This is a genomic window from Dysgonomonas sp. Marseille-P4677 (assembly GCF_016652235.1).
Classification (GTDB): Bacteria; Bacteroidota; Bacteroidia; order Bacteroidales; family Dysgonomonadaceae; genus Dysgonomonas.
This window is the reverse complement of sequence record NZ_JAEPKU010000001.1, coordinates 1-57,414: the sequence shown is the minus strand read 5'-3', so window position 1 is coordinate 57,414 and position 57,414 is coordinate 1. Positions and strand designations below refer to the sequence as shown.

Genomic DNA, 57,414 nt, shown 5'->3' with positions numbered 1-57,414 from the left:
TGAACACAGAGCCTTCTTTAGCAAACACTCCAGAATCACTAAAAAAGAGCTTAAAGATAAATAAAGGGGCAGTCACTTTCCACAACGTATACTTTCGCTATAGTGGAGGAGAAAATGATGTATTGAAAGATATAAATTTCCATATTCACCAAGGGGAAACGATTGCTGTAGTGGGAGCTACCGGTGCTGCAAAAAGCTCTATGCTGCAACTAATCCCCAGATTATATGATACAACAAAAGGCGAAGTTCTTATTGATGGAGTAAATGTAAAAGACTATAACTTGGACGAACTCCATAGTGAAATAGGAATGGTATTACAGAAAAACGAATTATTTACAGGGACTATAATAGATAATCTTCGATGGGGCAAGTCGGATGCAACAATAGAAGAGATAGAAGAAGCGGCGAAGGCAGCTCAAGCTCATGAATTCATCATGTCTTTCAGCGATGGTTACAATACATTACTTGGCCGAGGAGGTGTTAATCTGTCCGGCGGGCAGAAACAACGTATTTGTATAGCTCGCGCTTTACTAAGAAAGCCCAAAATACTTATACTTGATGATAGTACAAGTGCAGTTGATTCAGATACTGAACAAAAGATTCGACAGAACTTAAATAAATTACTTCACGATACTACCGTTTTCATAATAACTCAGCGAATCAATACAATGCAATCGGCAGACAGGGTTATCGTACTCGAAGATGGGGAAATTGATGCTATAGGTAGGCCACTAGAGTTGATTGAACAATCAAAAGTGTATCAGGAAATTTACAATTCACAACAAATCGCATTCTAAGATATGGCGCATGGAGATCATTACAAGCATAGCGGTAAACCGCAGCAAGGAAAGAAAACTTTCCTTCGCCTAATGTCATATCTGGCCTGCGATAAGAAGCTGCTGAGTATAATCGGAATACTAATTATCATCAGCATAATATCCAGCCTTATAGGCTCGTACATGCTACGACCGATAATCAATGATTATATCTTACCAGGGGATTATGAGGGATTAATGAAAATACTTGTCATATTGGCTGGTATCTATATTGCAGGAGTAATTGCTACATATATACAATATCGTTTACTAAATAGGATTGGGCAAAACACCGTAACACGAATGCGAACTGACTTATTTGAGAAGATGGAGAAGCTTCCTATCAAGCATTTCGACACACATCAGCATGGTGATCTGATGAGCCGATACACAAATGATATCGACCAGATAAGTAATGCCTTAACTGACAGTCTTTCCGATATGCTGTCCAGTGCATTGATGCTTATCGGAATCTTCACATTGATGATATATATTAGTCCTATACTGACTTTAGTTACTTTGATAACTGTACCGATTATGTTCTTAAGTGCTAAAGGAATCGTAAAGCGTAGCCGGAAGTATTTCAAAGCACAACAAGAAACACTTGGTGAAGTAAATGGATATATAGAAGAGATGATCAGTGGTCAGAAAGTGATCAAAGTTTTTGGACATGAGAAAAAAGTTGTCGCCGAATTTGAGGTTTTTAACCAGAATCTAAAAAGTAAATCGGAGAAAGCTCAGTTCTATTCGGGTATGATGATGCCAGTAATGCAAAACCTGAATACTTTGAACTATGTTATCATAACCATTGTGGGTGCTTTGCTTGCCATATTCAGAGGCTTCGACGTAGGAGGCCTCGCAGCCTTCCTTCAATATTCACGACAATTTGGTCGTCCGATCAATGAACTAGCCAGCCTTTACAATAGTATACAAGCGGCGATTGCAGGAGCAGAACGCATATTTCAGGTAATAGATGAAAAACCTGAACAGGAGGATGATAACAATGCGGTTGCTCTCAACGATATTAAAGGAGACCTCGTAATGGATAATGTTTATTTTGGTTATAAACCTGAAAAACTTATTCTGAAGGGAATATCCCTTCATGCCACACCTGGTACAAAAATCGCATTAGTAGGTGAAACCGGGGCGGGTAAGACTACTATTTTAAATATGCTCCCCCGATTCTTTGATATACAATCAGGAGAAATTACAATAGACGGCACTTCTATACAGCAAATTAGAAGGAAGGATTTACGTAAGTCAATGGCTATCGTATTACAAGACACCCATCTATTTACGGGCACTGTACGTGAAAACATCAGATTTGGACGATTGGAAGCAACGGATGAAGAAGTAGTACAGGCCGCGAAACTTACTGCCGCTCATTCATTCATAAAACGTCTACCTCATGGATATGACACCCTATTGGAGAATGATGGGGCAAACCTAAGTCAAGGACAGCGTCAGCTTCTCAACATAGCACGAGCCGCCATTGCTGACCCTCCGATTCTACTCTTGGACGAAGCTACAAGTAATATAGACACCAGAAGTGAGCTACTTATACAAAAGGGATTGGATCAGCTTATGCAAGGACGTACAAGCCTTATTATAGCACACAGATTATCTACAGTACGCAATGCAGATAAAATACTGGTACTAGATCATGGACAGATTATAGAACAAGGAAGCCACAGAGAATTATTAATGTTGAAAGGCAAATACTATTCATTATATCAAGAACAATTTGAGGAGTTTTAAATAAAAATATAAACTTTGCTCTATAGATAATTGTAATTATAGAAAATAACGATTTGTGATTTTAATAGTCAAATCATTTATTAAAGATGAAATACCGGCTTATTGTCAATTATGTGTTCCCTCAATATGAACATCTGATTTGATAATAGTAGCTAATAGCCTCGCTCAAAACATTTAACAGGATAATAAATATCCATATCAAATAATCTTGTACTTTTGATGCAATTTTTCAAGATATAAAAACATGAAGGAAAATAAGAAAGTTCCGTTTAGTACATTAGGTGTTGTTCTAGCCATTGGAATCGTATTTGGAGATATTGGAACATCGCCTTTATATGTAATGAGAGCAATACTAAACTCGCTCCCGGACGGACAACTTTCACGCCCCGACTATATACTAGGAGCCGTATCCTGTGTGATATGGACCTTGACAATACAAACCACATTGAAATATGTCATCATTACCTTACGTGCTGATAATAAGGGAGAGGGTGGAATTCTTTCTTTATACGCCCTTATCCGTCAAAAATACCGTTGGGCATACATCCTGGCCGGGCTTGGAGCCGCGACATTACTTGCCGACGGAATAATTACTCCTGCGATGACCGTCATGTCGGCTGTGGAAGGATTGAATGTTATTGCCCCCCATATACCTGTAATTCCGGTTACCATAGCCATCGTATTAATATTATTCCTCGTTCAGCCTCTTGGCACAGGTTCTCTCGGAAAATATTTTGGACCATTAATGATAACATGGTTTACTATGATGGCAATTGTAGGGATCAATCAGATAATTACCGATGTCAGTGTATTCAAGGCATTCAACCCACTATATGCAATCAACTTTCTTATAAAGGTTCCACAAACAATGGTAATACTCGGTGCTATCTTCCTTTGTACAACAGGAGCCGAAGCCCTTTATTCCGACTTAGGGCACTGTGGGCTAAAGAATATTCGTACATCATGGATATATGTAAAACTAGCATTGATACTAAATTATCTGGGACAAGCAGCATGGATTATAAACAGCCCTTACATAACTCATGACGTAAATCCTTTCTTTGCCATGATGCCCGAATGGTTTGGGCTAATTGGAGTGATAATGGCTACAATAGCCGCTATTATTGCCAGTCAGGCGTTGATTAGCGGATCATTTACGGTTATCAGCGAAGCTATTTCTCTAAATATATGGCCAAACGTAAAAATACAATATCCATCTAATATCAAAGGGCAGCTATATATACCCTCAATAAACCATATGATGATGGTCTTATGTATTATCATCATCCTTTTTATGCAATCCTCGATGAAGTTGGAAGCCGCTTATGGACTTGCCATTACATTGAGTATGTTGATGACCAGTATCTTGTTATTCCTTTACTTTATGAAGAATAACAAACCATTGTGGTTCAGTATTCCGTTAACCCTATTCTTTGTGGTCATAGAGTTTAGTTTCTTCCTTGCCAATATGCAAAAATTCGCACATGGAGGTTTTGTGCCTATTATTATTGCCGGTATATTATTACTTCTAATGTATTCTTGGTATAATGGACGCCGCATCAAACGTCATTATACTGTTTACGATCAGGTAGATGAAAAATATATTAATCAGATCATCAGAATCAGCCAGGATGAATCAATACCTAAAGCGGCCACACATCTTGTTTACATCGTAAAGGCCAATAATAAGAATTTCCTGGAAAGTAAGATTGCTTATTCTCTATTTAGAAGAACTCCAAAACGTGCTGACACCTATTGGTTTGTACGTATAAAAAGAACAGACGAACCTTATGAGTTCAGCTATGAGACCACCGTATATGCTCCCAGAAAGATATTTAGAATCAATATTAGAGCCGGATTTAAACTCGGCATCCATACGGATAAATACGTAACCCTTATAGCCAACGAATTGGAACGTCATGGACTTGTCGATCTTAAATCACGTTATCCATCAATGAAAGATGCTATTGATAAACGTGGCGACTTTACCTATATGGTAGTAGACCGTATCTTCCGTAACGTACATATGAATCCATCACGTCAAATCATATTCGGCTGTTATAATATTATTAAGAAGCTAACAACATCCGACACTCAGATGTATGATATAGATCCATCTCTGGCAGTAGTAGAAACAATCCCTTTAAGGCAACTGGATCACACAGAAGAACAATTAAAGGAATTACTTAAGCAATCGGGTGGAGAATCAGAGGCGTAATCCGTCCAAAAGTTTTACATATAGCTCTATTGCTTCCCGTATCTCGCTGAGCAAAATATATTCATCGGCAGTATGCGAACGGGCTGAATCGCCCGGGCCCATCTTTAATGTGGGAAAAGGCATAAATGTTTGATCGGAGAGCGTAGGAGAGCCATAGGTTTCTTTTCCTATCATAATGGCCCGTTGCACAAAAGGGTTCTCGATAGCTATACGAGAAGAATTAAGTCGAAAAGAACGAGGTCTAACTTCGCAAGAAGTGTGTTTATCTATTATCTCGAAAAGTTCCTCATTACTGTATAGTTCATTGCTACGCACATCAACTACAAAATCACATTTATCAGGTACTACATTGTGTTGTGTACCTGCATTTATCATACTCACCGTCATTTTTACAGGACCGAGCAAATCGCTCACTTTCGGAAATTGATAAGTTCTGAACCAATCTATATCCTGCATTGCTTTATATATCGCATTCTCACCTTCATTGCGAGCTGCATGTCCAGCTTTGCCATAGGAAGTGCAATCGAGTACAAGTAAACCTTTTTCTGCAATAGCAGGGTTCATTTGTGTGGGCTCGCCAACAATACCAAATTCAATTTTAGGAAGAAGAGGTACAATCGCCTCTGCCCCATCTTTCCCTGAAACTTCCTCTTCACACGAAGCCAAAAATATCAGATTATAATCCTGTTTTTTACTTGTAAGTATAAAGAATGTATGCAACAGACAGACAAAACTTGCACCGGCATCATTACTTCCTAGTCCGTACAATACCTCACCTTCTATTTCAGGCATAAAGGGATCTTTTGTCCAACCTGAAACAGGGCGTACGGTATCCATATGCGAATTTAGTAGTATAGTCGGTTTGGATTCCTCAAAGTCTTTGTTTCGAACCCATAGGTTATTTCCTTTTCGTTCGGGCTCAAAACCCATTTTTCGCATACAAGCCGCCACAACTTCTACAACATTGTGTTCCTCCCTGCTAAAAGAGGGAGTTTTGATCATTTCTTTCAGTAGATCTACAGCGTTGTAATACAAGGCATCTATATCTAGTTCCATAATTCTTTATTTCATTTTTAACTAAAAGGTGACAAAGGTTACACTTTTCAAATCTTTTCATCTATTTTCTAAAACTATATTTAGCTATAATCCATTCTCTATTTATAGATAAACTTCTATCAAATAGATGAATCAGCAATCAACTCCCCAATCTTCAAATCTAAAGGCGTAGTTATCTTTATATTCGTCACCTCCCCTTTTACCAGATGGATATTTATACCCATTGCCTCAACAACAGAAGCATCGTCGGTAAAAGTTTCTTTAAATTCTGTTTCATACGCCTTTTTTAACAGAGATACATCGAACACTTGCGGTGTTTGTACTAAACGAATTTTCGAACGATCTACAATACGGCTGTGCTTACCGTCTAATATCTCACGAAGGCTATCGGTAGAATCAACGACAGGAATAACCGCTTGGTATTTTTCTACTGCATCGAAGCATCTTCCAATCATTTCCATCGAACCAAAAGGCCTTACACCATCCTGTACCCCAACAATGCCTTCATTAACCATGGCTAAACCATTCTTTACCGAGTGAAAACGAGTATCGCCTCCCATGGCAATAGTATGCACGATTTCGAAATGATAATTGGCACAAAGCTCTTTCCAATATACTTGATGAGAAAGAGGTAATACCAGAATAATATTTATATCATTATCGAAATGGTAAAAATTCTCGATAGTACGCATCAATACAGGTTTACCGCCAACAGGTATAAATTGTTTCGGCAAATCGCTACCCATACGTAATCCTTTGCCGCCAGCGACTATAATGACATTTCTTCGGCTCATTCTATTTTATCAAGTATCTTTTGTATTTCTACATTTGTTTTCTGCAACTTATCTTTGCAAAACTTAATGAGAGTTGCTGCTTTCTTCACTTCTTCGAGAAGTATATCCACGTCAAGATCGTCATTCTCGATGCGATACATAATATCCTGTAATTCCTGCATCGCATCGCCATATGTTTGTTCCTTTTTTGCCATAAATCAAAATAGTTTACTAATTAACAATACTATAATTCCTAAAAAGGCAGCGATAAAAAAGCCAATCTTTACTTTTTCTACAATTGTATATTCTTTGGTCAAAACGACATTTACCTCATTATTATGATCGATATAATAACCTTTACGTCCCCCTCTGCGGACAAATGCCAGGCCATCAGAAAATGAATTAGCAATATTATATTGGAAAGGAATAGCCAAATTGTTATTCCTATCTATAAATCCCCATTTACCGGCTTTTTTAACAGCTGCAAGACCTTCACTAAAATCTTCGATGGCATCATATTCGAATGGAATAACTACCTCTCCTCCTTTATTAATACATCCGTATTTTCCATTCAGCAAAACCGTAACCAATCCTTCGGAGAAATCAGAGATATCTTCATAAATAAAAGGAATAACTTCATTCCCATTTTTATCTATTGCTCCGTACTTATCTCCTTTACCCAGTGTAATCCTACCATCTACACATCTACTTAAATCTAGTTTTCCATATATTAAGGGTACGACAATATTGCCTTTCATATCAATACATCCACTATACCCATCTTTACAAACAATTGCAACCCCGTCATTAAACTCCAGTATGCTATCGTATATACAAGGGATCACTTTATTGCCTGATTTATCTATAAATCCACCTCCTTCTTTTGTATAAACGCCACAGAGTCCTTCCGTAAACCAGTTTACTTCGTCGTATTCACATGGTATTACTTCATTGCCCATTTGATCAATGAATCCCCATTTGCCTTCAACATCCATCACAGCTGCAAGACCTTCGCAAAACATATCAACTTCTTCGTACTTCAGAGAAATAACTTCTTGACCCAATTTATTGATAAATGCTTTTTTATCTCCTTTAATTACATAAGCCAAGCCTTCACTGAAAGAATATCCGGTAGTATAAGAACACGGAATAATAAGCTCTCCACTTTTATTGGCGTAACCCATACCCGATTGTCGCGCTATTTGAACCATTCCGTCATTAAAATTAAACGGAAATAAAAATGGTAATGGTTTTTTATTTGTTATGCTCATCTTATTTTACTATCGAATCTATTTGACCATCTGAAAAGCAAGTAGTTATCTCATCTCCGCTTTTCAATACTTCACTTTGCTTTATTACCTTGCCTGCTTTCATAGTCAAGGTATATCCTTTCTTTAAAATATTCTCGGGAGAAGATAATTGTATATGTTTTTCCAATATTTGCAACTTGTTTGATTCATCTTTAAGTAATCTTTGTGTATTACGATTCAGAGACTCTTCTATTTGGAGGAAACGCTCTTCGTTCATTTTCAGCATTTGTTGCGATTTCTTACTAAGAACCTCTTCCAATAAATCAAATTTATTCATATTCTCGCGTTGTATACGCTGCATTCCTCTTATCAAAACAACTTTGGATGAAGATAGTATTGTTTGCTGTTCTCTATACCAACCTTTCAACACAAAAGAATTTTTAGTCTCAAAAACATTTAACTTTACATTTTCTTCCTGCAAACGTTGTACAACAGAAGAAACTATATCTTGTGATATTTCTGCTAATTCCAATGCGGTTTCGGCCAGATTATTAATTAAAAATTCGGCAACTGCCGTTGGAGTTTTAGCTCTAGTGTGCGCCACAATATCCAGAACCGTTTCGTCCCGTTCATGCCCTATTCCTGTAATAATAGGCAAGGAAAACTGCGCACAACTGGCTGCAAGCAAATAGGAATCGAAACAACTCAAATCGGAGGTTGCTCCACCACCCCGTATAATAACTACCACATCGAAACAATCCTGATATTCATATATACGCTCCAATGCTGAAATTACAGAATCTTCGGCTCTGTCGCCCTGCATAATAGCAGGAAATAATTTGGTATAGAATACAAACCCAAAGGCGTTTTTATGCAGTTGATCTAAAAAGTCTTCATATCCTGCTGCTGTTGGAGAAGAAATAATAGCAATTCTATTAGTAGGCAAAGGCAATTCCAATTCTTTATTCAGATAAAGGACTCCATCTTCTTCCAATTGTTTCAATATAGCGGCTCTGTTTAATGCCTGATCGCCGAGTGTATAGCTCGGATCTATATCGTAGACTGTCAGACTCAGACCATAAAGCTCATGAAAATCGACGCTCACTTGCACTAAGACTTTAAGTCCTGAAGAAAAACTCTGTTTTGTAGCGTTTTCAAAATAAGACCTAAGTAAATAGAAAGTATTTGCCCATATCATTCCTCTAACTTTTGCAACCAATGTTCTTCCGGATTGGTCTTTTTCGATAAATTCAAGATAGCAATGGCCGTTCTGATTAACACGCACATCGCTCATCTCTGCTCTTATCCAAAGCCGTTCGGGAATACTATCGCTTAGAACACCTTTTATAAGGCTATTCAGTTCATAGAGGGATATGGCTGAATTGTTCATTTTTTTCTTTTAGAGTCTTTGCTTTGTTGTATATTCTTCAATTCTTCTTTCTTAGCTACAAGAGCCTGTCCTAACTCCAAGGCTATTTTCATATCAGGAATACCATAGCCATAGTCGCGGTCAGGGGTTTCATAATTATCTGAAGCTTGTTTTATAATAGTAAGAATCTCAATATTGGTTAGACTCGGCAACGCCTGCCAAAGACAGGCAGCCATTCCACTCATGATTGGAGAGGAGAATGAAGTACCCGATTTACGAGTAACCAATCCTTTATCATCAACTACTATCGATCCTGCTCCTAAAGCCATAACATCCGGTTTAATACGAAGGTCCGCCGTTAAGCCTCTCGAACTGAATGGAGCGATGGTGGAATCTCTTTTTATGGCACCGACAGTCAGCACATTAAAAGCATCGGATGGCGGAGTTATCTTTTCCCATTCCGAATCACCTGAATTTCCCCCACTGACAATGATGAGCATCCCTTTTTGAGTAGCTCTCTCTGCCGCACGAGTTATATATGATGTTTTCCCATCAATGTCCTTATGCGTATAACTTTTAGCGGGGCTATCGAAATTATTATATCCCAAAGACGTATTTACAACTGCAACTCCTACACTATCCGCATATTCAACAGCAGTTGCCCAATAGTCTTCTTCTATAGGAAATTCACTGCGAGCGTCTTCAGAACCCAATAACCAAAATGCTGCTTGAGGTGCTGTACCTACAAACTGCATTGGTTTGTTAGTACCTATGCAAGACAATACATTCAATCCATGCTGGTTTGCGTTATTAAACAAATCTTCATTTTCATATACAAACCCTTTAGAACCAAGTATCGTCAAATTATCGAGCATCTCTATTTGAGGCAAATGGTTAAATCCGGCATCTATAACAGCAATATCTATTCCTTTACCCTTGAATCCTGCGTCATGTAAATATTGTCCGTTATTGATTTTTATATTATCCACAGACTTGGAATAATAGTTTCCGAAAGAAATGGTCTCCAATGCAGGATATCTAATTATACTATCGTTTATCAACTCTCCTTTTGGCTTTCCTTTCCACACAAATAATGCATCAGATACAAATGGCAGTTCTTTTAGTTTTTCGATCATCATGCTATCGGTACAATGGACAGCAACTGTACCCAACCATTTACTCTTTGCAACAACGACTCCTCCCAAATCTTCTATGGCTTTCAAATAGTCGTCCGAAATAGGCAGATCTGTTTTATCTATTGGCAGATTTTGTTTCTGGCGGCGTTCTATGGCCTTAGAAGACAGAAATTCTGATGGCTTATCTATCGTATAGGCAGTTTGCCCTTTGTCTTTTAGTGTTAAGCGAAATTTGTAATTATAGCTCTGCGCAAATAAAGCAGAAACTATAAAAAGCAGAATGCATAGCAAAGGAATCTTCTTCATGTTTATTATATGTTTTATGCAAAAATAAAGATAATAGTTCTTAGTTGTTCGTTTTGTAATAATATAATTAGACCTGAACTCACTACCTGAATCAGGATTTTTAGATAAAGAGGAAAGATATAATTTAAATCTTCTGTATCAAAAATAAACATCAATTGTAAAAATAATTTACATAATAAAAAATGACAAAAACACATAGAACACTATGTATAAGCACCTTATAATTTATGGCATAGATTTGACATAATATATTCTATATGAATAATTACAAATTAAAAACATACAATTATGAAAACAACTATTTTAACTTCAGTATTCGCCGTATTAGTATCAATAATGAATCTTAATGCTAAAGAGACAAAAACTTATAGCAATGTTGGAAGTAATGAATCAGGTATAACAAAAGAATATATTACACTAGAGGGAAAGACCTTAGTTCCTCAAGAGAAAGTTTGCTACTTCTATGATAAAAAAGGAAAAATCCTTACGAGAACATTGAGTATATGGGACAAGGAAAAAGGTTGGATCAATTGTGGTATACATAAATACCAATATAATGAAGTAAATAAGTTAGCGAGTATGACTTATACAAAATGGAATAATAATAAAGAAAAGTGGTCTGAAAAGATGGACATGATTATCTATTTATATGGTGATAATAATGAGCTGCTATCTGTTAAGCAAATAAAGGAAGTAAATAATACTGATAACATAAACGATCTCATTACTCTAAAATAATCCGTCGTTAAAGTTTTAAAATAAATGGGGATGGCATGACTGCCATCCCCATTTATTTTATAAAAGTATATATTAATTTAATTGCTAAAACATTGGGCCACCACCTCTGCCGCCTCTTCCACCTCCAGGAGGACCATATCTGCGACCACCGTCATACTCCATATCACTACTCTTCGCTCCTCCTTTGAAAGATTGGAAGCGAATAGTAAGGCCTACTATAAAATAACTGCTGATCGTATTATAGGTGCTATAAGTTATATTGTTTGCGTTTGAGCTACGGGATATATTACTTTGATCCTGTAGTATATCGTATATCTTAAAGCGTAAAGTGGCAGGAAGATTAGTCGTACCCGCATCTTTTTTTATTTTTATGTTAAATTCTTTTGCTAGCGAAGCATTCCATATCCATGAGTTTTCCTGATAACCTCCTGAATAACCTGAATTAGATGAATAATTCAAGTCACTTTCAAGCACAAAATTATATGGTAAATACCATGAGAAATCACCGCCACCTCCATAATTATAAATTTCCTGATTTTTAAGTGATTCATTTAGATTTGAGGACAAAGAGTTTCTTGTATTTTCATAAGATATACTTCCTCTAATATTAAACTGAAATTTATCTGAATTGAATTTCAGACCTAACCCCTCATTTATGCCATAGGTATTAGCTGTGTTCTTTTGAGGATCACCGCCATTACGATCTGTAATAAAAGTATTATCCCTGCTATAATTAGCAAATGTACGAGTATTGATAGAAAAGCGTTTGTTCCTCAATGGAGTATTATACATAAACATTAGTCGACCTGTCATATTTCCATCAATGTTCTCATAAGTTGTATTTCGGCTATTGCCTTCTCCAATACGGGTAATAGAAGCAATCGCATTTGTGGTATATCTGATATCGGCAAAACTCATAATAGATGACGCTTTCTCTGCCATATATTTTTGATAACGGATATTCAACCTATGTTCAAAACTAGGTTTCAAATTCGGATTACCTCGTGTAGTATCTGTAGCACTCTGGGTAATAATACCATCATATAACTGATCCGTAGATGCCTGATCTGTTTGCCCGTTATACCTTATCCGAAGATTATGCCGCTTATCCCACAAATAATTCAATTCCACCCTTGGAGCAAAATTGATAAAATTTCGTGCTCTATCTTTATTTTCTTTCATATTAGGCTGTACAACGGATGTTTGCGAACGCGAAGGTTCTAATCCCACCCCTACTGTATAATTATATTTTTGGCGACGAGCCTGAAAGTTTAATGATATATTCTGATTTAAAAAGTCGTTCTTTGTAATACGAGTATAATCTTCTGCGATGACTGTATAGTCTTTAGAAGCATCTTGTTCATATGTTTTCTTATCTGTTTCAGAATGGGTGTTTCTTATATTATAAGCTAGTTCAAGAAAATTATTCCTCCCTATAGGCTCTAGATATGACAAACGTGTTCGCCAATTATAACTGTTGTTTTTCTGATTATAAATCTGATCCTGAATTTTTGGTTCTTCTGCCTTATTGTAATAATCAATTTCTGAGTAAGTTATACCGTCAGTGTCTCCATCAGATAATCCACCAGACAGTTCTACTGAAATAGATCTCCCCTTGCTATTTAGTTTCCTATTTATTAATAGATTTCCATCCAAGCCAAGAGTATTTCCTGCTGACGTTGATTTGGAATCAGATAAAAAATTATCACTTTCGTTCGACACACTTGTTCGCTCCGATTTTCCAAAAGAAAACTGATTATTCTTCGAATATGAGACATTTGGCCTAAATATGATATTAGTCAGGCTATCCGGTTGCCATTCGAATTTAAACCTTCCGTTCATATTTTTATTATTATTGTTTTGGAAGGAAGTTTTATTCTCAACCATATCACTACTTGTATATGTTATGTTGCTCATTGTTTCCACATCGTTATCAGTTCCTCTATACTGAACATCACCATCGTATTTAAATTTCTCTGAAGGTTCCATTGCAATATTCACGCCTCCCATTGCTGTTTCGGTAAGGCCTCGGTTTCTGCCCCAACCACGTCCTCCTCCGCCACCTCCGGCGTTGTTATTATTATTAAAATTTCCTAAAGCAGAAAGTCTGTTGTCATTTCTGGCAATATTTACGAAACCATTTCCTTCATAACGGTCTTTATTTCCATATCCTCCCGATACGGAGCCCATAACTCCTTCTTTCATCCCGGGCTTTACTACGAGGTTTATTACAGTTTGCTCTTCTCCGTCATCAAAGCCTGTAAGAAGAGCCATATCTGACTTTTGATCCAATACTTGTAACTTTTCAACCATTCTAGCAGGCAGGTTCTCCGATGCAGTTTTAGGATCTTTACTAAAAAAATCCTTGCCATCAACTAATATTTTAGAAATATCCTTTCCATTTACAGTTATTTTTCCTTCCGAATCTATCTCCGCTCCCGGCAGTCTCTTTATCAGATCTCCTAAAACTGCGCTTTCCTGCACTTTGTAAGCAGATGCATTATATTCAGCGGTATCTCCTTTTATTATTATTTCGGGAGCTTTAGCTTCTACTGTCGCCTCTGCTAACATGATTCCGTCTTCTTTTAAATATATATTCCCTATAGAAGTTTTATCATGGGTATTCACATTTACAAATTGTTCCAGATAGCCTAGAAAAGAAATATGTAAAATGTATTTTCCGGGCTTTACTCCAACACTAAACTTCCCCGATTCATTCGTCACTGCACCTGTAATATAAGTGCTGTCTGTTTCGTTCAATATGCGAATACTTGCTAATTCGATGCCATCTTTTGTCGCATCATCAAATATTGCGCCTTTTATATTTACAGTCTGAGCTTGTGCACTTAATTGAAAGAAGATACACAAAAATAAAAGTAGGGGAATATACCTTTTCATTATTTCCTTATTAAAAACAGTTTTATTTACTTGATGAGATATGACTAAATATTTTACAAAAGGTTTAAACCCATTCGTCTTTTTTAATAAAAAAGAAATATTTATCGTTTTATTTATTCATAAAAGATAAAAAGCCCAAAGAGATACCTTTACAAAAAAGCGTTATCTTTGTACTTAATATTTTACTAAAAACAAATACGATAAGGGTACTCTACTCTCTTTACATATGGCAAAAAAAACAGTTCAGAAAAAGAAGGCGCAAAGCAAAGGCGCCCAATTCTTAGAATTTATAAAAAAAGAGCGCACTAAATTCCTACTAGGAGTTTGTCTGGCTTTTTTAGGAGCATATATACTCTTGGGGCAGATATCTTTTTTTGCAACGGGAGCAGCTGACCAAAGTAAGGTAGTAAACAGATTCTTTCTGGATCTGATAACACATAAACAGCAAATAAATAACTGGACCGGTGTAGCGGGGGCATTTATCGCAGAAAAGTTTATAAATCAATGGTTCGGCATCTTCTCAATGCTCATTCCTGTATATCTGATATTGATGGGCCTTAAGCTAATGCGAGTAATTCAAATATCAGCAATCCGGTCTTTTTTACTCATCGCTTTTGCTATGATATGGGGTTCCATAACATGCGCTTTTGCACTTTCACCTCTTTTTGGAGACAGTCATATTATATGGGGTGGCGCTCATGGGCAATATATAGAAAATACACTTGAGGCCGCTCTGGGCATACCGGGAGTAATCATGGTTATATTATTATTGTTAATCATATTCCTGATTATAACAAAGAAAGCCTCGATGGAATTTTTCCGAGGATTATTTAAAAACCCATTAAAAAGTAATCAGACTAATGATGTAGATTCCGAACTTGAAAACTTCTACGAAGAAGAAATTGAAGATGAGGAACCCATCAAAGAGAAGAAGAGCTGGTTTAGTTTCTTGAAAAAGAAGAAAGAAGAAGGTGCGGAAATAGAAGACCCTCTTTACGACTCAGACACCCTTCCGATAGAAAAAACAAATGAAACGAAACCGAAGAAGGCTCCTATAAGTGTAAAAATAGATCAGGACTTCGAAATTATCGTTCCTAAAGATGAAGAGTCTATTCAACCTATAAATAATACTCAGCCGCCTGTTAGTCCAAATAAGAATACATCAGTAGAAACAGTAGACGACCTATTGCCCGAAGGGCTGGAAGGGGAAGAATTGGAAGAATACGACCCTACAAAGGACCTCTCAAATTTTAGTTTTCCATCTACAGATTTATTGAAAATATATGACACTACAGGCAAAGGGGTGGACATGGAAGAACAAAATGCCAACAAGAGTAAGATTATTACAACTCTACAAAATTATGGCATTGAGATAACTTCTATAAAAGCAACAGTAGGACCTACAATCACCCTCTATGAAATAGTACCAAAAGCCGGAGTACGTATATCAAAAATTAGAAATCTGGAGGATGATATAGCTCTAAGTCTATCTGCTTTAGGAATTCGGATTATAGCGCCTATGCCGGGTAAAGGAACTATCGGGATAGAAGTACCAAACAAAGATCCGCAAATAGTATCTATGCAATCGGTTATCGCATCCCGTAAATTTCAAGAGTCTCATTACGATTTACCTGTAGCTCTTGGAAAAACGATTACGAATGAGATTTTCATGTTCGATCTTTGCAAGATGCCTCACTTACTTGTAGCAGGAGCTACAGGTCAAGGTAAATCGGTCGGACTCAACGCGATTATAACATCTCTACTCTACAAAAAGCATCCTGCAGAAATGAAAATGGTGCTTGTAGACCCTAAGATGGTTGAGTTTAACATCTATTCGAGAATAGAGAATCACTATTTGGCTAAATTACCTGATGCTGAAAAAGCAATTATAACTGATGTATCGAAGGTAACTCAAACACTCAACTCTCTTACCAAAGAGATGGACGACCGTTACGAACTATTAATGAATGCCGGAGTACGTAATATTAAAGAGTACAATGAGAAATTTAAGAAACGGAGATTAAACCCTCTGAAAGGGCATAAATTCCTGCCTTATATTGTCGTTGTCATCGACGAGTTTGGTGACCTGATCATGACAGCAGGAAAAGAGATAGAAATGCCTATTGCACGTATCGCTCAAAAAGCACGTGCTGTCGGTATGCATATGATTATTGCAACGCAACGTCCTACTACAAATATTATTACAGGTACTATTAAAGCTAACTTCCCTGCACGTATGGCGTTCCGTGTAACATCACAGATAGATTCACGCACAATACTCGATATGTCGGGTGCAAACCAATTGATTGGACGAGGGGATATGCTGTTCTCGCAAGGAAATGATCTGGTGCGTATACAATGTGCATTCGTCGATACACCGGAAGTGGAAGGAATAGCCCAATACATCGAGAAACAACAAAGCTACGGACATGCGTTCGATCTGCCTGAATTTGTTGGAGAAGGTAGTGACGATAAGATCGGAAATATTGACATGAACGATAGAGATCCTCTGTTTGATGAAGCTGCTCGTCTGATTGTAGTACATCAGCAAGGTTCAACATCGCTCATTCAGCGAAAATTCTCGATAGGGTATAATCGCGCAGGGCGTCTTATGGATCAACTTGAAGCTGCCGGTATTGTAGGACCTACACAAGGAAGCAAAGCCCGTGAAGTCCTGATCGCTGACGAATATAGTTTAGAACAAAGATTAAACTCGTTTCAATAAATGATTTCGTCAAATTTAAACCTTTAGATACTAGATACAGTCAAATAATAATTGAATACTGAATTAAGATTTATAATAACATATGAGAACTAAACTATTTACATTATTTATACTATTTGCATTTAATATAAATATATCGGCCCAAAATGCTCGAAATATATTAGATAGAGCTTCCGAAACCTACAATAACGCGGGTGCTGTTACAGCGAGTTTTACTCTCGATACGAAAGATCTGAAAGCAAAGGAAAAATACAGCTATGATGGCAAGGTGAGTATGAAGGGAAACAAGTTTAAAATTGAAATACCTGATGCTATAACATGGTTTGACGGAACCACTCAATGGGTTTACGTAAAAGATACAGAAGAAGTCAATATAAGTAACCCGACAGGTGAAGAGCTACAAGCTATAAGCCCATCCGTACTTTTCAGTATATACAAAAAAGGGTTTAACCTCTCTTACAAAGGAGTGAAAAGAATAAATGGCAAAACAGTTGATGAAATCGAACTAACCCCTCAAAAAAAAGGAGGCGACTTTAGCAAAATAGTAGTTGAGATAGATCAGTCTAATAATTTATTCTCAAAGATATCAGTTACTGATAAATCAGGGCTTCTCAATGTACTGACAATAAGAAATTATCAGAAAGGGGTGGGAATTGCCGATAGTGTATTCCAGTTTAACAAAAACGAATATCCAAGAGCTGAAATAGTAGATCTTCGATAGACAATATGATAGATAGATTCTGTTTATCATTCTATAAAAATTAAGGAATAAATAAACTTTGAATCAATAAGTATTTTCGATATCTTTGCATTCAATATAAACAAAACATATAAACATAAAAACATGAACGAAAAAGTACGCTGCCTGATAATCGGTTCAGGTCCTGCAGGATATACTGCTGCTATTTACGCATCGCGAGCAAATCTATCACCTGTTTTGTATGAAGGAATACAACCGGGAGGTCAGCTAACAACGACTACAGAAGTCGAAAACTTCCCAGGTTATCCTGAAGGTGTTACCGGCCCTGAGTTAATGGAAGACTTAAAGAAACAAGCTACTCGTTTTGGCGCGGATATACGCAATGGAATCGCTACATCTGTAGATTTTAATTGTTATCCTAAGAAAGTAGTTATCGACGGAGAAAAAACAATAGAAGCCGATACCGTAATTATATCGACAGGAGCAAGTGCAAAATATCTGGGATTAGCAGATGAAGCAAAATATGCAGGAATGGGTGTGTCAGCATGTGCTACTTGCGACGGATTCTTCTATCGCAAAAAAACCGTTGCCGTAGTTGGTGGTGGAGACACAGCATGTGAGGAAGCAATATACCTATCCGGACTGGCAGAGAAAGTTTACCTTATTGTTCGTAAGCCTTACTTGAGAGCTTCTAAGGTTATGCAGGATAGAGCAATGCAAAACCCCAAAATAGAAGTATTGTTTGAATGTAATGCTGTGGGGCTCTTTGGCGAAAATGGTGTAGAAGGTGCACATATCGTAAAACATATGGGTGAAGCGAATGAAGAAAAGTTCGATATTAAGATAGACGGATTCTTCCTAGCAATCGGCCATAAACCAAACACAGACATATTTAAAGGGCAAATCAATCTTGACTCTGTTGGATACATAATCACAGAACCGGGAACGCCGAAAACCTGTGTAGAAGGTGTATTCGCAGCAGGCGATGTTGCCGATCCTCATTATCGCCAAGCTATTACGGCAGCTGGAACCGGTTGTCAGGCTGCTATAGAAGCTGAAAGATATCTGAGCGAAAAAGGACTATAAAAACTCCTATTAAAATAAAAATCAAAGCCTATAGACTTTTCTGTAGGCTTTTTTTATACTTTTGAGAATTATTATCTTCTATTAAAATGGGTTGGAAAGATTATTTCTATTTTCAAAAGCGAGACAAGACTGCAATTATACTCTTACTTATCCTCATTGTTTTAAGTTGCGGGATATATATTGTAACAAAACCAGATAATAAAGAGAAAGTAAAACTAAATACAGAAAGTAAACATAACTCCGATGTACAACCGGATGTACAAACCCAGAAGGATGAAATCAAAAATATCAAAGAACGAATTGAGCCAAAGCAATCCAGGTATCCTTATCAGGAAAAACTTAAGCCCGGAGAAACAATTGAACTAAATAGTGCGGATACTTCTAATCTGAAGAAAGTACCCGGAATAGGCATCGGTTTTGCTAATAAAATTGTAAAGTACCGAAGTTCTCTCGGAGGATATGTAGACATCGCCCAACTGAAAGAAGTCTGGGGCATGGATGATGATTTATACAACAAGATCACACCATATATCACTATCATTCCCAAAGCTAAAATGATAAAGATAAATTCCGCAGATTTTCAGGAATTAAATAAACATCCGTATATCAATTATAAACAAGCTCAGATAATAACAGATATACGCGAAAGAAAAGGCAAAATAGAATCCATTCAGCGACTCACACTTTTAGAGGAGTTTACAGAAAAAGACATAACTCAGCTTAAACCTTATCTCACCTTCGATTAGATATAATACTCGGCTAAGTCCACTAAGCCGGCTCGCATAGCGTACTTTATAGCCTCATGGACATTGTTTACCTCAAGCTTTCGAAATATATTCTTACGATGAGTAATTATAGTATGGAAACTAAGATTTCTCTTAGCTGCAATCTCCTTAGTTGTTCTTCCTAATGCCATTTCCTTGAGAATCTCTTTCTCAGTAGCAGTCAGTATATGATCTAAAGAATCTGTTACAGGCTTTTGTACTTGCAAAAGCTGATTTGTAACCCGCGCACAAATAAAACGCTCTCCACGAAATACATGAACCAATCCCATATTGATTTCGTCCAGCTCACAAGATTTCAGGACGACACTATAGGCTTCGCTACTAATAATCAACCGTCGCAGAAAGTCATAACTCAACTCGTCTGAAAACAGCATCCACCGTGATTCGGGAAAACGATAACCAATATTCAATAGTTCATCTACACTTCCAAAATCGGAAAGAGTATAATCGAGTATTACTACTGCGTTGGGACATGATGTTAAAGATTTGATCAGATCTATTTTTGTATCGGAAAAGATCAGAGAAGATGCTTTTTCGATTCCTTCTACAAGCGTTTGTATACCTACACGTGTAATATCTTGTTTATCTGCTATAATTACATCTTTCATCACAACTAACTAAATGATACATATAAACTCAAAGATAGTTATTTCTGATCGAAAAACTTCGAAAAGAATAGCATTTGATAATCGAGCGCATTATTCCAATATGTATGGGTATGAGCTCCCGGACGAATTATATAGTCATGAGGAATATTACGATACAGCATTTCCTTATGTAATTCTTCATTTACCTGATAAAAGAAATCATCTTTGCCACAATCGATAATTATCGATAATGTATTAGGTTCGATTTTATCCAATTGAGTAATCACAGTATATCGGTCCCATATCTCAGTATTTTCTTTATATCTTCCTAATCGCTTCTTCATGTCCCAATTGTTGGGAAACGGACGAATATCAACTCCCCCACTCATAGCCCCACAGGCTCCGAACACATCAGGATGGTTAATTCCAAGCCATAAGCCACCATGGCCACCCATACTAAAACCGGTTATCGCTCTGCCTCTCGGGGTAGCAACCGTATGATAATTCGTATCAATATACTTCACCAATTCGCTGCTAATATAAGTATCAAACTGAAATTTAGGATCGATAGGACTATCCCAATACCAACTATCTTGTCCATCAGGGCAGACTACAATCATCTGCCATTTCGAGGCATCCTGAGGTAACGCCTTTTTTGTAAATGTTGCCCATGTATCATACTTTCCACTATATCCATGTAATAAATAAAGTACAGGATATTGTTTGTCATTATTTGCTTTATCGTATCCGGAAGGCAAGATTATAACATTCTTGATATTCCGTCCCATTTTAGGACTGAATACTTCAATTGTATCTACTGTTTGAGCATTTATTGAACTCAAAAGAAACGCAAAACAGAGAAATAGGGCACTTAATTTTTTCATTGTTTTTCTAATGTTTTTAACTAAAAGGTGACAAAGGTTACACTTTTTATAGTAATAATTTAAAATAATCTCTAACCCGAAATAATTAAAGGTCAATATCATTATATATAGATAAAGATATTGTTATCAGTTTATTCATCTTTTTTTCCAAAAGATTTCTTTATCCACCCGGGAACAATTAAAGCACCAACGAGTAAATAATTATAATATGTAAGCAATCGCCAGAGCAAAATTACAACAGGCACAATTCCGGCCAAAGGAATAAACTCACTTAAATATTGCTTAAAAATAAACTCCGTAAATCCACTGCCTCCCGGTGTAGGGCTTACAACCATCACGACCCACATCACAAACTGACGGGCAAAAATCAAAAGATTATCGTGTACTTCAAAGAATGCCATGAATATAGCATTAACAACCAGATATCGAGAGCACCACGACAGTATGGTCGCTGTAATAAGAGGTATCCAATACGACTTTCTCTTACCGCGTATTTCACGCGAACTCACTATAATATCATCGCCTACTTTGACAGCGCTTTTATGCCAACGCCTAAGAAATGGCAAACGAAATATCTTTATAATCAACCAACGTATAGTTTGCGGTTTGAAGAATAAACCTATTATCAATAATGTACATAAAGCCATTTTAATAATGTAGGCTACGATAAAAAGGATGAGCACACCCGATCCCAAAGCGGTATCATTGGCAAATAATGTATGAAAAGGTAAACAAAAAAGCAGTATCGGAAATGTAACAATAAAAAACATTTCGTCTAAGAGTAAAGTAACAAACACCATCATTGTACTTCGCCCCACAGGAATACTTTCTTTAGCCAAGAATACTACAGCCATACTTGACCCTCCTACTACCGAAGGAGTTATAGCAGTACCAAATTCTGCCAGTAATGTGACTTTTATACATTGCTTCCACGACAATTGTTTTTCAGTAAGGTATCGGTAACGAATCGTAAAACCGGCATCTCGCCCCAACATAAAGCAAAAGGCAATAATGATCCAAAAAACAGTATGTCCTGTAATAGATATTTGCTTCAGATCGGATAAATTGAACTCCCGGCTAAACATATAAGCAATAACCCCTAACCCAATAAAAGTGGGTAGGAGAACTTTCCATATACTAAATCCTTGTATTTCTTTCCCCATCACTAAATCGCTGCAAACGTACAAAAATAAGAAAACATTTCGTCTTTTTCTTTTCTTTTGTACATTTACATAAAAGAATAAAACACATGATAGAGTTACCTATATATTCCGAAAGAATTACACTAAGGGCGATACAAGAAACTGATGCGCACGACATTTTTTCATATCGTTCTCTTCAGGAAGTCGCCAGATTTCAATATTGGGAACCTTTTAATATAGAAAAAGCAAAATCTTTTGCCATATCATGCAGTAGTCCTCAAACAAATAAATATGGAGAGTGGATTGGACTGGCAATAATCACCGAAGGCCAATTCATTGGAGATTGTTCTTTGAAGTTTGAAAAGCATTTTGCCGAAGTAGGATGCAATATTTCACCCAAATTTCAAGGTTTCGGATATGCAAAAGATACGCTAAATATTTTATTATCAATAGCTTTTGAAGATTCTTCTATTGATGAAGTGATAGCTATAACCGATTCTGAAAATCTAGCATCTATAAAGCTTTTAGAATCGTTGGGTATGACGAAAGTTTTAGATTTCAAGAATCAGATTATTTGCAAAGGGAGTAAATGCATCGAATATAAATATTCAATTGAAAGAACAGTGTGGAATAATACAAAAAATGGCTAAGAACTATTTTCAAATAGTAAAAGCTTTTGTATTTAAACTTATAGATAGATACAAAAAGAGCAAACTTAAATATCGAATAGGCATACCTATCTGTTTGGTGCTGCTTATATGGTATATATTATGCCTGCCATCCCCTCTGTTCCACGTACCTTATAGCACGGTTGTATCCGACAGGCATGAAGAGCTACTCGGAGCGCGCATAGCCGATGATCAGCAATGGCGCTTTCCCACATCCGATTCTATTCCTGAGAAATATAAAGTCTGCCTGATAGAATTTGAAGATCAATATTTTTATTATCATTGGGGTGTAAATCCTTTAGCAATAGTCCGCGCCATAAAACAAAATATAGCCGGAGGAAGAATTGTTAGTGGGGCCAGTACTATAACTATGCAAACAATTCGCCTGTCACGTAAAGAGAGCCGCACTTTTGGCGAAAAGTTTATAGAAATGATCCTTGCTACCCGTTTAGAATTTTCATACTCCAAAGATGAAATACTGAATCTTTATGCCTCGCATGCTCCTATGGGTGGAAATGTAGTTGGAATAGACGCAGCATCCTGGAGATACTTTGGGCATCAGGCTACAACATTATCATGGGCTGAAGCTGCAACACTGGCAGTATTGCCGAACTCTCCGAGTCTAATGCATTTTGGACGAAATAGAGACAAGTTGCTGAATAAAAGGAATAAGTTATTAGAACAATTGTATAACCGAGGGATATTAGATAAAATAGATTATGAACTGGCAATTGCCGAACCATTACCATATCAGCCACATACTCTTCCACAGATAGCCCCGCACCTTGTAACAAAGATCTATAAAGAAGAAGGCGGAAAACACATTACATCCACTATCGACCTGTCTCAACAGGGACGCATAGAAGCTATACTGGAACGATGGAATGCCGAATTTGCTCAAAATGGCATTAAGAATATAGCAGCAATAGTATTCGATGTACAAAGAAACGAGGTTGTCGCTTATTGTGGTAATGTAAACTTTGAGGATAAGTCTTCCGGTAATCAGGTGGATATCATTCAAGCTCCACGCAGCACAGGAAGTATTTTAAAGCCTTTTCTTTATTGTGCAATGATACAAGAAGGGCAACTCCTCCCCGACCAATTATTACCTGATGTACCCATTAATCTGAATGGATTTGCACCTAAAAACTTTAGCCTAAAATACGACGGTGCTGTACATGCCTCTGAGGCTTTGGCTCGCTCCTTAAACGTACCATATGTTGTTTCTCTTCGCAAATACAATGTGCCTAAATTTTACAACCTATTGAAAGGGGCCGGTATGACCACCTTAAACCGTTCTGCCTCTAATTATGGACTCTCACTTATTTTAGGAGGCGCTGAAGGCAAGTTATGGGATATCAGCTATATGTATTTACAAATGGCTCAACAATTGAACCTATACAACGATAAAGACAAATACGATGCGCTAGCACAGCCATCATATGTTCTAAATAAGGATAATAATAAACAAAGCAGTAAAAATCGCACCTCTTTATTCTCACCTGGAGCTATTTGGCTAACATTCGAGGCTCTGACAAATGTAAATCGACCTGAAGAAATAGACTGGCAATCAATACCATCTATGCAAAAAATAGCATGGAAAACAGGAACTAGCTTTGGCTTTCGAGACGGATGGGCGGTAGGTATTAATCCCAAATATGTAGTCGGAGTATGGGTTGGCAACTCTGACGGGGAAGGCCGTCCAGGCCTTACTGGCGCACGTACTGCAGGCATGGTTATGTTTGATGTATTCAATGCATTACCTCAAAGCCGTTGGTTTACTAAACCCGATGATGATCTAATAAAAACAGAGATATGTAACGAAAGCGGCTGTTTAAAAAGTATGAACTGCCCTGACTCTAGTATTGATACAGTATGGGTTAGTAAGAAAGGTATAAATGGAGCTGTATGCCCTTACCATAAGCTTGTACATCTTTCTGAGGATATGAAATATCAGGTATATGAAGATTGTGCCGGTAACAGAGGGATTATGCACACTTCATGGTTCATACTGCCTCCTTCTTGGGAATGGTACTATAAAGAACAACACCCAGAATATAAATCTTTGCCTCCTTATTCTCCCGAATGCAGCGAAGATTCTGAGATTAAGCTAATGGACTTCATCTATCCTTTTCCAAATGCTATCATCAGCCTTCCTAAACAATTGGATGGCAGTGCTGGGCAATTAATTTTTGAATTGGCTCATCGTTCTCCTAATAATCGTGTATTTTGGCATCTTGATGGGAAATATATTGGTGAAACGAAAGATTTTCATAAAAAAGAGTACAGACCGGAAAAAGGACAACACATTTTGACTGTTGTTGATCAAACAGGAATCAGCCTAACTACAAAATTTTCTATTAAGTAAAAAAAATATCATCTTAACACAATATTATTTTCAACTCATACACAACAACTTAATCCCTAAAATGTTTTTTTATTGTATTTATTTATCTTTTTTTAATTTAACGATGCAACGTTTTTCATTCTTTAGCATCTTATAAATAGAAAGTAAATAAATATAACATTTACTTACGAAATCAAGACTTCCCAACCTTTCACATTTTTTATAAAACTACCAAAGAATTGTTTTTGCATATCTTATGCAACAATTTAGAGTTCTTTAGAAGAACTAGCCCAAATAAAAAAAGTATCCTGATCAGGATACTTTTTTTATTTATACAGATTAGGATATTAATCCTTATTCTTCTGTCTTAGGTTTTTCCTCTGTAGCTGGAACTTCTGGAGTCACTTCATCTACTATCGGTGCAACTTCAACCTCTTCAGCTTTAGCTTTTTTAGCAGATTCTTTAACTGCTACAGGTTGATCAGCATTTTTCTTAGCTGCAGATGATCTACGAGTTCTACCTTTTGATGCTGCTGCTTTTTTCTCTTTCAGCATGTTCTCATTATAATCAACCAATTCTATGAAGCACATTGCTGCATTATCACCTAAACGGTTACCTGTTTTGATGATACGAGTATATCCTCCCGGGCGATCAGCTACCTTCTGCGAAATATTTTGGAATAATTCTGTCACAGCAGCTTTACTCTTATCGCTATTAATTTGAAGGTCTTGAAAAACCAAACGTCTTGAATGAGTAGTATCTTCTTTCGATTTGTTGATCATTGGCTCTACAACCTTACGCAAAGCCTTAGCCTTTGCTACAGTTGTAAAGATACGTTTATTAGGACTCATGAACAAAGAGATACACATATTAGCCAACATAGCATTTCTATGCGAACTCTTACGCCCTAAATGGTTAATTTTTTTATTATGTCTCATGTCGCTTATTAATCTTTATCTAATTTATATTTAGAAATGTCCAAACCGAAGGATAAGCTCAAGCTATCCAATAATTCATCAAGCTCAGTAAGAGATTTCTTTCCGAAGTTTCTGAATTTAAGAAGATCATTCTTATTGAATTGCACTAACTCACCTAATGTTTCTACTTCTGCCGACTTCAAACAGTTGAGAGCACGAACCGAAAGGTTCATATCAGCCAACTTAGTTTTCAGTAACTGACGCATATGTAGAATCTCTTCATCAAATTCTTCGTTACCATCTACTTCACTTTGTTCTAGAAGGATTTTCTCATCAGAGAACAACATGAAATGGTGTATAAGAATCTTAGCTGCTTCTTTCAAAGCATCTTTTGGGTGAATAGATCCATCGGTTGCTATTTCTATCACAAGTTTCTCATAGTCCGTTTTTTGTTCTACACGATAGTTTTCGATCGCATATTTTACATTACGGATTGGAGTATAAATAGAATCAATAGCTATAACATTAACATCGTCGGACAGATTGCGATTTTCATCAGCAGGCACATACCCACGGCCTTTGTTAATATTCAATTCGATTTGGAAGCTCGCGCTCTTGTCAAGGTGACAGATTTCCAGATCAGGGTTTAAAACTTCAAATCCTGACAGATGCTTGCCAATATCTCCAGCTTTGAATACATCGGCCCCTGAGACAGTAATACTTACTTTCTCATTTTCGATCTCTTCTACGATCTGCTTGAATCGAACTTGTTTTAAGTTCAGAATGATATTTGTAACATCTTCTATAACTCCCGGTACTGTGGCAAATTCATGCTCGACACCGTCGATTTTTATAGAAGTGATAGCAAAACCTTCAAGAGACGAAAGCAGAATACGGCGCAAAGCATTACCAACGGTAATACCATAGCCAGGTTCTAACGGACGAAATTCGAATTTACCGAAAAAATCATCCGCTTCTAACATCAATACTTTATCCGGTTTTTGAAATGCTAGTATAGCCATGAATTTAATTAATTTTTAGAATACAACTCTACGATCAACTGTTCTTTAATGTTCTCAGGAATATCTGCTCTTTCAGGAATATGTAAGTATTTTCCTGTCATAGTAGCCTGATCCCACTCGATCCAAGGGTATTTGCTATGATTAAATCCTGATAACGCTTCGCTAACAACTTCCAGAGATTTCGATTTTTCACGAACACCTACAAGCTGTCCTGGTTTCAGGGTATAAGATGGAATATTTACAACAGATCCATCTACTACAATATGACGGTGTGAAACTAACTGACGTGCAGCTGCTCTTGTAGGAGCTATTCCTAGACGGAAAACTACATTATCCAGTCTCGATTCCAACATTTGAAGCAACACCTCCCCTGTGATTCCACGAGAAGCAAGTGCTTTATCAAACATATTACGGAATTGTTTTTCTAAAACACCGTATGTGTATTTAGCTTTTTGTTTTTCACGTAATTGAATACCGTACTCCGACGATTTTTTCTTTCTTCCATTTCCGTGTTGTCCGGGAGGATAATTCTTTTTAGAAAGAACTTTGTCAGGTCCGAATATTGGCTCTCCGAATTTACGGGCGATTCTTGATTTTGGTCCAGTATATCTTGCCATTTTCTTTACTAATTAATAATTAATGAAAGCTGAAATTGTGCAGCCGCGATTACAGAGAGGGTCTACTTGCAATCAAAATCACAATTTAAGTTCCAAATTTAAAATTTTGATTAAACTCTTCTGTGTTTTGGAGGACGACATCCGTTGTGAGGAAGTGGAGTAACGTCAACAATTTCAGTCACTTCAATACCTGCTGCATGGATAGTACGGATTGCAGACTCACGTCCATTACCCGGTCCTTTTACAAAAACTTTTACTTTTCTCAATCCTAAGTCAAATGCAACTTTGGCGCAATCTGATGCTGCCATTTGAGCTGCATATGGGGTGTTCTTCTTTGAACTTCTAAAACCCATTTTCCCTGCTGAAGACCAACTGATAACTTGGCCGTCATTGTTTGTAAGCGAAATAATGATATTATTGAAAGAAGAATGTACATGAGCTTCTCCAATAGCATCAACTTTAACGTTTCTCTTTTTCGCTGCGACTGTTTTTTTTGCCATATCAAATTAATTATTTTGTAGCTTTTTTCTTGTTAGCAACAGTTTTCTTTCTACCCTTACGAGTACGAGCATTATTTTTAGTACCTTGACCTCTCAACGGTAATCCGATACGGTGACGGATACCTCTGTAGCAACCTATATCCATCAATCGCTTGATATTAAGTTGTACTTCAGAACGCAAGTCTCCTTCCACTTTAAACTGGGCAGCGATGATTTCACGCACTTTACCTGCCTGATCATCATTCCAGTCCTTTACCTTGATATCTTTATCTATTCCTGCTTCAGCAAGAATCTTATTAGCAGAACTACGTCCGATACCATAAATGTATGTCAAGGCAATCTCGCCTCTCTTATTTTGTGGTAAATCGACCCCAACTATTCTTATTGCCATATATTTTTTAGATTAATTTGCAAAATTAATAAATTATCCTTGACGTTGCTTGAACTTAGGATTTTTTTTGTTAATAACGTATAAGCGACCTTTTCTTCTGACAATTTTGCAATCAGCTGTACGCTTCTTTAATGATGCTCTAACTTTCATATGTTTGTTTTTTATTTGTATCTGAATGAAATCCGTCCTTTTGACAAATCATAAGGAGACATTTCCACACGTACCCTATCTCCGGGAAGAATTTTAATATAATGCATACGCATCTTACCTGAGATATGCGCAGTAATCTCGTGTCCATTCTCAAGTTCGACACGAAACATAGCATTTGATAGTGCTTCTACAATCACTCCGTCTTGTTCTATTGCTGCTTGTTTAGCCATATTATTTTTTAAAAGATTTAAATTGCGTTATTTCCTAAAACAGCTTCTATAAATTCAAATGTAGATAGAATATCTGCTTTACCCTGGCGAATAGCTACTGTGTGCTCAAAATGAGCTGAAGGTTTGCGGTCGCGGGTTCTAACTGTCCAGCCATCACTTTCGAAAACAACATTCTTGCTTCCCATATTGATCATTGGTTCTATGGCAATACACATTCCTTTTTTTAGCAAAGGACCTGTGCCTCGTTTCCCATAATTAGGAACTTCCGGAGCTTCGTGCATCTTACGCCCTATACCATGACCGACCAATTCACGAACAACTGAATAGCCTCGTTTTTCACAATAAGTTTGAACCGCATCGCTGATATCGCCTATGCGATTCCCTTCTACAGCTTTTTGTATCCCCTGATAAAGAGATTCTTTTGTTGTACGTAGTAAAGCTTTTACATCTTCGGCGACTTCTCCTACACAGAACGTATAGGCAGAATCACCACAAAATCCGTTTTTTTCTGTACCACAATCAACAGAAATAATATCACCATCTTTTAGAACATAGTCGGTTGGAAATCCATGTACGACCTGTTCATTTACTGAAGCGCAAATTGCACCTGGAAAATCTACTGTACCCGGAGCCCCTTTATATCCTAGGAAGGAAGGTATCGCTCCATGATCCATTATAAATTCCTTTGCAATTTTATCCAATTGAGCCGGTGTTACTCCCGGTTTAATATACTTAGCCATCTCACCGAGGGTCATCCCCACCAGGCGATTGCTTTCACGCATCAATTCGATCTCTTCGTCTGTTTTCAGAAATATCATTTATAGTCTCCTTAATATGCCGCAACTGAACCTGAACGTCCTTTAATTCTACCTGATTTCAATAAACCATCATAATGTCTCATCAGTAAGTGACTCTCGATCTGTTGTAATGTATCCAAAACAACCCCAACAAGGATCAATAATGATGTTCCCCCAAAGAATTGTGAGAATTCACGACTTACACCGAAATAGCTTGCAAACGCAGGAAGTATAGCAACTAAGGCCAAGAATAATGAACCCGGAAATGTAATACGGGACATAATCTGGTCTATATAATCTGCTGTCTTTTTACCTGGCTTAATACCCGGTATAAATCCATTGTTGCGTTTCAACTCGTCTGCCATCTGAACCGGATTGATCGTAACGGCTGTATAGAACCATGTAAATGCAATAATCAATATGGCAAATACCAGATTATATGCAACGCTTGTATGATCCATAAATGATGCCATAAATCCTCCTTTATCGTCAGAGAATCCAGCCAATGTGATCGGCACAAACATAATTGCCTGAGCAAAGATGATTGGCATCACGTTAGCAGCATTTACCTTTAGAGGTATATACTGACGTGCACCACCATATTGTTTGTTACCCACTACTCTTTTAGCATATTGAACCGGAATTCTGCGGGTACCTTGTACTAATAGGATCGCACCACAAATAATAAGTAGTAACAATACTATTTCTGCAAGGAACATAACCAATCCCCCTGCCTGACTGCTCAATCGAGAAGTAAACTCCCCAATCAAAGCATGAGGAAGACGGGCGATAATACCTACAAGGATGATAAACGAAACTCCATTACCAATTCCTTTATCAGTTATACGCTCACCTAACCAAAGAACAAACATACTACCCCCAGCCAATATGATTGTAGAAGGTACTAAGAAGTCCCATGAAGTCGGGGCTGCTCCACCAAGTGCACCCACTAAATAAGCAGGGCCTTGGAACAGCAAAATAGCGACTGTCAGATAGCGAGTATATTGATTCATTTTGGTACGACCACTTTCTCCTTCACGTTGCAATTTTTGGAAATATGGCACAGCCATACCTAATAATTGCATTACGATCGAAGCCGAAATGTAAGGCATAATACCTAATGCAAATATAGAAGCATTGGCAAATGCACCTCCCGAGAACATATCCAAAATACCGAGAATACCTCCCGAAGTCTTCGCACGAAGAGCTTCGAGCATAGCCGGATCAACACCCGGAAGAACGATAAATGACCCGAAGCGATAGATCACTACGAAAAAGAAAGTGATGAGGAGTCTTTTTCTAAGATCCTCAATCTTCCATATATTTTCTAGTGTTTTTACTAATCCCATCTTACTTCAGTTTAGTTACAGTTCCACCTATTGCCTGAATTGCAGCCTCTGCTGATTTAGAAAACGCATGAGCTTCTACATCTACTTTAGTTGTAATAGCACCGTTTCCAAGAATTTTCACTAATTGATTTGCTGACAAAAAGCCTGCATCAACCAAAGCCTGAACATCGATTTTAGCTAGGTTTTTAGCTTCAGCTAAACGTTGCAACACGTCTAAATTGATCGCTTTAAACTCAACGCGGTTAATGTTTTTAAAACCGAATTTAGGAAGACGGCGCTGAATAGGCATCTGACCTCCCTCAAATCCGATCTTACGTGAGTAACCTGATCTAGATTTTTGTCCTTTATGACCTTTAGTGGAAGTACCACCTAAACCTGAACCTGCTCCACGGCCAATTCTTTTTCCGGTTTTAGTTGATCCTTCTGCAGGTCTCAAATTTGATAAACTCATATTTTTATATTTTTTTATCTTTTAAACTAATTAGTCTACAACTGAAACCAAATGGCTTACTTTGTTGATCATCCCTCTTATTGCAGCTGTGTCTTCGTGTTCAACAACACGATTCAACTTTCTAAGACCAAGAGCATCTAATGTTTTCTTTTGGTCGATAGGACAGTTGATTCTGCTTCTTACTTGTTTAACTTTAATCTTTGCCATAATAATTTTCTTTGCAAATTAACCTTTAAACACTTTTTCCATAGAAATACCTCTATTTTGAGCTACAGTATACGCATCTCTCAATTCGGATAAAGCTTCGATTGTAGCCTTCACAAGGTTGTGAGGGTTTGACGAACCTTTAGATTTTGCTAATACGTCTGTAATACCAACGCTCTCAAGTACGGCACGCATCGCACCCCCTGCTTTTACCCCTGTACCGGGAGCAGCTGGTCTTAGCATAACCTCAGAACCTGAAAAGCGAGCTACTTGCTCATGTGGAACTGTACCTTTAAGTACAGGAACCTTAATTAGGTTTTTCTTAGCAGCTTCAACTCCTTTAGCAATGGCTGTTGTTACTTCACCAGCTTTACCTAGTCCCCAGCCTACTATACCATCTTCATTTCCTACAACTACGATAGCAGCAAAGCTGAATGTACGTCCCCCCTTTGTTACTTTGGTAACACGGTTGATCGCAACTAGTCTATCTTTCAATTCGATATCGTTGGTCGATTTTACTCTATTGTTAACTCCTGCCATGTTTATTAAAATTTAAGTCCACCTTTACGGGCAGCATCTGCCAATTCTTTAATTCTACCATGGTACAGGTAACCGTTACGGTCGAATACCACAGTTGTAACGCCAGCTTCCTGAGCATTTTTAGCTATTAATTCGCCAACAATTGCAGCTATTTCTTTTTTAGGAGCCTTGTCTGTTAACTTAAGAGACGAAGCTGCTGCCAAAGTTTTACCTGTCAAATCGTCGATAACTTGCGCATAAATTTGCTTGTTGCTTCTGAACACTGTCAGACGTGGACGTTCGGTAGTTCCTGAGATCTTACCGCGTACACGTAATTTTATTTTATTTCTTTTATCAGTCTTTGTTACCATGATTACTACAGTTTATGAATTATTTACCTGCGGTTTTACCAGACTTGCGACGGATAACTTCACCAACAAAACGTATACCTTTACCTTTATAAGGTTCTGGTTTACGGAATGAGCGAATTTTCGAGCAAACCTGACCGATCAGTTGTTTGTCACAAGAATCTAAAAGGATTAGAGGGTTTTTGTTTCTCTCCGATTTTGTTTCAAGCTTTACTTCTGCAGGCAACATCATGAAGATGTTGTGAGTATAGCCTAAAGACAATTCAAGAATCTGACCGTTGTTAGATGCACGGTAACCAACTCCGACTAATTCTAATTCTTTGTGATATCCTTCAGAAACACCAATAATCATGTTGTTGATCAACGATCTGTACAATCCATGTAGAGAACGGTGAGCTTTTTCATCAGACGGGCGTGTCACTGACAATACGCCATCTTCAACAGAGACTTTGATATCTGGATTAACTTCTTGCGATAGTTCTCCTTTTGGTCCTTTGACTGTAACTAAGTTATCGCTACCGATTGTAACTGTTACTCCGGCAGGGATGTTTATGGGTAATTTTCCTATTCTTGACATAACTTGTTATTCTCCTCTTAATTAATAAACATAACACATTACTTCGCCACCTACTTTCAGTTCGCGAGCTTCTTTGTCTGTCATCACTCCTTTAGAGGTAGATACTACAGCTATACCAAGTCCGTTCAGAACGCGAGGCATATCTTTATACCCAACATATTTACGAAGACCTGGAGAAGATATGCGGATCAATTTCTTAATCGCATTCACTTTGTTTACAGGATCGTATTTCAAGGCAATCTTAATTGAACCTTGAGGTCCTTCGTCTACAAACTTATAGTTAAGAATGTAGCCTTTTTCCATGAGAATTTTTGTAATTTCTCTTTTTAAATTTGACGCTGGAATTTCAACAACTCGGTGATTTGCCATGATGGCATTTCTCACTCGCGTCAAATAATCTGCTATTGGATCTGTCATGTTTAAATTGATTTAAATTAATCCCGACCTCGGGACAATATTTAATTCTATACTAAAAAAAATTCTTACCAACTTGCTTTTTTAACTCCCGGTATTAGACCTTTAGAAGCCATTTCCCTAAATTGGATACGGGAAATTCCGAACTGGCGTATATAGCCTTTCGGACGACCTGTAAGGCTACAACGATTGTGTAGACGTACAGGTGAAGCATTCTTAGGTAGAGCTTGTAGCGCTTCGAAATCGCCTTCGGCTTTTAGCTGCGCTCTTTTAGCTGCATATTTAGCAACCATTTTAGCTCTTTTTACCTCACGAGCTTTCATTGATTCTTTTGCCATCTTATATCAATTCTTTTTTTGCGTTCTTAAATGGTAATCCGAACTCTCTCAGTAGGGCATACCCTTCTTCATCTGTTTTTGCAGAAGTTACAAAGGTAATATTCATTCCTAAAATACGACTAATATTGTCGATATTAATTTCAGGGAATATAATTTGCTCTTCGATACCTAACGTATAGTTTCCTCTTCCGTCAAGTTTACTTTCAATACCTTTGAAGTCACGAATACGAGGCAATGCCACACGTACAAGTCTTTCTAAAAACTCATACATTCTATCGTGACGTAATGTAACCATCACACCGATAGGCATTTTCTTACGTAGCTTAAAGTTCGAAATATCTTTTTTAGAGAATGTAGCTACAGCTTTTTGTCCTGTAATTGTAGTCATTTCGTTAATAGCTGTTTCGATAATCTTTTTATCGGCAACTGCTATACCTAGACCTTGGTTGATAACAATTTTTTTCAATACAGGAACTTGCATTGTAGATTTATAACCGAATTCTTTCATCAAAGAAGATACAATACGGTCTTTATATTCTGTTCTAAGAGTTGTTGTATTGCTCATTATTTAATTTCCTCCCCTGATTTTTTAGAAATACGTACTAGCTTTCCATCTACTAATTTTCGGCCGATACGTGTAGGTTTTCCTGATTTAGGGTCTACTACGTTCAGGTTAGAAATATGTATAGAAGCTTCTTTCTTTTCAATTCCTCCTTGAGGACTTTTAGCATTAGGCTTAGTAGATTTGGATACCATGTTAAGGCCTTCAACGATTGCGCGTTGTTTGTCTACAATAACTTTCAACACACGACCTGTTTTACCTTTGTCGACACCGGTATTCACATAAACTATATCGCCTTTTTTGATATGTAATTTACTCATTGCTTTTTTAGTTTTATGGATTATAGTACCTCTGGTGCCAACGAAACTATTTTCATGTTAGTTGCACGAAGTTCACGGGCAACTGGTCCGAAAATACGGCTTCCTCTGATATCACCTGCTGCGTTTAGCAATACACATGCATTGTCATCGAAACGTATATAAGAACCATCCTGACGACGGATTTCTTTTTTTGTACGCACGATAACTGCTTTTGTTACAGCACCTTTCTTTATATCACTCGAAGGGATCACATTTTTGATAGCAACCACAATCACATCCCCGACAGACGCATAACGTCTTCTTGTACCGCCTAATACGCGAATACATAAGCATTCTCTAGCTCCACTGTTATCAGTAACTACTAGTCTTGATTCTTGTTGTATCATAATTATTTAGCCCTTTCGATAATTTCGATTAATCTCCATCTCTTAGTTTTACTCAACGGACGAGTTTCCATGATGCGTACTGTATCACCAATATTACACTCGTTCTTTTCGTCATGAGCATGATATTTCTTCGTTTTGTTAACGAATTTTCCATAAATAGGGTGTTTTTCTTTCCATTTTACAGCCACTGTGATGGTTTTATCCATCTTATTGCTGAAAACGACCCCGAATCTTTCTTTTCTTAAATTTCTCGTTTCCATCAGCTCTTATTTATTTTTTAGTTCTCTCTGGCGCAACTCTGTCATGAAACGTGCAATATCTCTGCGCTTTTCTTTGATCTTAGTTGGATTATCCAATGGAGATACACTGTGGTTTAACACCAATTGGTTTAATGCTATTCTTTCAGCATCTAATCTTTCTTTCAATTCTTTGTCCGAAAGCTCTCTTACTTCTGCAATTTTCATACTTCTTAAGCGTTTTGAGTTAAGTCATAATCTCTGCGAACTATAAATTTTGTAGTCACAGGAAGCTTTTGTGCTGCTAGGCGCAATGCTTCTTTTGCCACATCGTAAGACACACCTTCGATTTCGAATAGTATTCTACCTGGTGTCACTGGTGCAACGAACCCTTCAGGAGATCCCTTACCTTTACCCATACGTACTTCGGCAGGTTTCTTAGTGATAGGTTTGTCAGGGAAAATTCTAACCCAAACTTGTCCTTGACGCTGCATGTAACGAGTTACTGCAATACGAGCCGCTTCTATTTGGCGCCCTGTAATCCATTTGTTTTCCAGAGTTTTGATACCAAATGAACCGAAAGCTAGTTCATGCCCTCTTTGAGCATTTCCTTTCATACGACCCTTTTGCTGTCTTCTGAATTTTGTTTTCTTCGGTTGTAACATTTTACTTCAAACGTTTTTTAATTACTTTCTCTTATTTCTCTTGAAACCTTTTCCTTGTTCACCTCTATCGTTACGACGGTTATCTCCACCTCTGTTATTAGAGTGGCCACCATCTTTCGACGCAACAAACGAAGGAGCTAGGTCTTTCTTACCGTAAACTTCTCCACGGCATATCCATACTTTAATACCAATCAAACCAACTTTTGTCAATGCTTCGGCATGTGCATAGTCGATATCGGCACGGAATGTATGAAGTGGAGTACGTCCTTCTTTATACATTTCTGAACGAGCCATTTCAGCTCCGTTCAAACGGCCTGATATCTGTATTTTGATACCTTCAGCACCCATTCTGATAGTTGAAGCGATAGCCATTTTGATAGCACGACGGTAAGCAATTTTACCTTCTACCTGACGCGCTACATTGTTAGCTACGATAACTGCATCTAACTCAGGTTTTTTAATTTCAAAAATATTGATTTGAATATCTTTATCCGTAATTTTCTTCAACTCTTCTTTCAGCTTGTCTACTTCTTGTCCTCCTTTACCAATGATGATACCCGGACGAGCAGTACAAACTGTAATAGTTACAAGTTTAAGTGTACGTTCGATAACGATACGCGATACGCTAGCTTTAGCCAGACGGGCATTCAGATATTTACGGATTTTGCTGTCTTCCAACAGTGTGCTTCCGTAATTTTTGCCTCCATACCAATTAGAGTCCCATCCTCTGATGATTCCTAAACGATTTGCTATTGGATTTACTTTTTGTCCCATCTGCTATTAATTTTGATTATCTTTATTAAGTGTATCTACGTGAAGAGTTACATGATTCGAGCGTTTACGAATTCTGTAACCTCTACCTTGTGGGGCAGGACGCATTCTTTTTAGCATTGCACCACCATCAACGTTTATCAACGATACAAATAGCTCACCACTTTCTGCTTTACGTTCATTTTTAGCTTCCCAGTTTGCGATAGCTGAACGTAACAGTTTTTCTAGTCTGGCAGCAGCTTCTTTATTTGAGTATTTCAATACACCAAGCGCTCTGAAGGCTTCCATACCGCGAATCATATCTGCCACTAGGCGCATTTTTCGTGGGGAAGTCGGTACATCGTTCAACTTGGCAAAAGAAATGGTTTTCTGAGCTTCCTTTCTTTTTTCAGCTGTTATTCTTTTTCTAGCACCCATTTTTTAATGTTTTCTTTTAATTAATTTATTGGCTTCTGCTCCAATTATTTTTTCTTATTACCTCCGTGTCCACGGAATGTACGTGTAAGGGAGAATTCTCCTAATTTGTGTCCTACCATATTTTCTGTAACATATACCGGAATAAATTTATTTCCGTTATGAACAGCGATAGTATGACCTACAAAATCCGGAGATATCATTGAAGCCCTTGCCCATGTCTTAACTACAGCTTTCTTGCCTGACTCATTCATAGCCAAGACTTTTTTCTCAAGCTTAACATTAATATACGGGCCTTTTTTTAACGAACGACTCATAATTTCTACTAATTAATCAGGTTATTATTTTTTTCTTCTTTCGATTATGTACTTAGAAGAATGTTTCTTAGGGGCTCTAGTCTTAAGACCTTTAGAATACAATCCTTTACGTGATCTTGGGTGACCTCCCGAAGCGCGACCTTCACCACCACCCATTGGGTGATCGACTGGGTTCATCACTACACCACGGTTACGAGGGCGACGTCCAAGCCAACGAGAGCGTCCGGCTTTACCTGATTTTTCGAGAGCATGATCCGAATTACCTACACTACCAATAGTAGCTTTACAGGTTAAAAGAATCTTACGTGTTTCACCTGAAGGCATTCTGATAATTGCATAGTTTCCTTCACGAGAAGTCAACTGCGCGAATGTACCTGCCGAGCGAATCATTTTAGCTCCTTGTCCTGGGCGTAATTCGATATTATGAATCACTGTACCAATCGGAATTTTTGCCAAAGGCAATGCATTTCCAACTTCAGGAGCAGCATCAGCTCCTGACATCACTGTCTGACCTACCGTTAGTCCTTCTGGAGCCAAAATATATGTTTTTGCTCCATCTGCATAATATAACAAAGCGATACGAGCCGAACGATTCGGATCGTATTCTATTGTTTTTACAGTGGCTGGTATTCCGTCTTTTGTTCTCTTGAAATCAATAAGTCTGTAGCTTCTTTTATGACCACCGCCAAGATAACGCATTGTCATCTTACCTTGGTTATTACGACCTCCAGACGCACTTTTGCCGACTACAAGAGATTTCTCTGGTACACTTGCAGTGATTTCTTGAAATGTACCAATAATTTTGTGTCTCTGCCCCGGTGTTGTGGGCTTTAATTTACGTACTGCCATTTTTTATTTAGATATTACTAAAAAAGTCTATACTCTCACCATCTTTTAGGGTGACTATCGCTTTTTTGAAAGCAGAAGTTTTACCGCTGATTACACCTGCTTTGGTATAACGGCTTTTGCGTTTTCCGCTGTAGTTTATGGTGTTTACCGACTCAACTTTTACGCCATAAAGCTCTTCTATTGCATTCTTAATCTCCACTTTATTTGCACTTGGAGCAACACGAAAACCATAACGATTTGGAAATTTTTCCGAGATCGCTGTTTGTTTTTCTGTCAATATTGGTTTAATAATAATTCCCATTGTATCCTCCTTATGCTTTTAAAAGATTATCGATAATAGCAACCGAAGACTCAACCAACACTAAACTTGTACAGTTAAGTATTGAGTAAGTATTTAAATCAGAAGCCTTTACAACTTTCACTCTTTCTAAATTACGAGCCGACAAATATACGTTTTTATTTTGGTCTGGCAAAACTAGAAGTATCTTTTTATCAGCCACTTGCAAATTATTGGCTAATGCTACAAAATCTTTAGTTTTTGGAGCATCGAAAGAAAGATCTTCAACCACTAGTATCTGATTTTCCTTTGCTTTGGTAGAAAGGGCAGATTTACGAGCTAGTTGTTTCACTTTTTTATTTAATTTGAAGCTATAATCTCTAGGTGTAGGTCCGAAAACACGGGCTCCGCCAACTAATAAAGGAGATTTGATATCACCACGACGTGCACCGCCTCCACCTTTTTGCTTAATCAGCTTGCGTGTACTACCCGACAACTCACTTCTTTCTTTTGTTTTGTGAGTACCTTGACGTTGGTTTGCAAGGTATTGCTTCACATCTAACCAAAGAACGTGTTCGTTAGGCTCAATTCCATAAATAGCATCATTCAATGCTACTTTTTTACCGGTATCTTTACCGCTTTTATCTAATACACTCAGTTCCATTATTTCTCAATTAATACGATTGAACCTTTACTTCCCGGTACAGAGCCTTTAATCAACAAAAGATTGTGTTCCGGAATCAACTTAATAATTTCAAGGTTTTGTACAGTTGTACGCACGTTACCCATTTGTCCACCCATTCTTGTTCCTTTGAACACTTTTGCTGGATATGAACAAGCACCAATAGAACCTGGAGCACGCAAACGGTTGTGTTGCCCTAAAGTAGCTTGTCCAACTCCACCAAAATTGTGACGTTTAACAACCCCTTGGAAACCCTTACCTTTTGATGTTCCAATAACATCTACATACTCTGCACCTTCGAAGAAGTCGACAGTGATTACATCTCCTGCTTTACGACCTTCGATTCCTTTGAACTCGGCCAAGTGTCTTTGGGGAGCTACTCCAGCTTTCTTGAAGTGACCTTGCTGTGGCTTAGCAGTATGTTTGTCTTTCTTTTCAACAAACCCTAGCTGTACAGCTTCATAGCCATCTTTTTCGATAGTTTTAACCTGAGTAACAACACAAGGACCCACTTCGATAACAGTGCATGGAATATTTTTTCCCTCGGCACTGAAAACGGATGTCATTCCGATTTTTCTTCCTAATAATCCTGGCATTTCTCTAAAATATTTATTTAAACTAGTATAAAATATATCAAACTTTAATTTCAACTTCTACTCCACTTGGCAATTCAAGTTTCATTAGCGCATCCACTGTTTTTGCTGTAGAACTATAAATATCGATCAATCTCTTATAAGAAGAAAGCTCAAATTGTTCACGAGATTTCTTATTAACGAAAGTTGAACGGTTTACAGTAAAAATACGTTTGTGTGTAGGCAATGGAATTGGACCACTCACTACAGCTCCAGTTGCTTTAACTGTTTTAACGATTTTCTCAGCAGACTTATCTACCAATGTGTAATCGTAAGATTTTAGTTTAATTCTAATTTTTTGACTCATTGTCCTTTTTAATTAGTTATTTATAAATGTTATTTAAAATATAGAAGACTGCGATTAAGAGTCATTTACTAATCGCAGTCTATAATATTATTTTATCAGATCGACACGTCCTTTAACCTCGGTCAACACCTGGCGTGCAATTGATGGCGATACTACTTCGTAGTGAGAGAATGTCATTGCTGACGTAGCTCTACCTGAAGTGATCGTTCTCAATGATGTCACATAACCAAACATTTCTGCCAACGGCACTTTCGCTTTCACAATACGTGCTCCCGAACGGCTCGATTCCATTCCTTCAACTTGACCACGACGTTTGTTCAAGTCTGAGATTACATCCCCCATACTTTCTTCCGGCGTTACTACTTCAAGTTTCATGATTGGCTCTTGTAATACAGGACTTGCTTTTTCAGAAGCTGTTTTGAATGCAAATTTAGCACAAAGTTCAAATGATAATTGGTCAGAGTCAACTGTATGGTAAGAACCATCAACTAAAACTACTTTTAATTTATCAAGCGCATAACCTGCTAGAACTCCATTTTTCATTGCAACTGCAAATCCTTTTTGAACTGAAGGTATAAATTCTTTAGGAACATTACCACCTTTTACTTCATCGATAAATTGTAATTCACCTTCGAAGCCTTCATCAGCAGGACCAACTTTAACAATGATATCAGCAAACTTACCACGACCTCCGGATTGTTTCTTATATACTTCGCGTACCTCAACAGTTTGTGAGATAGCTTCTTTATAAGATACCTGAGGACGTCCTTGATTACACTCTACTTTGAATTCGCGTCTCAAACGTTCGATTAGTACGTCAAGATGAAGCTCACCCATACCTTCAATGATAGTTTGACCTGAGTCTTCGTCTGTGTGTACACGGAATGTTGGATCTTCTTCAGCTAGTTTAGCTAATCCATTAGCCAACTTATCCACATCTTTTTGAGTTTGAGGCTCAATAGCTATACCGATAACCGGATCCGGGAAGTCCATTGCCTCAAGGGTAATAGGAGCATTCTCGTCACAAAGTGTATCTCCGGTACGGATATCTTTAAAACCTACTCCCGCACCAATATCACCACAACCAATTACCTCTTTCGGGTTTTGCTTGTTAGAGTGCATCTGGAATAGGCGAGAAATACGTTCTTTTTTGTCAGAACGGGTATTATAAACGTAAGATCCGGCATGCAGCTCCCCTGAATATACACGGAAGAAACACAAACGTCCTACGAATGGGTCAGTAGCAATTTTAAAAGCTAAAGCACAGAATGGCTCGCTCGGGCTTGGGTGACGAACAACCACTTTTTCAGGATCACGAGGATCTACTCCTTCAATAGCAGGAGTATCAAGTGGGCTCGGCAAGTAAGCACAAACTGCATCTAATAAAGGTTGTACTCCTTTATTCTTGAAAGAAGAACCACAAAGCATTGGTGTAATTTGCATAGAAAGCGTTCCTTTACGGATAGCAACCATAATTTCCTCTGGGGTAATTGTGGATGGATCATCAAAGAATTTTTCCATCAAAACATCATCGCATTCAGCCACAGCTTCTAGCATTTTTTCTCTCCACTCTTCAGCTTCAGCAACAAGGTCGGCAGGAATATCTTCAACATGATAGTCTGCTCCCATTGTTTCGTCATGCCAGTATAAAGCTTTCATAGATACAAGATCTACAATTCCTTTAAAAGTCTCTTCTGCACCTACAGGTATTTGAATCGGACAAGGATTAGCTCCCAACATTTCACGAACCTGACGAACTACTTCGAAGAAGTTAGCTCCGGAACGGTCCATTTTATTCACGTAACAAATACGCGGCACTTCATATTTATCAGCCTGACGCCACACTGTTTCTGACTGAGGCTCAACGCCTGCAACAGAGTCAAATGTTGCGATCGATCCATCCAACACACGCAATGAACGCTCTACTTCTACAGTAAAGTCAACATGTCCGGGAGTATCAATCAAGTTGATTTTAAACATTTCGTTATCGTACTTCCACTGTGTGGTGGTAGCCGCAGAGGTAATAGTGATACCACGCTCTTGCTCCTGGTCCATCCAGTCCATAGTAGCCGTACCATCGTGGGTCTCACCAATCTTATGAGTCAACCCTGTATAGAAAAGAATACGTTCAGATGTAGTTGTTTTACCGGCATCAATGTGAGCCATAATACCTATATTTCTCGTATTCTTTAAATTGTCAGTATTTTTTGCCATCGTTTTACTTAGCTATTCCTTTTTAATTAAAATCTGAAATGAGCAAACGCACGGTTGGCTTCTGCCATTTTATGCATATCCTCTTTTCTTTTGTATGCTCCTCCTTGATTATTGAATGCATCTGTAATTTCAGCACCCAATTTATCAGCCATAGTCTTACCACCTCTCTTGCGAGCATAAAGGATAAGATTTTTCATACAAATTGATTCTTTGCGATCGAAACGGATTTCGGTAGGAACCTGAAATGTTGCACCACCTACACGGCGAGACTTCACTTCTACTTGTGGAGTTACATTATCTAATGCTGCTTTCCATATCTCAAGAGCAGACTTTTCTTCGTTTGGTAATTTCTTCTTCACGATCTCCAATGCGGTATAGAAGATATCGAATGCAGTAGACTTTTTACCATCGTACATCAAGTGGTTAACAAATTTTGTAACCTTTACATCACCGAAAACAGGATCCGGGAGGATCTGTCTTTTCTTTGGTTTTGCTTTTCTCATTGTTTACTTAAAAATTTCGTTTTTGTTTTTGGTTGCCAATTTTCTGATGTCTTCAACAGTTCCGCCGAACCATTTACTCAACCCATGTATAGCCTATCCAATAAACTTAAACCGTTTTAATACTTTAATTAAAAATCTCGGTTAAAGGGACTACTAATGGTTATTATTTCTTTTTACCTTTAGCTGCTGCAGCTGGTGCTGCTCCCGGTTTAGGACGTTTTGCTCCGTACTTAGAGCGACGTTGTGTACGACCGTTAACACCGGCAGTATCCAATGTACCACGAACAATGTGATAACGAACACCCGGAAGGTCTTTCACACGGCCACCTCTAACAAGTACAATAGAGTGCTCCTGCAAGTTATGTCCTTCTCCAGGAATATAAGCATTCACCTCTTTTGAGTTTGTTAAACGCACACGTGCCACTTTACGCATCGCTGAGTTAGGTTTCTTAGGAGTAGTTGTGTATACACGGATACAAACACCTCTACGTTGAGGGCAAGAATCCAATGCACGAGATTTACTCTTTTCAACCAAAACAGTACGTCCTTTTCTTACTAGTTGTTGAATTGTAGGCATCTTGTTTTAATCTTTAGAACTTTAAATTCAATTTTTATTATACATTTTTTAATTCAAGAACAATACGATAAACAGAAGCTATTTCAATGACAATCAGAGATATGCCATTAAAATAAGCCCAATTCACGCATTATTCGGGTTGCAAATGTAGACATAATCAGCTAATTACGCAAATTAATCGTAAAAAAAAGCACTGAAATAATTAGGTTGACCTCTTTTTATTCAATATTCTGGATTAGAAAGATTATACATTTGAGACTATTGAATAATTTATGTTCTTGTAAACATAAGTAAAAACAAAAAAGCAGGATGAGAACAATGTTCCATCCTGCCTACAAATACATCTCTTTTATTAATGTTGTCTCGCGGTTGTGTATATAGATTAGAAAGAAATATCTATTCCTGCTGTAAACACTTTATTCTTACGTGTATATGTTTTATTTATAGAGGAAGTCTCTATATTATAATCTGAGTAATCGGTATAAAAATAACCTACGTTTATTTGTACACTTTTTGACACGTTAACTGCTCCTCCGCAACCAAGAGAATATGAATTGACAGAGAAACTTAAATCTGACTGAAAATCATCTCCCATACCGTAACGGGTAATTTGCGCGCCTGCACTGACAAGAAACATTTTATTTATCTTATACTCAGCACCAAAAAGATATTCATTGGTATCACCCTCTAATTTCTTTTGCTTACCTTTATCCATCTGGGCGTCTTTATCGAAGAAATGGTGATATCCTACAGCCAAACTCAATTGTGGTAAAATTTTATATTCAGCGCCGATAGTAAACAATGCCGGAACATCGTGATCACTATTAACCCCATCACCAAACATTCCTGTTCCGTTCTTTCCGGTATCATCTATTTTAGTTTTATTCTCTACATTCAATGAAGTTTTGAACTCGTATTTCGCACCAATATTCAATTTGTCATAACTGAAATTGAACCCTATAATAGGAGCGATACCCCATCCTGATTGTTTCGAATTCAAATTTGCACCCTCAGCAGAACCAGCTTTCGACAGCAAATACAGGTTATTTATATCTGCTTGTGAAGCACTTGCTTGTTCCATTGCGGATATGGCATTATTAAATATTGCAGATGGGCTTGTCATAACTCCGCCTAAGTCTGTTTGTAGGTTACGTAAATAACCCTCATATTTGTTATTTACAATACTTAATCTAAAACCTCCATATACAGAAAACATCTTATTAATCTCATAAGCACCTCCTAGTTGGGCTCCATATATAAAATTACTACCTTCCATATATTGATCTATAGCATAGCGCGTTGGCTGCATTGCACCGTTTGTCAATTTCGAAATAAGCATCGGCACTTGTGCAGCACCCATTTCAAACATTGGTAAACCATTATTAAAAGTAGCTTTGCCTCCACCACCTGTTACAGCGATGCTACCCGATAAGGCCCACTGTCCTTTTCTGTAAACCCCTTGCAAACTCGGTATAATCGGAGCTGAAGCTGTCCCTATATATTCTTTATTCAATTGCTGATCTATAGACCCTGCAAAAAAAGGAGATGATGCATTTATAATACGCTTCTGAAAAGCACTTTGATTACTAAATGTAAAATGAAATCCTTCAGATAATTTTATTGTCCCCGCAGGATTATAGTAAGCTATATCTGCACCACTGGTTGAAGCTTCAAGAGCCATGAGACGGGCAAATCTGGCACTTTGATTTGTATTAGTCAATATTCCACCTGCAAAGACTGAAGTGAAAGAGCTTAAAGAAAGCAAAGCCGATACCACAAGCTTTATTTTATTCATCGTATATAAAATTAGTTAAATAAGGGCACAAAGATAGACCTAATAAATTAGTTTCAAAAGAAACTACGTTAAAAATAAATATATAAAATATTAGTAGTCAAACAATTATTGCATATGCAACTATTATTATAATACTTCAATAGCATAATATTCTATAGGCTAACTACTTAAATCAAGAAAAGAGACTCCTGTTTTAATAATCTTACAAGAATAACCAGACCACATAATCGAAACAACACTTACATTATTATTTATTATCAAATTATTTACTTAACAACAGACTAAAAAATTATAATTTTGCACGCGACTTGTTTATAGACATCTTTCAATAATTGATACAGTCTATATAAAACCAATATGAAACTATCCTTATATGAGGATATTCAAGAGCAAATTGACTTATGAATAATTGGAAACGGACATTTGCTATTATATGGAGTGGGCAGCTTTTCTCTACATTAAGTAGTTCTATTGTAGGGTTTGCAGTTGTATTTTGGCTAAGTATAAAAACAGAATCTCCTGAAGTTTTAGCCTATGCAATGATTGCAACATTGCTGCCTTTCATCGTCTTAGGGCTATTTACCGGAGTATATGTAGACCGATGGGATCGGAAGCGGACAATGATTCTCGCCGACAGCTTTGTTGCGATCTGTTCCGCTGGGCTCGGCATCTTATTCTATCTCGATATAACTCCACTATGGCTCATATATCTATTATTAGCCTTGCGCTCGGCAGGGAGTGCCTTTCATATGCCGGCGATGCAAGCATCTGTTCCCTTACTTGCTCCGGAAAGTGAATTGATGCGTATAGCCGGAATCAATCAAATGATTCAATCGATCAGCAACATTGCAGGGCCAGCCTTGGGAGCTGTAATAATTTCATTATTCAATATGACACTGGTTATGCTGCTGGATGTCATTGGGGCAGCAATAGCCTGTACATCATTGCTATTTGTCCATATCCCTAATCCTGAAAAGAAAAAAGATATCGAACCAAATGTATGGCTCGAAATTAAGGAAGGTATAAAGCACCTCTTCATAAACAAGGGAGTCACCTACCTTTTAATCGCAGTTACGGGTGTTACTTTCTTTGTTGTACCTATCTCTGCTTTATACCCTTTGATGACAACAAGCTATTTTGGAGGGAATGCCTATCAAATGGGAATAGTAGAAACGTCATGGGGAGTGGGCATGCTTATAGGCGGAGCGATCTTAAGCCTTAAATACATGAAAACAGCAAATAAAGTCCTTTGCATGAATATTGTGGCTATCGCATTAGGAATAACATTCTGGTTAATGGGAATCCTTCCCGTATCGGGTTTTGTACTATTCGTAATCCTCACTGCATTTACAGGGATACAAGGCTCAATATATTGGAGTTCATTTACAGTCATATTACAAACAAAAATAGAACCATCTGCACTTGGAAGAGTATTCTCAATTTATGACAGCGTCAGCTTGCTCCCCACAATCCCGGGATTATTAGCCACCGGATACATAGCAGAAGGGATAGGACTATTAAATGCTTTTATCATTGCAGGAGTTGCAACCCTTGCAATTGGGATAATCGCCTTATTTACACCTGCGATCAAGAAACTAGGACACTCGACCAAAGGAATCAAAGAATAATAAAGCGCTTGCAGCCCAACTTCTCGCCTCCTAATATTCAACTACTACACAATATATGAACTTATCTTTTGATATATATGTTTTTAACTATATAACTAAGGTCATTTAGTAAACTTCTAAAAACATAAAAATCATGGGCAAGAAGACTAGTACTCCTATTAATTATTTAGAGGACAAGCTCCTAGGCACAGACACAAAAGAATATCTTAAAGTGTTAAACTCTGGTGATACCCCTGTAGAATCACTACCTCCTACCGAAGCTAGAAAAGTTTTGGAAGAAGTACAATCATCTGTGAAGGTAAAATTATCGGGAATTAAAGAAACGTATAAGACTATCCAATCGGAAGGACTATCTGTTGAACTTGTGATTATACGCCCAAAAGGTAAAAAGAAAAAACTACCTGTTTTTATTTTCTTACATGGAGGAGGATGGGTACTAGGAGATTATCCAACTCATAAACGCCTTGTTCGGGACCTTGTAATAGAATCGGGCTTCGCTTGTATCTTTGTGGAATATACACGATCTCCTGAAGCAAAGTTTCCTCAGGCGCTGGATGAAATATATGCGGCAACCAAATGGGTTGCTCAGCATGGTAGTGAAATTAATGTAGATAGTAAAAAACTAGCAATCGTTGGCAATAGCGTTGGCGGCAATATGGCAATAGGAACATGTATAAGAGCCAAAGAAAAAAAAGGGCCTAAAATTAAATATCAAATATTACTATGGCCGTATAGCGATGCAGGAATAAATTTCGAATCTTATAAAAAGTTTGGTGATCAAAGATTTCTCACCACACCATTAATGGAATGGATGCGAGACAACTATGTTAACGAAAAAGCTGAATGGGATAATATCTATGTGTCTCCAATGCGAGCAACAAAAGAACAACTGAAAGGACTACCTCCTACACTTATCGAAGTCGCCGAAAACGACATATTGAGAGACGGTGCCGAAACTTTAGGCCGGAATCTTGACGAAGCAGGAGTACCTGTAACTTCCGTTCGTTTCAATGGTGTAATCCACGACTGGGGTTTACTGAATGGTTTTGCAGATATACAGCCTACAAAAGATATGATAACATTCTCGGCTGCCATGCTAAAAAAACATTTAGAATAAGTATATTTCTCATACAGAAAGGGCTTACTGATAAAGTAAGCCCTTTATTATAATAACAATACAAATCGTTTATTTCAACATATCCAATTCCTTCATCCACAAAACTGAAGACGCATCGCTAGGCATCCGCCAATCACCACGAGGAGATAAATTTATAGAGCCCACCTTTGGCCCGTCTGGTAAACAAGATCGCTTAAATTGCTGCGAAAAGAAACGCCAAAAGAAGGTTCTTAACCATTTCAATATTTCCTCATGTTCATATTGTCCTTTGAAAGCATACTTTGCCAAATAAAAAATCTTAGCCGGCGAAAAACCAAAACGAAGTACATAATACAGAAAGAAATCATGTAGGACATAAGGCCCTACCACATCTTCTGTCTTTTGCAAAATGCTCCCGTCTTCAGCAGCTGGTAGCAATTCAGGACTTACAGGCGTATCTACAATATCTTCCAAAATAACCTTTGAGGTGTTGTCCATATGTGTACTGGCAACCCAAGAGACCAAAGTACGCACAAGTGTTTTGGGTATTCCCGTATTTACAGCATACATCGACATATGGTCACCATTATAAGTACACCATCCAAGAGCTAATTCAGATAAATCCCCTGTACCAATTACAAGTCCGTTCACTTTATTTGCATAATCCATCAATATCTGAGTACGTTCTCTAGCCTGCGAATTCTCAAAAGTTACATCATGTATGTTCTTATCATGATCTATATCTTTGAAATGCTGAGTGACCGCATCAGCTATTGATATTTCCCGAATGGTAATCCCCAAGGATTCCATCAGTTTAATTGCATTGTTATATGTGCGTCCGGTAGTTCCGAAACCCGGCATAGTTATACCATAAATACCTTCGCGAGGAATATTCAATTTATCGAAGGTTTTGATCAATACCAATAAAGCCAAAGTAGAATCCAGCCCACCGGACACTCCTATCACTGCTGTTTTGCTATTAGTATGAAGCAATCGCTTTGCCAACCCACCTACCTGTATCGAAAATATTTCATTACAGCGTTCGTCAAGGGTAGAATCTTGAGCAGGAACAAAAGGAGTTGGAGAGATATAACGATTCAATTCTAAAACACGTTCGGCTTGTCTGTTTTTACCTCGAATATCTATCGCCTTAAAGTCAAGACCATTTAATAATTTGTATTCAGATAAAGAAAATGACTTATTCTTTAACCTATCGTTCCTCAATCGTTCAATATCTATATCTGCAAATATTAACTGACTATCGAATGAAAATCGTTCGGCTTCTGCTAATATAGAACCATTTTCGGCGATCATACTGCTTCCGGCAAAAATTATATCTGTCGTAGACTCCCCATTTCCGGCGGCAGCGTACACATATCCACCGATACATCGGGCAGACTGTTGGCTCACTAACGATTTCCGGTAAATGTGTTTTCCTGTAGTCTCATTACTTGCCGATAGATTAATTATAATATCCGCCCCATTCAGAGAAGAAAGACTCGATGGTGGTATTGGTGTCCATAAATCTTCACATATCTCGATTGCAAAATTGAAATTCTCAGTTCTAAATATCTGTTTTACCCCAACAGGAACAGACTGCTCACAAAGTGAGATTGTTGATTCCAACAATTCGTCCGAAGAAGAAAACCAACGTTTTTCATAAAACTCATTATAATTAGGAAGAAAAGTTTTAGGCACTGCTCCACGTATAAATCCTTCACTAACTACAACAGCCATATTATATAGCCTATTCGATACCTCAATCGGTAAACCAACGACAACAATTACCGATAGCTCTCTTGTAGCATCACATATCCGCAATAAAGAGTTCTGAGCCTTTTCAAAAAGTAACCTCTGAAGAAACAGATCTCCACAAGTATAAGCCGTAATACACAATTCGGGAAATGCGATTACAGAAGCCCCCCTGCTTTCCGCTTCATTTATCTGTTTAATTATTTCAGTTGTATTATAATCGCAATCTGCGACCTTTAGAGAAGGGCTCGCTGCTGCAACTCGTATAAATCCGTAATTATTCATATAGATAATTCATTTTTTTCAATAGACTTTATAAAAATACACATTTCATATTAAAGTCATCTTCGCTTTATTATGCCTATACTTTTAAAATCTAGTTATTACAATATCCTTTTTATTTACATAGTTAGGATATTCAAACGTTGGCATACCGAGTGCCATACCTGCATGAATTGTTCCTTCTATATTTAATAGTTTTGCAACCGGGCTTTTCTTAACCATATCGGATGCAGCACAAATAAAACCAGTATAAAACTGACCAACGCCAAGACTTTCGGCCATTAGAGAACCATTCTGGTAGGCCAGATTGGCATCTTGACGACCAAAACGGACGTCCTTTGGGGTATGGATAAGTATCAAAGCTGTTGATCCCCGTAGTATCCTATCTTTTTTCGCATTAGTAAAGTCATCAACCAAATCCCGTAGATGCGATACTTGCTTATACCCTTCGGGATTAACAAGCTTTACAAGCGGTTTTATCAAAGGATTATATACTTTCGTTACTATCGAAGAAAAAATACTGATTGTAGCTGCTGAAACTTTATGAAGTACTTCGGGATCTGTTACTAATGTAAACTGAACTTGCTGGAGATTCTCCGCCGTAGGGGCAGAGTGAGCCGCTTCAAGTATTTGTTCCAACACCTCTATAGGTATAGCTTGCTTTGAAAACGCCCGATAAGAACGTCGCGATTTGATAAGCGCCATTACTTGTTCGGGGGAAGCCAGTAGGTCAGCGTCTATTTTGTGTACTTTTTGAGGTGGAAAATCTGAATGAATAACCGATCCGGTAGGACAGACAGATACACAGTGCCCACAGCTTATACATGTTTCGATATGATGTATATCAACTTCCGATTTGGCTGTTTCCTGTCCGAATATTACAGTAGGGCATACTTTCACACATCTCCCACACTTTATGCAGCTATCATTTTCAATATCAATATTTATCATTGCTTCACACTCTCTATTTAAAAATTAAAGGTAAATAATAATATCAAAATACTGTATATTTTCTATCATCTTTATCCTTTTTGCGGTTGGATAAAAAACATAAAAGATGACGCAAATTTACTAAAGTTTTTATGTTGTTTATCAGTTTTTTCATGAATCAAAAATATATACCTTTGTTTATAATTTAAAAAGCCCATTCTATGGAATTAAACATAAGCCTGGTTCAAATATTTAGTGCATTTGTCATATTATTCGTTCTGATCGACGTATCAGGATCAATCCCTATATTCCTTAGTTTCAAAGGAGAAGGCAGAGATGTAAATCCGTTACAAGCTGCCATCTATTCATTTATTATAATGACGGCCTTTTTATTTGTCGGAAATTGGATATTAAAACTATTTAATGTAGATGTATCGTCATTTGCCGTAGCCGGTGCACTTGTTATCTTCATCATATCCATAGAAATGATATTCGGTGTGGAGGTTTTCAAAAACGATGCTCCGGGAGGCTCCAAGACTCTTGTTCCGATAGTATTTCCATTGATCGCCGGACCGGGAACATTTACAGTTCTATTGTCTATGCGTGCAGAATATGACGTGTCAAATATTATTATAGCACTATTCCTGAATATGATAATTGTTTATCTGGTACTAAAATATCTAAATGTAGTAGAAAAAATATTAGGAATCGGCGGGGTATATGTATTGCGTAAATTTTTCGGGGTCATTGTAATGGCAATTGCAGTAGGGTTATTCACATCAAATATAAACGCATTACTGAACAGCCTACAATAGGAGGAAAGTATAGAAGCAACTATTTGAGTAAAGAGACTTCCACCTCAAAAACCCCTCCCCAAGAGCTGCCGTCTACCATATCTTCATTAATCAATAACCTGTATATCCCATTTGAGTAAATTTTATAATTCAAATTTGTTCCAAATGGACCGTCACGGTCTCCATTCGGCAATATAATTTGTGAGAATCTGATATTTGCAAGAGAATCCTTTGAGAAAATTTTGGCAGATATACTTTTATTATCTTTCGATTCAAATTCAAGACGTATGGTTTGATTCTTTTTCTTCCGAATATTAGTTTTGCCCTTTCCATTAACCACACTCAATCTAACAATTCCTTGTTCTGAAGGAATCATGACGGGCGTACTTCCGGCTTGCATCAAAGCAGATATACCAACCGCTAATTTTTCATCTTTTTTTTTCTCCGAAGAGCATGCACAGAGAAGAAAACTGATAATGGTTACGGATAGAATTGTCTTGCTCATATACTACTAAGGTTTTATAATGTAGTTTTATAATGGCCATTATAAAACTATACATAATAAAAACATTTAGAGATATCAATTTGTTTAAGCATTTTCTTGTGTTTTCACACAAAAAAAGATAACCCCAATCAGGGTTATCCTATATAAATAAACTAATAAATATTTTCTTAGAATTGGTACATAAACCCAACAGAAAGCACAAACTGAGAATAATTCTTTATCAAGGCCTCTTTTGCTTCGATCTGTATAAAAGAATTTTCAGCTACGTTTACTTGCCCACCAAACCCAATATTTAGCCCGAGACGATTATCGCTATATTTATAACCAAGACCATTGGAACGTCCGGGATCATATGTCCAACGAGTATAGTTCACTCCGGCTATCGGATATAGGGATACTGTTTCTGAGACTCCAAATACATAGTGTCCATCAGCATTAACACCCCATGCACTAAGATTATGTCGATCTACATAATATTTATATTCTGCTGTACCTCTCAAATGCTCTGTAAATCCATATTGGGCACGTAGGCCAATACCGATAGACTCTACTTTAGTACCATAATTGAGGTTACCCGCTAGAGAGAATTTTTCAGTTTGATCCTGAGAGTAAACACTTATTGCAATCGTAAAGCAAAAAAGTAATGTTGTTAAGATTTTCTTCATAAATAACTAATTTGTAGTTCAAAATTATTGAGTTATAGAAATAGAGCACACCATTTTTCAAATTGTCTCACCGAATCTTTACCAAATTTGGATAAGCTGTGTTTCACTTTTTCGGGAGATCTTTCTTCACCAATTTGTGTTTTGGAAAAGAAGCAATCTGCAAAGCAGATGAGTTGCTCTTCAATACTTACGGGTCGCATATCACGATGAGGCAAAGGCATATCTGTTTTTAATATTTCGTCCAATGATATCCCTACCCCTGTATGCCGTTCACAGACCAAAGCATGCTTCGGATATCCCAACTTAAGCAACAGATCGTGTCCAAGATATCCATGACAAACATAAGGGGCCGTACCAAAACACTTTATAGACGGTGCATTGGTAAGGAAGATACCTATATCATGCAGCATAGCAGCTTCTTTCACGAATTGGATATCAACGTCCAGTTCAGGATGGGCTTCTGCCATAGAAACTGCTTTATTCATCACATCTGCACTATGCTGAATAAGAATATCGTATAAATCGGAGCCTTTTTTGTAATAATTTTCGATGATAGCCAATGTATTCATTTTGAATTATATCTATATTAATATAAAAAATATGTAAGTTTGTATAATAACTTTACTTTCCCAAAACAAATTTATAATGAAAAAGCTCTGTCTTTCACTCTTCATATTTTTAATTTGCAGCTCAAATATAATAGTTTTTGCTCAAAACTTAACTCTTGGAGCAGATAGATTAGATCAGTTATTATCTTTTACCCAAAATAAAAAGGTTGCCTTGGTAATAAACCAAACGTCTATATTATCCGATGGAACACATATCCTGGATGCGTTATTATCACGCAACACTCATATTGTCAAAATATTTGCACCCGAACATGGTTTCAGAGGAGATGCCGATGCAGGAGAAAAAATTGTGGATGGAAAAGACAGTAGAACCGGAATCCCTCTAATTTCATTATATGGAAAAAATTATAAACCTTCGACCGAACAGTTAAATGATGTCGATATTATCATTTTTGACATACAAGATGTGGGAGCTCGGTTCTATACTTATATCAGCACTATGCATTATGTGTTGGAAGCTTGTGCCGAAAACAACAAACAATGTATCGTCCTCGATCGTCCCAATCCGAACGACCAAATTGACGGCCCGGTTCTCGATCTCAAATATAAATCGTTTGTAGGGATGCATCCTATTCCCATACTTCATGGGCTGACAATAGGAGAGTTGGCCGAAATGATCAATGGAGAAGGCTGGCTGAAAAATAAGACAAAATGCAATTTGAAAGTAATACCTATGATAGGTTGGAAACACGGGCAATCTTATTCATTACCCATAAAACCTTCTCCAAACCTACCTAACGACCAGTCAATTTATCTATACCCATCGTTATGCTTTTTTGAGGCTACTAATGTAAGTGTCGGACGAGGTACAGACTTTCCATTTCAAGTAATAGGTGCTCCTAACAAGAAGTATGGAGTGTTCAACTTTACGCCGCAATCTAATGAAGGTAATAAAAGCCCATTAAATCTCAATAAAACTTGTTATGGAAAAGATTTGAGAGATTACAAATCATTATCTAGAGGTATAGACTTAAGCTTTTTAATCGATTTCTATCACAAATCGGGACAAGGAGCCGCCTTCTTCACAAATCCTGAATTTATGGATTTACTCGCAGGAACAAACTCCCTCAGGTTACAAATACTAAAGGGAGGTTCAAAGGAAATGATTTACAAAAATTGGGAAAATGATCTGAATACTTACAAAACAATGCGAAAGAAATATTTGTTGTATCCGGAGAATTAACTCATAAAAATAGAAGATATGTCTGATATTGATAAAAAATGTCCGCTTTGCGGGAAAGATAGACAAGAAGGAGAAACTTTTTGTAGCGACTGTCAGGAAATTGCAAAAAATGCATATCCAGAAGAATTACTATCTCATATAGAGGGAAATGAGACTTCTTTACCGGAAATAAATGAGTCAATAACAGATGAAACAATCGAAGAATCAAGTGAGGCGGAAGTTACTGAAAAGGGGGCGAACGATGACCATCCGGTAAAAAGCAATAAAAAATCAATTATTTTCCTCCTTGCAGGAGCTGTTCTTATGGTTCTAATAGGTGGAATAGGTTCCTATATTCTTTTACAAAACAAGAGTGCGGAAGAAACAGAAATAGCCTATTGGAACAAATGTATAGTGGAGAATACGCCCTTGAGCTATGCCAAATATCTGGTTCAATATCCAGAAGGGAAATATAGTATTGAAGCTCACAACAAAATAATGGAACTACGAGAGGATGAACGCAAAGAATGGCAACAACTACGTAATTCTAAAAATATAAATGCTCTCTTCAGCTTTCTTACCGACCATCCTGAAACGCCTTACACCCGCGAAATCAAGCAAGCGATAGATTCTCTTTGCTGGATTGAAGCACTAAACCAAAATACGGCTGATGCTTATAAAGCATATATAGATAATGTAAAAATAGGCCGTTATATAGGAGAGTATCTTGACATTGCGCAACAAAAATTTGATTATCTTAGTCAGCTCAAAATCATAGAAGGAGAGGAACTAAAAGAGGTTAAAGTACTGATATCCGACTTTTTTAAAGCACTGACTTCTGTTAATAAAAAAGAGATACAGAAAAAAACAGCACCAATATTGAATATATTTAACAAATCACATAACCAAGAGAATACGGCAATAGCAGATTCAATAAAGACGAATCATAAAAAGGATAGAATAAAAAGCGTTTCTTATTCGCCTCAGTTAGATTCTTTGCAAGTAATAAAGGATAATAACAACATATATTTTATCAGTAATATGCACTTGAATATAGAAACGAATTACACAACGGGTAAAACCAAGAAAACAGTTTCTGGCAGTCGTGCTGAAATAGAGCTAAATGAAAATAAATTGGTAAGGGCTTTAATTATCAACAAAGACTGATCCGGTTGTTTATTAATGATATAGAATATTTACAATGAGTACGATTTTAATTATTATTGCTGTATTATCTATCATCTTCAAGTTGGTAAATGCTTACAATGAACCCAAGCAAGGGCCAATAAGTAGCCCTGAAAGCATAAGTGATATTCCTCTAAGGAATGTTTTGAATAGATATAGCGATTTTTCGGCGAATATGATTGTCGAAAGCTCTGTAAACCTTTACCTCTTTGCTCTGAACAGACGAGATAAAGAGTTTATTGTTATCTGTGATCCCAATACTGTATACCGACTATCTTACGATAAACTCAAAGACTACGTTGTAAAGAAGTTAGAGAATAGTACAATTGCACTGAATCTCTTTACTACCTTACCCCAAAAACCGGTTATCTTTATAAGCTGTTTCAACGAAGCACGTATTTTGGCAAAAGAAGCTGAGTCCGGTCAACATGTTACCTCAATAGATCTGGACGATCTGTACAACATAGAACTGGAAAAAATCGAAGAACTAGCACTCCTATTGGACGAAATACTAGCCGTAAATGAAAATATCTTGGAAGAACATCTTCAGTCCCCTTATGTAGAAGATTATACTGGATTAGATCAGGATCGGGATACTATTACAAATATAGAAATTCAGATTGTAGATACAACAAAAGAAGAAAGAGCTTACACAAGAGAAGAGGAATCAATAAAAGAAGAGGAGCCTTCATATGTATACGAAGAACCGTTAGTTATTATACCTTCTGTTCCAACACTTGAAAAACAAGAACCTGCCGAAGAAGAATCAGAATTATCGACCACGAATAACAACAACCCTGAAAATGTAACACTTCCTGATGAAAATATACAAATATCTTTAACTGAAATAGAGGAATACTCTCGAGGTAAATTTCTGGACTCGGACATTCAATCCGCATTCAGCGAAGCTCGTATGAAAGGGAAGAAGCACATTTATATTACAAAAGAGCAATTAGAAAACTTAAAGAAATAATAATTTTATTCCAATTAATTTATCTATAGATATTTGGAGAACTAGGTTGTCAGATAAATATCTGAAGAGATCTGAAAAATGAGCAAAACCTGTACACTTTTGTCACCTTTTAGTTAAAATTATATTGCGTTCTTACTTTTTAGAGAAGAGAGTGATAACTATCTATATCTTTTCTCTAATATAACTCATTATTTGTAACTAAAAAACATCTATCTTTGAT

The 57,414-nt window shown here is 37.3% G+C and carries 65 protein-coding genes (1 of these 65 only partly in view); 16 read left to right on the top strand and 49 right to left on the bottom strand.

The features are described from left to right. The 3 genes from JGH11_RS00325 to JGH11_RS00315 form a co-directional block, all read left to right on the top strand. Positions 1–797: the 3' portion of an ABC transporter ATP-binding protein gene (locus JGH11_RS00325; RefSeq protein ID WP_201109562.1), read on the top strand. Its footprint begins 928 nt before the window's first position; the window shows 797 of its 1,725 coding nt (coding positions 929–1,725); its start codon lies off the left edge, out of view; the stop codon is at positions 795–797. Between the two features lie 3 nt (positions 798–800). Continuing rightward, the gene (locus JGH11_RS00320) at positions 801–2,573 is read left to right on the top strand and encodes an ABC transporter ATP-binding protein (RefSeq protein WP_201109561.1); all 1,773 of its coding nucleotides are present in this window, start codon (positions 801–803) and stop codon (positions 2,571–2,573) included. Positions 2,574–2,817: 244 nt separating this feature from the next. Then, entirely contained in the window at positions 2,818–4,791 is a 1,974-nt protein-coding gene (locus tag JGH11_RS00315; RefSeq protein WP_201109560.1) for a KUP/HAK/KT family potassium transporter, read from the top strand. Here the strand turns inward: JGH11_RS00315 and JGH11_RS00310 are convergent. From JGH11_RS00310 to JGH11_RS00285, 6 genes are all read right to left on the bottom strand, one after another. Next, positions 4,780–5,847: a M20 family metallo-hydrolase gene (locus JGH11_RS00310; protein ID WP_201109559.1), complete on the bottom strand. Its 1,068-nt coding sequence runs from the start codon at positions 5,845–5,847 to the stop codon at positions 4,780–4,782. The two genes, JGH11_RS00315 and JGH11_RS00310, sit on opposite strands and share 12 nt — an antisense overlap. 119 nt (positions 5,848–5,966) lie before the next feature. Next, on the bottom strand, positions 5,967–6,641 hold the full coding sequence (locus tag JGH11_RS00305; protein WP_201109558.1) for a 2-C-methyl-D-erythritol 4-phosphate cytidylyltransferase: 675 nt from the start codon (positions 6,639–6,641) through the stop codon (positions 5,967–5,969). Further along, complete coding sequence (gene xseB, locus JGH11_RS00300; protein WP_201109557.1) at positions 6,638–6,835, bottom strand: exodeoxyribonuclease VII small subunit; 198 nt, start codon at positions 6,833–6,835, stop codon at positions 6,638–6,640. The genes JGH11_RS00305 and xseB overlap by 4 nt, the downstream gene beginning before the upstream one ends. Positions 6,836–6,838: 3 nt before the next feature. Continuing rightward, complete coding sequence (locus JGH11_RS00295; protein WP_201109556.1) at positions 6,839–7,891, bottom strand: WG repeat-containing protein; 1,053 nt, start codon at positions 7,889–7,891, stop codon at positions 6,839–6,841. A 1-nt stretch (position 7,892) separates the two neighbouring features. Beyond that, positions 7,893–9,260, bottom strand: a complete 1,368-nt coding sequence (gene xseA, locus JGH11_RS00290; protein WP_201109555.1) for an exodeoxyribonuclease VII large subunit — start codon at positions 9,258–9,260, stop codon at positions 7,893–7,895. After that, complete coding sequence (locus tag JGH11_RS00285; RefSeq protein ID WP_201109554.1) at positions 9,257–10,681, bottom strand: S8 family serine peptidase; 1,425 nt, start codon at positions 10,679–10,681, stop codon at positions 9,257–9,259. The genes xseA and JGH11_RS00285 overlap by 4 nt, the downstream gene beginning before the upstream one ends. A 288-nt stretch (positions 10,682–10,969) precedes the next feature. On the opposite strand from JGH11_RS00285, the gene JGH11_RS00280 reads away from it, so the two are divergent. After that, positions 10,970–11,419 (top strand): DUF3836 domain-containing protein, encoded by a 450-nt coding sequence (locus JGH11_RS00280; protein WP_201109553.1) that lies wholly within the window; start codon positions 10,970–10,972, stop codon positions 11,417–11,419. Positions 11,420–11,503: 84 nt separating this feature from the next. Here the strand turns inward: JGH11_RS00280 and JGH11_RS00275 are convergent, their stop codons facing one another. Then, positions 11,504–14,317, bottom strand: coding sequence for a TonB-dependent receptor (locus JGH11_RS00275; RefSeq protein WP_201109552.1), 2,814 nt, complete (start codon positions 14,315–14,317; stop codon positions 11,504–11,506). 226 nt (positions 14,318–14,543) lie between these two features. Between JGH11_RS00275 and JGH11_RS00270 the strand changes: the two genes are divergently transcribed. The 4 genes from JGH11_RS00270 to JGH11_RS00255 all read left to right on the top strand — a co-directional run bounded on the left by JGH11_RS00270 (position 14,544) and on the right by JGH11_RS00255 (position 19,574). Then, positions 14,544–17,042 carry a DNA translocase FtsK gene (locus JGH11_RS00270; protein WP_201109551.1) on the top strand — a complete coding sequence of 833 codons (2,499 nt, stop codon included), beginning with the start codon at positions 14,544–14,546 and terminating at the stop codon, positions 17,040–17,042. Between the two features lie 82 nt (positions 17,043–17,124). After that, complete coding sequence (locus tag JGH11_RS00265; RefSeq protein ID WP_201109550.1) at positions 17,125–17,763, top strand: LolA-like putative outer membrane lipoprotein chaperone; 639 nt, start codon at positions 17,125–17,127, stop codon at positions 17,761–17,763. Between the two features lie 123 nt (positions 17,764–17,886). Next, complete coding sequence (gene trxB, locus JGH11_RS00260; protein ID WP_201109549.1) at positions 17,887–18,828, top strand: thioredoxin-disulfide reductase; 942 nt, start codon at positions 17,887–17,889, stop codon at positions 18,826–18,828. An 86-nt stretch (positions 18,829–18,914) separates the two neighbouring features. Continuing rightward, positions 18,915–19,574, top strand: coding sequence for a ComEA family DNA-binding protein (locus JGH11_RS00255; protein WP_201109548.1), 660 nt, complete (start codon positions 18,915–18,917; stop codon positions 19,572–19,574). Here the strand turns inward: JGH11_RS00255 and JGH11_RS00250 are convergent. From JGH11_RS00250 to JGH11_RS00240, 3 genes are all read right to left on the bottom strand, one after another. Next, complete coding sequence (locus JGH11_RS00250; RefSeq protein WP_201109547.1) at positions 19,571–20,221, bottom strand: response regulator transcription factor; 651 nt, start codon at positions 20,219–20,221, stop codon at positions 19,571–19,573. The genes JGH11_RS00255 and JGH11_RS00250 overlap by 4 nt on opposite strands. A gap of 38 nt (positions 20,222–20,259) precedes the next feature. Then, positions 20,260–21,084 carry an alpha/beta hydrolase family protein gene (locus JGH11_RS00245; protein ID WP_201109546.1) on the bottom strand — a complete coding sequence of 275 codons (825 nt, stop codon included), beginning with the start codon at positions 21,082–21,084 and terminating at the stop codon, positions 20,260–20,262. 131 nt (positions 21,085–21,215) lie between these two features. Continuing rightward, on the bottom strand, positions 21,216–22,247 hold the full coding sequence (locus JGH11_RS00240) for a lysylphosphatidylglycerol synthase transmembrane domain-containing protein (RefSeq protein WP_201109545.1): 1,032 nt from the start codon (positions 22,245–22,247) through the stop codon (positions 21,216–21,218). A gap of 86 nt (positions 22,248–22,333) precedes the next feature. Between JGH11_RS00240 and JGH11_RS00235 the strand changes: the two genes are divergently transcribed. Both JGH11_RS00235 and pbpC read left to right on the top strand, forming a co-directional pair. Then, on the top strand, positions 22,334–22,876 hold the full coding sequence (locus JGH11_RS00235; protein WP_236263811.1) for a GNAT family N-acetyltransferase: 543 nt from the start codon (positions 22,334–22,336) through the stop codon (positions 22,874–22,876). Then, positions 22,869–25,262 carry a penicillin-binding protein 1C gene (gene pbpC, locus JGH11_RS00230; protein WP_201109544.1) on the top strand — a complete coding sequence of 798 codons (2,394 nt, stop codon included), beginning with the start codon at positions 22,869–22,871 and terminating at the stop codon, positions 25,260–25,262. The genes JGH11_RS00235 and pbpC overlap by 8 nt, the downstream gene beginning before the upstream one ends. A gap of 333 nt (positions 25,263–25,595) precedes the next feature. On the opposite strand, the gene rplQ is transcribed toward pbpC, so the two are convergent. From rplQ to JGH11_RS00060, 34 genes are all read right to left on the bottom strand, one after another. Further along, entirely contained in the window at positions 25,596–26,180 is a 585-nt protein-coding gene (gene rplQ / locus JGH11_RS00225; RefSeq protein WP_201109543.1) for a 50S ribosomal protein L17, read from the bottom strand. Positions 26,181–26,188: 8 nt separating this feature from the next. After that, the gene (locus JGH11_RS00220) at positions 26,189–27,181 is read right to left on the bottom strand and encodes a DNA-directed RNA polymerase subunit alpha (protein WP_201109542.1); all 993 of its coding nucleotides are present in this window, start codon (positions 27,179–27,181) and stop codon (positions 26,189–26,191) included. Positions 27,182–27,189: 8 nt separating this feature from the next. Then, positions 27,190–27,798, bottom strand: coding sequence for a 30S ribosomal protein S4 (rpsD, locus tag JGH11_RS00215; RefSeq protein ID WP_201109541.1), 609 nt, complete (start codon positions 27,796–27,798; stop codon positions 27,190–27,192). A gap of 110 nt (positions 27,799–27,908) precedes the next feature. Then, positions 27,909–28,298: a 30S ribosomal protein S11 gene (rpsK, locus tag JGH11_RS00210; protein WP_201109540.1), complete on the bottom strand. Its 390-nt coding sequence runs from the start codon at positions 28,296–28,298 to the stop codon at positions 27,909–27,911. Between the two features lie 10 nt (positions 28,299–28,308). Continuing rightward, positions 28,309–28,689 (bottom strand): 30S ribosomal protein S13, encoded by a 381-nt coding sequence (gene rpsM, locus JGH11_RS00205; RefSeq protein WP_201109539.1) that lies wholly within the window; start codon positions 28,687–28,689, stop codon positions 28,309–28,311. Between the two features lie 33 nt (positions 28,690–28,722). After that, positions 28,723–28,839, bottom strand: coding sequence for a type B 50S ribosomal protein L36 (gene ykgO, locus JGH11_RS00200; protein ID WP_009433293.1), 117 nt, complete (start codon positions 28,837–28,839; stop codon positions 28,723–28,725). An 11-nt stretch (positions 28,840–28,850) separates the two neighbouring features. Continuing rightward, complete coding sequence (infA, locus tag JGH11_RS00195; protein WP_006800239.1) at positions 28,851–29,069, bottom strand: translation initiation factor IF-1; 219 nt, start codon at positions 29,067–29,069, stop codon at positions 28,851–28,853. Positions 29,070–29,086: 17 nt separating this feature from the next. Beyond that, positions 29,087–29,887: a type I methionyl aminopeptidase gene (gene map / locus JGH11_RS00190; RefSeq protein WP_201109538.1), complete on the bottom strand. Its 801-nt coding sequence runs from the start codon at positions 29,885–29,887 to the stop codon at positions 29,087–29,089. An 11-nt stretch (positions 29,888–29,898) separates the two neighbouring features. Continuing rightward, the gene (gene secY, locus JGH11_RS00185) at positions 29,899–31,215 is read right to left on the bottom strand and encodes a preprotein translocase subunit SecY (RefSeq protein WP_201109537.1); all 1,317 of its coding nucleotides are present in this window, start codon (positions 31,213–31,215) and stop codon (positions 29,899–29,901) included. Position 31,216: 1 nt separating this feature from the next. Beyond that, positions 31,217–31,666 (bottom strand): 50S ribosomal protein L15, encoded by a 450-nt coding sequence (gene rplO / locus JGH11_RS00180; protein WP_201109536.1) that lies wholly within the window; start codon positions 31,664–31,666, stop codon positions 31,217–31,219. Between the two features lie 30 nt (positions 31,667–31,696). Then, positions 31,697–31,873 carry a 50S ribosomal protein L30 gene (gene rpmD / locus JGH11_RS00175; protein WP_201109535.1) on the bottom strand — a complete coding sequence of 59 codons (177 nt, stop codon included), beginning with the start codon at positions 31,871–31,873 and terminating at the stop codon, positions 31,697–31,699. 18 nt (positions 31,874–31,891) lie between these two features. Further along, positions 31,892–32,410: a 30S ribosomal protein S5 gene (rpsE, locus tag JGH11_RS00170; protein WP_201109534.1), complete on the bottom strand. Its 519-nt coding sequence runs from the start codon at positions 32,408–32,410 to the stop codon at positions 31,892–31,894. A 5-nt stretch (positions 32,411–32,415) separates the two neighbouring features. Continuing rightward, positions 32,416–32,760 carry a 50S ribosomal protein L18 gene (gene rplR, locus JGH11_RS00165; protein WP_201109533.1) on the bottom strand — a complete coding sequence of 115 codons (345 nt, stop codon included), beginning with the start codon at positions 32,758–32,760 and terminating at the stop codon, positions 32,416–32,418. A gap of 19 nt (positions 32,761–32,779) precedes the next feature. Next, positions 32,780–33,334 carry a 50S ribosomal protein L6 gene (gene rplF, locus JGH11_RS00160; RefSeq protein ID WP_201109532.1) on the bottom strand — a complete coding sequence of 185 codons (555 nt, stop codon included), beginning with the start codon at positions 33,332–33,334 and terminating at the stop codon, positions 32,780–32,782. A 21-nt stretch (positions 33,335–33,355) separates the two neighbouring features. Continuing rightward, entirely contained in the window at positions 33,356–33,751 is a 396-nt protein-coding gene (gene rpsH, locus JGH11_RS00155) for a 30S ribosomal protein S8 (RefSeq protein ID WP_201109531.1), read from the bottom strand. A gap of 65 nt (positions 33,752–33,816) precedes the next feature. Next, positions 33,817–34,086 (bottom strand): 30S ribosomal protein S14, encoded by a 270-nt coding sequence (rpsN, locus tag JGH11_RS00150; RefSeq protein WP_201109530.1) that lies wholly within the window; start codon positions 34,084–34,086, stop codon positions 33,817–33,819. 1 nt (position 34,087) lies between these two features. Beyond that, complete coding sequence (gene rplE, locus JGH11_RS00145; RefSeq protein WP_201109529.1) at positions 34,088–34,651, bottom strand: 50S ribosomal protein L5; 564 nt, start codon at positions 34,649–34,651, stop codon at positions 34,088–34,090. Next, positions 34,651–34,968 carry a 50S ribosomal protein L24 gene (gene rplX, locus JGH11_RS00140; RefSeq protein ID WP_201109528.1) on the bottom strand — a complete coding sequence of 106 codons (318 nt, stop codon included), beginning with the start codon at positions 34,966–34,968 and terminating at the stop codon, positions 34,651–34,653. The genes rplE and rplX overlap by 1 nt, the downstream gene beginning before the upstream one ends. A 20-nt stretch (positions 34,969–34,988) precedes the next feature. Then, positions 34,989–35,354: a 50S ribosomal protein L14 gene (rplN, locus tag JGH11_RS00135; RefSeq protein ID WP_201109527.1), complete on the bottom strand. Its 366-nt coding sequence runs from the start codon at positions 35,352–35,354 to the stop codon at positions 34,989–34,991. A gap of 2 nt (positions 35,355–35,356) precedes the next feature. After that, positions 35,357–35,614, bottom strand: coding sequence for a 30S ribosomal protein S17 (gene rpsQ, locus JGH11_RS00130; RefSeq protein WP_006800252.1), 258 nt, complete (start codon positions 35,612–35,614; stop codon positions 35,357–35,359). Between the two features lie 6 nt (positions 35,615–35,620). Next, positions 35,621–35,818, bottom strand: coding sequence for a 50S ribosomal protein L29 (gene rpmC / locus JGH11_RS00125; RefSeq protein WP_029903257.1), 198 nt, complete (start codon positions 35,816–35,818; stop codon positions 35,621–35,623). Between the two features lie 5 nt (positions 35,819–35,823). Further along, positions 35,824–36,255: a 50S ribosomal protein L16 gene (gene rplP, locus JGH11_RS00120; RefSeq protein WP_006800254.1), complete on the bottom strand. Its 432-nt coding sequence runs from the start codon at positions 36,253–36,255 to the stop codon at positions 35,824–35,826. A 21-nt stretch (positions 36,256–36,276) separates the two neighbouring features. Further along, positions 36,277–37,029, bottom strand: coding sequence for a 30S ribosomal protein S3 (gene rpsC, locus JGH11_RS00115; RefSeq protein ID WP_201109526.1), 753 nt, complete (start codon positions 37,027–37,029; stop codon positions 36,277–36,279). A 6-nt stretch (positions 37,030–37,035) separates the two neighbouring features. Further along, positions 37,036–37,443 carry a 50S ribosomal protein L22 gene (gene rplV, locus JGH11_RS00110; RefSeq protein ID WP_201109525.1) on the bottom strand — a complete coding sequence of 136 codons (408 nt, stop codon included), beginning with the start codon at positions 37,441–37,443 and terminating at the stop codon, positions 37,036–37,038. Between the two features lie 44 nt (positions 37,444–37,487). Beyond that, positions 37,488–37,757: a 30S ribosomal protein S19 gene (rpsS, locus tag JGH11_RS00105; RefSeq protein ID WP_006800257.1), complete on the bottom strand. Its 270-nt coding sequence runs from the start codon at positions 37,755–37,757 to the stop codon at positions 37,488–37,490. 24 nt (positions 37,758–37,781) lie between these two features. Continuing rightward, positions 37,782–38,606 carry a 50S ribosomal protein L2 gene (gene rplB / locus JGH11_RS00100; protein ID WP_201109524.1) on the bottom strand — a complete coding sequence of 275 codons (825 nt, stop codon included), beginning with the start codon at positions 38,604–38,606 and terminating at the stop codon, positions 37,782–37,784. Positions 38,607–38,613: 7 nt separating this feature from the next. Next, entirely contained in the window at positions 38,614–38,907 is a 294-nt protein-coding gene (rplW, locus tag JGH11_RS00095) for a 50S ribosomal protein L23 (RefSeq protein ID WP_201109523.1), read from the bottom strand. 10 nt (positions 38,908–38,917) lie between these two features. Further along, positions 38,918–39,547 (bottom strand): 50S ribosomal protein L4, encoded by a 630-nt coding sequence (gene rplD, locus JGH11_RS00090; protein ID WP_201109522.1) that lies wholly within the window; start codon positions 39,545–39,547, stop codon positions 38,918–38,920. Next, on the bottom strand, positions 39,547–40,161 hold the full coding sequence (gene rplC, locus JGH11_RS00085) for a 50S ribosomal protein L3 (RefSeq protein WP_201109521.1): 615 nt from the start codon (positions 40,159–40,161) through the stop codon (positions 39,547–39,549). The genes rplD and rplC overlap by 1 nt, the downstream gene beginning before the upstream one ends. Before the next feature lie 37 nt (positions 40,162–40,198). Then, positions 40,199–40,504, bottom strand: coding sequence for a 30S ribosomal protein S10 (gene rpsJ, locus JGH11_RS00080; protein WP_006841785.1), 306 nt, complete (start codon positions 40,502–40,504; stop codon positions 40,199–40,201). An 87-nt stretch (positions 40,505–40,591) separates the two neighbouring features. Beyond that, positions 40,592–42,718, bottom strand: a complete 2,127-nt coding sequence (gene fusA / locus JGH11_RS00075) for an elongation factor G (protein WP_201109520.1) — start codon at positions 42,716–42,718, stop codon at positions 40,592–40,594. Positions 42,719–42,744: 26 nt separating this feature from the next. Continuing rightward, positions 42,745–43,221: a 30S ribosomal protein S7 gene (gene rpsG / locus JGH11_RS00070; RefSeq protein WP_201109519.1), complete on the bottom strand. Its 477-nt coding sequence runs from the start codon at positions 43,219–43,221 to the stop codon at positions 42,745–42,747. A gap of 163 nt (positions 43,222–43,384) precedes the next feature. Then, on the bottom strand, positions 43,385–43,798 hold the full coding sequence (gene rpsL / locus JGH11_RS00065; RefSeq protein ID WP_201109518.1) for a 30S ribosomal protein S12: 414 nt from the start codon (positions 43,796–43,798) through the stop codon (positions 43,385–43,387). A gap of 382 nt (positions 43,799–44,180) precedes the next feature. Then, a complete protein-coding gene (locus tag JGH11_RS00060) occupies positions 44,181–45,593 on the bottom strand; it encodes an OmpP1/FadL family transporter (protein WP_201109517.1) in 1,413 nt (470 codons plus the stop codon). A 401-nt stretch (positions 45,594–45,994) separates the two neighbouring features. Here JGH11_RS00060 and JGH11_RS00055 point away from each other — a divergent pair, with 401 nt between their 5' ends. Next, on the top strand, positions 45,995–47,221 hold the full coding sequence (locus JGH11_RS00055) for an MFS transporter (protein ID WP_201109516.1): 1,227 nt from the start codon (positions 45,995–45,997) through the stop codon (positions 47,219–47,221). A gap of 133 nt (positions 47,222–47,354) precedes the next feature. Then, positions 47,355–48,338 carry an alpha/beta hydrolase gene (locus JGH11_RS00050; protein ID WP_201109515.1) on the top strand — a complete coding sequence of 328 codons (984 nt, stop codon included), beginning with the start codon at positions 47,355–47,357 and terminating at the stop codon, positions 48,336–48,338. A 69-nt stretch (positions 48,339–48,407) separates the two neighbouring features. Here JGH11_RS00050 and JGH11_RS00045 read toward each other — a convergent pair whose 3' ends face one another. Further along, positions 48,408–50,354 carry an NAD(+) synthase gene (locus tag JGH11_RS00045; protein ID WP_201109514.1) on the bottom strand — a complete coding sequence of 649 codons (1,947 nt, stop codon included), beginning with the start codon at positions 50,352–50,354 and terminating at the stop codon, positions 48,408–48,410. 84 nt (positions 50,355–50,438) lie between these two features. Beyond that, a complete protein-coding gene (locus JGH11_RS00040; protein ID WP_236263810.1) occupies positions 50,439–51,302 on the bottom strand; it encodes a nitroreductase family protein in 864 nt (287 codons plus the stop codon). 200 nt (positions 51,303–51,502) lie between these two features. On the opposite strand from JGH11_RS00040, the gene JGH11_RS00035 reads away from it, so the two are divergent. Further along, positions 51,503–52,096, top strand: coding sequence for a MarC family protein (locus JGH11_RS00035; protein ID WP_201109513.1), 594 nt, complete (start codon positions 51,503–51,505; stop codon positions 52,094–52,096). Positions 52,097–52,115: 19 nt separating this feature from the next. Here JGH11_RS00035 and JGH11_RS00030 read toward each other — a convergent pair whose 3' ends face one another. From JGH11_RS00030 to JGH11_RS00020, 3 genes are all read right to left on the bottom strand, one after another. Then, the gene (locus JGH11_RS00030) at positions 52,116–52,580 is read right to left on the bottom strand and encodes a hypothetical protein (RefSeq protein WP_201109512.1); all 465 of its coding nucleotides are present in this window, start codon (positions 52,578–52,580) and stop codon (positions 52,116–52,118) included. A 167-nt stretch (positions 52,581–52,747) separates the two neighbouring features. Continuing rightward, positions 52,748–53,245 carry an outer membrane beta-barrel protein gene (locus tag JGH11_RS00025; protein ID WP_201109511.1) on the bottom strand — a complete coding sequence of 166 codons (498 nt, stop codon included), beginning with the start codon at positions 53,243–53,245 and terminating at the stop codon, positions 52,748–52,750. A gap of 32 nt (positions 53,246–53,277) precedes the next feature. Further along, positions 53,278–53,814 (bottom strand): HD domain-containing protein, encoded by a 537-nt coding sequence (locus JGH11_RS00020; protein WP_201109510.1) that lies wholly within the window; start codon positions 53,812–53,814, stop codon positions 53,278–53,280. A gap of 76 nt (positions 53,815–53,890) precedes the next feature. Between JGH11_RS00020 and JGH11_RS00015 the strand changes: the two genes are divergently transcribed. The 3 genes from JGH11_RS00015 to JGH11_RS00005 are packed head-to-tail and all read left to right on the top strand — an operon-like array spanning position 53,891 to position 57,194. Continuing rightward, entirely contained in the window at positions 53,891–55,057 is a 1,167-nt protein-coding gene (locus JGH11_RS00015) for an exo-beta-N-acetylmuramidase NamZ domain-containing protein (RefSeq protein ID WP_201109509.1), read from the top strand. Between the two features lie 18 nt (positions 55,058–55,075). Next, the gene (locus tag JGH11_RS00010) at positions 55,076–56,203 is read left to right on the top strand and encodes a hypothetical protein (RefSeq protein WP_201109508.1); all 1,128 of its coding nucleotides are present in this window, start codon (positions 55,076–55,078) and stop codon (positions 56,201–56,203) included. Positions 56,204–56,237: 34 nt separating this feature from the next. After that, positions 56,238–57,194: a hypothetical protein gene (locus tag JGH11_RS00005; RefSeq protein WP_201109507.1), complete on the top strand. Its 957-nt coding sequence runs from the start codon at positions 56,238–56,240 to the stop codon at positions 57,192–57,194. The last annotated feature ends 220 nt before the right edge of the window (positions 57,195–57,414 follow it).

Bases quoted from the DNA above. Each gene is read 5' to 3' on its own strand.
- JGH11_RS00320 (WP_201109561.1), top strand. From the start codon at position 801: ATGGCGCATGGAGATCATTACAAGCATAGCGGTAAACCGCAGCAAGGA.
- JGH11_RS00315 (WP_201109560.1), top strand. From the start codon at position 2,818: ATGAAGGAAAATAAGAAAGTTCCGTTTAGTACATTAGGTGTTGTTCTA.
- JGH11_RS00310 (WP_201109559.1), bottom strand. From the start codon at position 5,847: ATGGAACTAGATATAGATGCCTTGTATTACAACGCTGTAGATCTACTG.
- JGH11_RS00305 (WP_201109558.1), bottom strand. From the start codon at position 6,641: ATGAGCCGAAGAAATGTCATTATAGTCGCTGGCGGCAAAGGATTACGT.
- xseB (WP_201109557.1), bottom strand. From the start codon at position 6,835: ATGGCAAAAAAGGAACAAACATATGGCGATGCGATGCAGGAATTACAG.
- JGH11_RS00295 (WP_201109556.1), bottom strand. From the start codon at position 7,891: ATGAGCATAACAAATAAAAAACCATTACCATTTTTATTTCCGTTTAAT.
- xseA (WP_201109555.1), bottom strand. From the start codon at position 9,260: ATGAACAATTCAGCCATATCCCTCTATGAACTGAATAGCCTTATAAAA.
- JGH11_RS00285 (WP_201109554.1), bottom strand. From the start codon at position 10,681: ATGAAGAAGATTCCTTTGCTATGCATTCTGCTTTTTATAGTTTCTGCT.
- JGH11_RS00280 (WP_201109553.1), top strand. From the start codon at position 10,970: ATGAAAACAACTATTTTAACTTCAGTATTCGCCGTATTAGTATCAATA.
- JGH11_RS00275 (WP_201109552.1), bottom strand. From the start codon at position 14,317: ATGAAAAGGTATATTCCCCTACTTTTATTTTTGTGTATCTTCTTTCAA.
- JGH11_RS00270 (WP_201109551.1), top strand. From the start codon at position 14,544: ATGGCAAAAAAAACAGTTCAGAAAAAGAAGGCGCAAAGCAAAGGCGCC.
- JGH11_RS00265 (WP_201109550.1), top strand. From the start codon at position 17,125: ATGAGAACTAAACTATTTACATTATTTATACTATTTGCATTTAATATA.
- trxB (WP_201109549.1), top strand. From the start codon at position 17,887: ATGAACGAAAAAGTACGCTGCCTGATAATCGGTTCAGGTCCTGCAGGA.
- JGH11_RS00255 (WP_201109548.1), top strand. From the start codon at position 18,915: ATGGGTTGGAAAGATTATTTCTATTTTCAAAAGCGAGACAAGACTGCA.
- JGH11_RS00250 (WP_201109547.1), bottom strand. From the start codon at position 20,221: ATGAAAGATGTAATTATAGCAGATAAACAAGATATTACACGTGTAGGT.
- JGH11_RS00245 (WP_201109546.1), bottom strand. From the start codon at position 21,084: ATGAAAAAATTAAGTGCCCTATTTCTCTGTTTTGCGTTTCTTTTGAGT.
- JGH11_RS00240 (WP_201109545.1), bottom strand. From the start codon at position 22,247: ATGGGGAAAGAAATACAAGGATTTAGTATATGGAAAGTTCTCCTACCC.
- JGH11_RS00235 (WP_236263811.1), top strand. From the start codon at position 22,334: ATGATAGAGTTACCTATATATTCCGAAAGAATTACACTAAGGGCGATA.
- pbpC (WP_201109544.1), top strand. From the start codon at position 22,869: ATGGCTAAGAACTATTTTCAAATAGTAAAAGCTTTTGTATTTAAACTT.
- rplQ (WP_201109543.1), bottom strand. From the start codon at position 26,180: ATGAGACATAATAAAAAAATTAACCATTTAGGGCGTAAGAGTTCGCAT.
- JGH11_RS00220 (WP_201109542.1), bottom strand. From the start codon at position 27,181: ATGGCTATACTAGCATTTCAAAAACCGGATAAAGTATTGATGTTAGAA.
- rpsD (WP_201109541.1), bottom strand. From the start codon at position 27,798: ATGGCAAGATATACTGGACCAAAATCAAGAATCGCCCGTAAATTCGGA.
- rpsK (WP_201109540.1), bottom strand. From the start codon at position 28,298: ATGGCAAAAAAAACAGTCGCAGCGAAAAAGAGAAACGTTAAAGTTGAT.
- rpsM (WP_201109539.1), bottom strand. From the start codon at position 28,689: ATGGCAATAAGAATAGTTGGGGTCGATTTACCACAAAATAAGAGAGGC.
- ykgO (WP_009433293.1), bottom strand. From the start codon at position 28,839: ATGAAAGTTAGAGCATCATTAAAGAAGCGTACAGCTGATTGCAAAATT.
- infA (WP_006800239.1), bottom strand. From the start codon at position 29,069: ATGGCTAAACAAGCAGCAATAGAACAAGACGGAGTGATTGTAGAAGCA.
- map (WP_201109538.1), bottom strand. From the start codon at position 29,887: ATGATATTTCTGAAAACAGACGAAGAGATCGAATTGATGCGTGAAAGC.
- secY (WP_201109537.1), bottom strand. From the start codon at position 31,215: ATGGGATTAGTAAAAACACTAGAAAATATATGGAAGATTGAGGATCTT.
- rplO (WP_201109536.1), bottom strand. From the start codon at position 31,666: ATGAGTTTATCAAATTTGAGACCTGCAGAAGGATCAACTAAAACCGGA.
- rpmD (WP_201109535.1), bottom strand. From the start codon at position 31,873: ATGGCAAAGATTAAAGTTAAACAAGTAAGAAGCAGAATCAACTGTCCT.
- rpsE (WP_201109534.1), bottom strand. From the start codon at position 32,410: ATGGCAGGAGTTAACAATAGAGTAAAATCGACCAACGATATCGAATTG.
- rplR (WP_201109533.1), bottom strand. From the start codon at position 32,760: ATGGTAACAAAGACTGATAAAAGAAATAAAATAAAATTACGTGTACGC.
- rplF (WP_201109532.1), bottom strand. From the start codon at position 33,334: ATGTCAAGAATAGGAAAATTACCCATAAACATCCCTGCCGGAGTAACA.
- rpsH (WP_201109531.1), bottom strand. From the start codon at position 33,751: ATGACAGATCCAATAGCAGATTATTTGACGCGAGTGAGAAATGCCATC.
- rpsN (WP_201109530.1), bottom strand. From the start codon at position 34,086: ATGGCAAAAGAATCAATGAAAGCTCGTGAGGTAAAAAGAGCTAAAATG.
- rplE (WP_201109529.1), bottom strand. From the start codon at position 34,651: ATGAGCAATACAACAACTCTTAGAACAGAATATAAAGACCGTATTGTA.
- rplX (WP_201109528.1), bottom strand. From the start codon at position 34,968: ATGAGTAAATTACATATCAAAAAAGGCGATATAGTTTATGTGAATACC.
- rplN (WP_201109527.1), bottom strand. From the start codon at position 35,354: ATGATACAACAAGAATCAAGACTAGTAGTTACTGATAACAGTGGAGCT.
- rpsQ (WP_006800252.1), bottom strand. From the start codon at position 35,614: ATGGAAACGAGAAATTTAAGAAAAGAAAGATTCGGGGTCGTTTTCAGC.
- rpmC (WP_029903257.1), bottom strand. From the start codon at position 35,818: ATGAAAATTGCAGAAGTAAGAGAGCTTTCGGACAAAGAATTGAAAGAA.
- rplP (WP_006800254.1), bottom strand. From the start codon at position 36,255: ATGTTACAACCGAAGAAAACAAAATTCAGAAGACAGCAAAAGGGTCGT.
- rpsC (WP_201109526.1), bottom strand. From the start codon at position 37,029: ATGGGACAAAAAGTAAATCCAATAGCAAATCGTTTAGGAATCATCAGA.
- rplV (WP_201109525.1), bottom strand. From the start codon at position 37,443: ATGGGTGCTAGAAAAAGAATAACAGCTGAAAAAAGAAAGGAAGCTCAG.
- rpsS (WP_006800257.1), bottom strand. From the start codon at position 37,757: ATGAGTCGTTCGTTAAAAAAAGGCCCGTATATTAATGTTAAGCTTGAG.
- rplB (WP_201109524.1), bottom strand. From the start codon at position 38,606: ATGGCAGTACGTAAATTAAAGCCCACAACACCGGGGCAGAGACACAAA.
- rplW (WP_201109523.1), bottom strand. From the start codon at position 38,907: ATGGGAATTATTATTAAACCAATATTGACAGAAAAACAAACAGCGATC.
- rplD (WP_201109522.1), bottom strand. From the start codon at position 39,547: ATGGAACTGAGTGTATTAGATAAAAGCGGTAAAGATACCGGTAAAAAA.
- rplC (WP_201109521.1), bottom strand. From the start codon at position 40,161: ATGCCAGGATTATTAGGAAGAAAAATCGGAATGACATCCGTTTTCAGT.
- rpsJ (WP_006841785.1), bottom strand. From the start codon at position 40,504: ATGAGTCAAAAAATTAGAATTAAACTAAAATCTTACGATTACACATTG.
- fusA (WP_201109520.1), bottom strand. From the start codon at position 42,718: ATGGCAAAAAATACTGACAATTTAAAGAATACGAGAAATATAGGTATT.
- rpsG (WP_201109519.1), bottom strand. From the start codon at position 43,221: ATGAGAAAAGCAAAACCAAAGAAAAGACAGATCCTCCCGGATCCTGTT.
- rpsL (WP_201109518.1), bottom strand. From the start codon at position 43,798: ATGCCTACAATTCAACAACTAGTAAGAAAAGGACGTACTGTTTTGGTT.
- JGH11_RS00060 (WP_201109517.1), bottom strand. From the start codon at position 45,593: ATGAATAAAATAAAGCTTGTGGTATCGGCTTTGCTTTCTTTAAGCTCT.
- JGH11_RS00055 (WP_201109516.1), top strand. From the start codon at position 45,995: ATGAATAATTGGAAACGGACATTTGCTATTATATGGAGTGGGCAGCTT.
- JGH11_RS00050 (WP_201109515.1), top strand. From the start codon at position 47,355: ATGGGCAAGAAGACTAGTACTCCTATTAATTATTTAGAGGACAAGCTC.
- JGH11_RS00045 (WP_201109514.1), bottom strand. From the start codon at position 50,354: ATGAATAATTACGGATTTATACGAGTTGCAGCAGCGAGCCCTTCTCTA.
- JGH11_RS00040 (WP_236263810.1), bottom strand. From the start codon at position 51,302: ATGATAAATATTGATATTGAAAATGATAGCTGCATAAAGTGTGGGAGA.
- JGH11_RS00035 (WP_201109513.1), top strand. From the start codon at position 51,503: ATGGAATTAAACATAAGCCTGGTTCAAATATTTAGTGCATTTGTCATA.
- JGH11_RS00030 (WP_201109512.1), bottom strand. From the start codon at position 52,580: ATGAGCAAGACAATTCTATCCGTAACCATTATCAGTTTTCTTCTCTGT.
- JGH11_RS00025 (WP_201109511.1), bottom strand. From the start codon at position 53,245: ATGAAGAAAATCTTAACAACATTACTTTTTTGCTTTACGATTGCAATA.
- JGH11_RS00020 (WP_201109510.1), bottom strand. From the start codon at position 53,814: ATGAATACATTGGCTATCATCGAAAATTATTACAAAAAAGGCTCCGAT.
- JGH11_RS00015 (WP_201109509.1), top strand. From the start codon at position 53,891: ATGAAAAAGCTCTGTCTTTCACTCTTCATATTTTTAATTTGCAGCTCA.
- JGH11_RS00010 (WP_201109508.1), top strand. From the start codon at position 55,076: ATGTCTGATATTGATAAAAAATGTCCGCTTTGCGGGAAAGATAGACAA.
- JGH11_RS00005 (WP_201109507.1), top strand. From the start codon at position 56,238: ATGAGTACGATTTTAATTATTATTGCTGTATTATCTATCATCTTCAAG.